Source organism: Streptomyces sp. NPDC031379, from assembly GCF_055569615.1.
In genome coordinates, this window is the sequence record NZ_JBVIIT010000003.1 from 56,669 (window position 1) to 111,927 (window position 55,259).

Genomic DNA, 55,259 nt, shown 5'->3' on the forward strand with positions numbered 1-55,259 from the left:
CACCGAGGCCTACGACACCATGAGGTCGCTCGTCGTCGAGGCGGTCGAGGCCGATCCCGAACTGCGCGTCCAGGAGCGCCGGACCAAGTTCTACAGCAGCCTGCAGAAGGCGACCAGGGCGTTCGAGGAGCTGACCTTCGACGACGCCCAGGACTTCTACGAGGACGACATGGTCCAGCGGCTGGAGGAGCTTCAGCAGGCGATCGGCGGCTGCCTGGCCGCCTTGCGGGGAGTCCACGGGAATCAGTCGCACGGGTGAGCGTTGTGGGCACGACGGGGGTACTAGAGGGCTCTACGCCGATCGTTCCCGGAGGCCCTCGCGTGAACTCGTTCGTGCACAAGACCCTGGTGGTACAGCTCCGCGCGGGAGGCACCGAGCGGTGTCCCGTGCTCGCCCATCTCAGTTACGACGCCGAGGACCCGTTCGCCGTCACCGCCGTCTTCGGCCACGACGGCCGGGTGCTGGCCTGCTGGCGGCTGGACCGGGAGATGCTCTCCGACGGCATGAACAGGCCGGTCGGCGTGGGCGACGTACGGGTGCGGCCCGCCGCCACCGGGTCGTGCCATGAGCTGCGCCTGGAGTTCCTCGGGGACCACCGGCCCGACGGCAGCCGGCACCACGCGGTGGTGTTCGCCTGGGCCCCGGCGATCGCCGCGTTCCTGCGCGACACCCACCAGGTCGTACCGCCGGGGCAGGAACACGTGCCCGTCGACGAGTTGCTGGCGGAGATCCTCTCCGGGGCTGAGTAGCCGTACTCATGTCCTCGGCCCCGGCCGGCGCCACGATGGGGCTCCTACGACGCCTCGAGGCAAGGAGCCCGGCCGTGACCGCAGTGCACCCCGTCCCGCTTTCCGTACCGCGCCGTGTGCCGCCCGCCGTGTTCGCCGGGGTGGCGGCCGTCGGGCTCGCCGTGTCGGCGTGGGGCGTGCGCGACCGCACGACCTGGTGCCTGGAGACCGTGTGGGCACTGGTGGGCCTGCCCCTGGTGGTGCTGGTGTGGCGGCGCTTCCCGCTGACGGGGCTGCTGTGCGGGCTGCTCGCCGCGCACGCGCTGGTCCTCGCGGTGGGCGGCCACTACACCTACGCGCAGGTCCCGGCGGGCGACTGGGTGCGCGACACGTTCGGCCTCGACCGCAACCCGTACGACCGCTTCGGGCACCTCATGCAGGGATTCGTACCGGCGATCCTGGTCCGCGAACTGCTCAGCCGTACCTCGCCGCTGCGCGGCAGCCGCTGGCTTGCGCCGCTCACCGTCTGCGCCTGCCTCGCGTTCAGCGCCTGCTTCGAGCTGCTGGAGTGGCTGGCCGCCGAGATCGGCGGGCACGGCGCGGACGCGTTCCTCGCCACCCAGGGCGACGTGTGGGACACCCAGTGGGACATGTGCTGCGCCCTGATCGGGGCCGTGCTCTCGCTGCTGCTGCTCGGCCGGGTCCACGACCGTCAGCTGCGGACGCTGCGGCGGTGAGGCCCCCGGGCGGGCGGGTGACTAGTCGTCCGACCGGGAGGTGTGCCTGCGGCGGGCCCACAGGGGCAGGCCGTACCAGCAGACGAGGTACCACGCGACGACGGCCGCCACCAGGTACGGCACATAGCTGTCGTGGGTGGCCACCCGGAGGATCAGCAGCAGGGAGGACGTCATCGTGGCGAGCAGCAGGACCAGCCCGACGAACGTCATCCTCGACGCCAGCCGCACCGCCTGCGGCTTGACCCGGCGCCCTGAGACCAGGCGGTGCAGGGACACCGGGCCGATGAGGGCGCCGGTCGCGCAGGCGCCGAGGACGACGGTGACGATGTAGATGACCTGGTTCGCGGGGGTGAGTTCGGAGTACTTCGGCTGGAAGACCACCGTCAGCAGGAAACCGAACAGGATCTGCACGCCCGTCTGCGCCACGCGGACCTCCTGGATGAGTTCACCCCACATCCGGTCGGCCCGCTCCTCCTCGGACTCGTTTCGCCCTCTGCGCCGCCCTTCCTCCGTCATGCGGTTGCGTGTAACCGCCCGGCCGTTCGTTCAAACGGGTGTGCTCATGGTCACCGCCGGTTCACACGGTGTGCGCCCCGGGCCTCACCAGCGGTGCTCGACCTGGGCCTTGATCCGGCGGTCGTACAGCTCCTGGATCGCGGCGGACGTCTCCGGCGGCAGTGGCGGCAGCTTGGCCGCGGCCGCGTTCGCGCGGGCCTGCTCCGTGGTGCGCGCACCCGGAATCACCGTGGTCACCCCGTCCTGCTCGATGATCCAGCGCAGGGCCAGCTGGGCCGGTGTGCAGCCCTCCGGGGCGAGCGCGGCGAACTCGGCGGCCGCCTCGACACCGGTCTCGTAGTCGACGCCGGAGAAGGTCTCGCCCTGGTCGAAGGCCTCGCCGTGCCGGTTGAAGGTGCGGTGGTCGTTGGCCGCGAACACGGTGTCCTTCGTGTACTTGCCGGACAGCAGGCCGGAGGCGAGCGGCACCCGCGCGATGATGCCGACGCCGGCCTCGCGCGCGGCGGGCAGCACCTCGCGCAGGGGCTTCATCCGGAACGGGTTGAGGATGATCTGCACGCTCGCCACGTTCGGCCGGGCGATCGCCGTCAGCGCCTCCGCGCAGGTCTCCACGCTCACCCCGTACGCCGCGACACGCTCCTCCTCCACCAGGGTGTCCAGGGCGTCGAACACCTCGTCCGAGGAGTAGACCGGGGTGGGCGGGCAGTGCAGCTGGACCAGGTCGATGCGGTCGACGCCGAGGTTGCGGCGCGAGCGGTCGTTCCAGGCGCGGAAGTTGTCCAGGACGTAGTTCTCGGGGATCTGCTCGACCCGGCGCCCCATCTTGGTGGCCACCAGCACATGCAGATCGGGCCGGCTGCTCAGGAACGAGGCGATGGTCTCCTCGCTGCGCCCGTCACCGTACACATCGGCCGTGTCGAAGAAGGTGACCCCCGACTCGGCCGCGGCCTCCAGGACGGACAGGGCCTGCTTGTCGTCCACGTCGCCCCAGTCGGCGCCCAGCTGCCACGTGCCGAGCCCGACCACCGATGCCCACTGACCCGACCTGTCGATTACGCGTTCGTCCATGGCGTCAGTGTGTCACCCGGCGCACGTCCGGCGGAGCGGGCCGCTCCGGTGGGCGACCCGTGCGTTTTTCACTCGCACGAGTGACATGGGCCGACGGAGCGCGGGGTGATGTGTACCGGCCTTTAGCGTGACCACGTGATCGATCGTCCAGAGAGCAACCATGTCGCCCCAGGCGCTGCTTCGAGCCCTGTCAGCCGTCGCGGCCTCCTGCGTTCCGCCGCCGCCCTGGCCGCCGCCCCGGTCCTGATCGCGGCCGACCCGGCGGTGGCCGCGGCCGAACTCCCGGGATTCCCGGCGGAGGTGGCGCTCTACCGCTCGGCGTACCGCAACTGGGTGGGCGAGATCACCGCCGACGGGCTGTGGGCCTGCGCCCCGGCCGGAGGGGAGCAGGTGCTCGCCGTCGTCGACTGGGCCTGGCGCAACGGCAGGCGGGTCCGGCCGCGCGGCTGCTCGCACGGCTGGTCGCCGCTGACGGTCACCGAGGGGACGACCGCCGACGCGCCGGTCCTGCTCGTGGACACCGCGCCGCATCTGACCCGGCTGGAGCTGGAGTCCGCCTCCACCGTGCGCGCCGGTACCGGCGTCACCCTGGAGGCCCTGCTCGGCTTTCTGGAGGAGCATGGCCTGGGCCTCACTGCGACACCCGCGCCCGGCGATCTGACCCTGGGCGGCGCCCTGGCGATCGACGCGCACGGCACCGCCGTACCGGCCGAGGGCGAACGGCCGTCGCCCGGCGGCACCTACGGCTCGCTGAGCAATCGCGTGCTGGAGCTGACGGCGGTGGTGTGGGACGCGGGCAGCGGGGCCTACGTGCTGCGGACCTTCCGCCGCGAGGAGGCGGACTGTGCCGCGCTGCTGACCCATCTCGGCCGGTCCTTCGTCACCGAGGTGGTGCTCCGGGTCGGCCCGGACACCGGTCTGCGCTGTGTGAGCCGTACGGACATCCCGGCGCGCGAGCTGTTCGCGCCGCCCGGTTCCGGCGGGCGCGCGCTGGAGACGTTCCTGCGGCGCTCGGGCCGCGTCGAGGCAATCTGGTTCGCCTTCACCGAGTTCCCGTGGCTGAAGGAGTGGAGCGTCGCCCCGGTCCGGCCGGCCGGCTCACGGCACGTCACCTCGCCGTACAACTACCCCTTCTCCGACCGTGTGCCGACTCCGGTCGCCGACCTGGTCGGGCGGCTGGTGTCGGGCGCGGCCTGGTATCTGGCGCCGGTCCTCGGCGCCGCGCAGCTCGAGGCGGCCACCCTCGGGCTCGCGGCCACGCGGTCCGCCGATCTGTGGGGACCGTCGAAGAACACGCTGCTGTACCTGCGGCCCACCACGCTGCGGGTGACCGCGAACGGGTACGCGGTACTCACCACGCGGACCGGGGTGCAGCGGGTGGTGCACGAGTTCACCAGCCATTACCGCGAGCGGCTCGCCGCGTACGCGGCCCGCGGCCGGTTCCCGGTCAACGGGTCGGTGGAGATCCGGGTGACCGGCCTCGACGACCCGGCCGACACCGGCGTGGACGGCGCCCGCGCCCCGCTGCTGTCGGCGCTGCGGCCGTACGGAGCCCGCCCCGAATGGGACACCGCGGTCTGGCTGGACGTGCTGACCCTGCCCGGGACGCCGCACGCGGAGGCGTTCCTGCGGGAGCTGGAGCGGTTCCTCCTCGGCACGTACGACGGCGGGTACGGCCTCGCGCGTGTGGAGTGGTCCAAGGGGTGGGCGTACACCGAGGACGCGGTCTGGAGCGACGCGGAGGTGCTGGAGGCGGCCGTGCCCGGCTCGTTCGAGACGGGCGTGTGGGAGCAGGCCGTGCAGACGCTGGACCGTCTGGATCCGCACCGGGTGTTCGCCAACGGCTTCCTCGACCGTCTCCTGCGCTGACCGCGCGGACTACCCCTCGAAGTAGTGGCCCTCGTCGAGGTCCGCGAGGAGTCCGTTCTCGCGCGGCTGCCAGCCGAGCAGCTTGCGCGTGAGCGCGCTCGACGTGGGGTTGTCGACCCCGGCGAACCGGCCGAGGAAGCCGAAGTGCGCGCCGGCCTCGTCGGCGGTCAGGCCGGCCACGGGCACGCCCAGGTGCCGGCCGATGACCCCGGCGACGTCCCGGAAGGGCACCCCCTCCTCGTCGGTGCCGTGCAGCCGGGAGCCGGCCGGTGCGTTCTCCAGGGCCAGCCGGTACAGGCGGGCCGCGTCGAACCGGTGGACACCGGGCCAGCGGTTGGTGCCGTCGCCGACGTAGGCCGCCACGCCCTTCTCCCGGGCGATCCGGACCAGACGCGGCACGAAGCCCCGGTCGCCGCGGCCGTGCACGGACGGGGCGAGCCGGACCAGCGAGGTGCGGACGCCGCGTGCGGCCAGCGCGAGCGTGGCGTCCTCGGACGCGGTCCGGTGCGTTCCGGCCGCGGGCGCGTCCTCCTCGGTGACGAGGCGGCCCGCCGGCGCGATCGCCGTGCCCGAGGTGACCACGAAGGGCCGGCCGGAGCCGGCCAGCGCGGGGCGGCACAAGGACGCCGGCCGCGGCTGAGCGCCCAGCGGTCCGTCCGCGGTCCTCGCAGGCCGGGTCGGCCGCGTGGGCCGGCCAGGAGACGCGCTGCCGGCTGTGGCCGGACGAGGTCCGTGCGGACGAGACGGGCACGGCCGTGGGGCGGCGCCGTCGGGCACGGAGGAACGGCTTCGGGCAGTGCGGGAGCGGGGCCGGTCAGCCGCGGTGGGCGGCCGACCGGGCGTGCAGGGCCCGTGCGGCCCTCGGCCCGAGCCAGCGTTGAACCTGCGCAGCGGCTCCAGCTGCCCGGCCGCCTTGTCGAGGCCGTAGTACAGCTGGGGCGGGACGTACGGCAGCAGGGGCGACCCCGCGGGCCCTCCTCCGACACAGACGATCTTCACCCTACACACCCCCGACAGTCACCGAACGTTGTCGATCGGCACCGCAGGGCAGTAGGGGCGGGACTGTCCGATCGCGTCAGTTTCACGCGGTGAGCCGCGCCACTCGGACGGAGGGCGCGCGAGAAGGATCACCGCGAATCCGGGCACCCCGGCAAGGAATTGCCCGTTCCGGGGTGGATCGAGCCGTCGCCACAGCAAGATCATCTTTGTTCAACCCTGTACGACATGTGGCTAATTGTCCGGATCACAGCCAACCGGTTCCGGGGGATTTCTTCCGTTCCCGGACCCCCGGATAGGCATGCGACGTCACCACCGGAACGATCTCCAGGAGGACCCGCATGCCCGACATCACCCGGCGCCGCGCGCTCACCGCGGCAGCCGCCCTCGCCGCGACGGCCGGAGCCGCCACCGTCGCCGCACCCCTCGCCTCGGCCCTCACCTCCGGCACCTCGGCCGCCGGTCACGACCACACCGCGCCGGAGACCTTCGACGAGGTCTACAAGGGCCGCCGGATACAGGGCCGCGCGGCCGGAGGCGGTCACCACCACGAACACGGCGGCGGCTACGCGGTGTTCGTGGACGGGGTGCAGCTGCACGTGATGCGGAACGCCGACGGCAGCTGGATCAGCGTCGTCAGCCACTACGACCCGGTGCCCACCCCCCGCGCCGCCGCCCGTGCCGCGGTGGACGAGCTGCAGGGCGCGCCGCTGCTGCCCTTCCCCGCCAACTGACCGCCCCCGCAAGGACTTACGGAGCACCACGCACCATGACCGTACGCAAGAACCAGGCCACTCTGACCGCCGGCGAGAAGAAGCGGTTCACCGCCGCCCTCATCGAACTGAAGCGCAGTGGACGCTACGACGACTTCGTCCGCACGCACAACGAGTTCATCATGTCCGACACCGACAGCGGCGAGCGGACCGGCCACCGCTCCCCGTCCTTCCTGCCGTGGCACCGCAGATTCCTGCTCGACTTCGAGCAGGCGCTGCAGTCCGTGGACGCCTCGGTGGCGCTGCCGTACTGGGACTGGAGCACCGACCGCACGGTCCGCGCCTCGCTGTGGGCGCCGGACTTCCTCGGCGGCACCGGGCGCAGCACGGACGGCAGGGTGACGGACGGCCCGTTCGCCGCGGCCACCGGCAACTGGCCGATCAACGTACGGGTGGACGGCCGCACCTTCCTGCGCCGCTCGCTCGGCACGAGCGTGCGCGAGCTGCCGACGCCGGCCGAGGTCGAGTCGGTGCTGGCGATGGCCACGTACGACATGGCGCCGTACAACAGCGCCTCGGACGGCTTCCGCAACCACCTGGAGGGCTGGCGCGGGGTCAACCTGCACAACCGGGTCCATGTGTGGGTCGGCGGGCAGATGGCCACCGGGGTCTCCCCCAACGACCCGGTGTTCTGGCTGCACCACGCCTACGTCGACAAGCTGTGGGCCGAGTGGCAGCGCCGGCACCCGGGCTCCGGGTACGTGCCCACGGCCGGCACGCCGGACGTCATCGACCTGAACGACACGATGAAGCCGTGGAACGACGTGCGCCCGGCGGAGCTGCTGGACCACTCGAAGCACTACACGTTCGACGCCTGATCAGGCCTCGGAGGTACGGCACTCCGGGTGGCCCCAGCCCTGCGCGTTCTTGGCGATCGGCTCGCCGGCCGCGTAGGAGCGGCCGCACGGGCAGCGGCCGGGGAACTTCGCCTTGATGGTGCGGGAGGACGCTCCGCCGCCGGTGCGGCGGGGCGCCGCCTTCCTGCGCGGGGCGGCCGCCTTCGGGGTGTCGGGCGACGGCGGCGGTTCCGGGGAGCCGAGCGCGCTGCCGGCCGCCTCCTGGACCGAGGCGGCCTGGCTGGCGGCGCGGTCGGCGAAGTCGTTCAGCGGGTCGCCGTCGACCTGGTGGGCCGGGACATAGCGGAACTCGACGGTCCGGCCGGCGAGGAGGTCGTCGATGCGGACCACCAGGTCCTGGTTGGCGACCGGCTTGCCGGCGGCCGTCTTCCAGCCGTTGCGCTTCCAGCCGGGCAGCCAGGTGGTGACGGCCTTCATCGCGTACTGGGAGTCCATCCGGATCTCCAGCGGGACGTCCGGCTCGACGGCGGACAGCAGCCGCTCCAGCGCGGTCAGTTCGGCGACGTTGTTGGTGGCCCGGCCGAGCGGGCCCGACTCCCAGCGGTCCGGGGTCCGCTCATCGCCGCCGGAGACCACCCACGCCCATCCGGCCGGTCCGGGGTTTCCCTTCGAAGCCCCGTCGCACGCGGCCACCACACGTTCACGCATGCGCACGATCATGCCATGACCGTGGGGGCCGGCGTTCCGGCCCCGGTCAGACGTCCTTGACCTTGGGCATCTCGCCCTCGGTGGTGGTGATGTCGATCACCGAGAAGTCCGCGCCCTGCGGGTCGCTGAGTGCCGCGAACCGCCCGAAGGGGCTGCTCATCGGCCCGAAGCGGAGGATGCCGCCGAGCTTCGTGGCCCGGGCGACGGCCTCGTCGCAGTCGTCCACGGTGAAGTAGACGTTGATGTACGACGGCACCTCGGGGGGGAAGTCGTCCGTCATCCGCATCCGGCCGAGGACCGTGTCCTCGCCGATGTCGAACATGCGGAAGTCGACGGCGTTGTCCTCGATGTCCTTCATCCGGTAGGGGAAGACGGCGGAGAGGAAGCCGTCGGCCTTCTCCGGCTCGCGGGTGAAGACCTCGGCCCAGCAGTAGGCTCCCGGAGTCGCCGTCGCCTCGAAACCCTCGTGGGTGCCGGCCTGCCACACCCCGAACACGGCTCCGCTGGGCTCCCGGGCCAGGCACATGGTGCCGAACTCGCCGACCCGCATCGGCTCCATCAGCACCTCGCCGCCGTTCTCCCGGATCTTCGCCGCGGTGGCGGCGACGTCCGGCGAGGCGAAGTACAGGCACCACTGCGACCGGCCCTCCTGGCCGGGCATGGGCGGGACGACGGCGGCCACCGCCTTGCCGTCCACGTAGGCCTGCGTGTAGTTGCCGTACTCCGACGACGTCTCGCCGAAGGTCCAGCCCAGGACGTCGCCGTAGAACCTCTTCGCTCCCTCGACGTCGTTGAACATCGCATCGGCCCAGCAGGGCGCTCCCTCGGGTTGCACGGCCATGGTCCGGACCCTCTCGGTCGGCTGTTCTGTCCCGCTACCTCACGCTAGCCACCCCGCGGTCGGCCCGCGCGCCGAGCGTCCGGGAGGCAAAAACCCCGCCCTGGCCGGGGCGCGGAGGCGAGTGACCGGCGCGCGATCACCCCAACCGTCACAGAACGCCCTCGACGGCAGGTTTACACCACTCATTGATCAAAACCGCCCCGTTCACGCTGTACCCGGAGATCACTCGCCCCTGTTTGGCTGGTCCGAGCGCACCGGCACCCCGCGCACCACCGACCGATCCGCATCACCCCTGTTCGCCTCTCCGCAGGAGGGAATGTGTCCACTCCGGACATCGCCACCGGCTCCGCCGTCGACGACCCCGGCCCCGTGAACCCGGCCGACGGGCAGCTCACCAGCCTGAGCACCCAGGCGGCCCGCCAGCTCACCACCACCACCAAGTCCGAACCGCAGATGCAGGCCATCACCTCGCGATGGCTGCTGAAGAGGCTGCCGTGGGTCGACGTCAGGGGCGGCGCCTACCGCGTCAACCGCCGCCTCCAGCTGCGTACCGGCCGCGGCCGGGTGCACTTCGAGCACAACGGCGCCGACGACATCCGGGTCATCCCCCAGACACTGACCGAGCTGCCGATCCTGCGCGGCTACTCCGACGCCGACGTGCTGCGGGAGATCGCGGCCCGCTTCCGGTCCCGGGAGGTGCGCGCCGGGCAGGTGCTGTTCGAGGCCGGGCAGCCGGTCACCGAGACCTATCTCGTCGTGCACGGCCGGTTCACCCGCTACACCAGCGGCAAGTACGGCGACCAGGAGATCATCGGGGTCGTCACCGACGGCGACCAGATGGGCGACGAGGCGGTCGGCCAGTCCGATCCGCTGTGGCTGACCTCGGTGCGGGCGGAGACCGCCGGTGTGGTGCTGGCGCTGCCCTGGGCCGTCGTGCAGGAGTTCACCGAGCGGGTGCCGTCCCTCGCCGCCCATCTCCAGGCCTATGTCGAGCGGCAGCGCAGGCCGATGAACCGCAAGGGCGAGGCGGACGTCCCCGTCCAGGCCGGCCATGTGGGCGAGCCGACGCTGACCGGCGGCTTCGTCGACTACGAACTGGCTCCGCGCGAATACGAGTTGTCCCTCACCCAGACCGTGCTCCGGGTGCACAGCCGGGTCGCCGACCTCTACAACGACCCGATGGACCAGACCGCCCAGCAGCTCCGGCTCACCGTCGAGGAGATCCGCGAGCGGCAGGAGTGGGAGCTGGTCAACAACCGGGAGTTCGGGCTGCTGCACAACGTCGACTACGGCCAGCGGATCAGTACCTTCACGGGGCCGCCGACCCCGGACGACATGGACGAGCTGCTGGCGATGCGGCGCAAGACCAAGGTGTTCCTCGCCCATCCGAAGGCGATCGCGGCCTTCTTCCGGCAGTGCAACAAGCGGGGCCTGGTGCCGGGCACCGCGAGCGTCGACGGACACGAGGTGCCCGCCTGGCGGGGTGTGCCGATCTTCCCGTGCAGCAAGATCCCGATCACCGAGGACCACACCAGCAGCATCATCGCGCTGCGCACCGGCGAGGCCGACCAGGGCGTCATCGGCCTCTACCAGACGGGCATCCCGGAGGAGTACCAGCCGGGCCTGAACGTCCGCTTCATGGGCGTCAACAGCGCCGCCGTCATCAACTACCTCGTCACGGCCTACTACTCACTGGCCATCCTGGTCCCCGACGCGGCGGGGATCCTGGAGAACGTCCAGATCGGCCGGACGGCCGAGTGACGGCGGAGAACGCCATGAGCGCACCCACCGCCCCCTACACGCTGCCCGGGCCGCCGAACATCGCCCAGAGCCTGCGCGGGAAGCGGCGCACCGGGGCGATCCCCGGACTGCGCTACCAGCCGGCCGTGCCCGCGGATCCGGAGAAGGCCGCCGAGATCGACCGCCGGCTGGAGAGCTGGGCCCGCGACCTGGACCTCTTTCCCGAGGCCTGGAACGGGGACTTCTCCGGCTTCCAGTTCGGCCGGGCCGTCGTCCTGCAGCATCCGGGCGCCCTCGACCTGGACCGCCTCACCGCGGCCGGCAAGCTGCTGCTCGCCGAGAACATCGTCGACTCCTGCTACTGCGAGGAGGACGAGGGCCGGGGCGGATCGCGGCGCGGGCTGGGCGGCCCGCTGATCATCGCCCAATCGGCGCTCGACCCCTTCCACGGCATCCCGGAGCTGGAGGAGGAGTGGCGCCAGGGCATCCGGGCCGACGGGCCGCTGCGCTCGTACCACTTCGCCCTCGCGGACTACGCCACCTTCGCCACGCCCAGCCAGACCGGCCGGTTCGTGCACGACGTCGCCCGGCTGCACCTCGGCTATCTGGGCGAGGCCGCCTGGATGGAGACCCGGTACATGCCACGGGTCTGGGAGTACCTGGTGATGCGGCAGTTCAACAACTTCCGCCCGTGTCTGTCGCTCGTCGACGCGGTGGACGGCTACGAACTGCCCGAGCAGGTCTACGCCCGCCCCGAGATCCAGCGGATCACCGCCCTCGCCTGCAATGCGACCACCATCGTCAACGACCTGTACTCCTTCACCAAGGAGCTGGCGAGCGATCCGGACCACCTCAACCTGCCGCAGGTCGTCGCCGCCGACGAACGGCGCGGGCTGAAGGCCGCCTACCTGAAGTCCGTCGAGATCCACAACCGGATCATGGAGGCCTTCGAGGAGGAGTCGGCCGTGCTGTCCGCCACCTCGCCCCTCGTGGAGCGCTACGCCCGGGGGCTCGCCGCCTGGGTGTCCGGCAACCACGAGTGGCACGCCACCAACACCCACCGCTACCACCTGCCCGACTACTGGTGAAACCCGAGCCGACCACTGGTGAAACCCGAGTCTCGGTGAAACGCCGTCAGCACCACAAGGAGCCACCTTTGACCAGCGCCCCCGTCGCCCCGACCCCGACCGCGCCGACCCCGACCGCGCCGACCGTGCCGGCCTCGACCGCGCCGGTACCGGCCCAGTCCCGGTACCAGAGCCGCATCGCGGACTACTGGAACACCGAGGAGAACCCGGTCAACCTCGAACTCGGCAAGATCGACGACCTCTACCACCACCACTACGGCATCGGCGAGGCGGATGTGTCGGTGCTCGCCGAGCCCGACCCGGACCTGCGCCGGGAGCGGATCACCGCCGAGCTGCACCGGCTGGAGCACGCCCAGGCCGAGCTGCTCGCCTCCCGTCTCGGACCGCTCTCCCCCGAGGACCGCGTCTTCGACGCCGGCTGCGGCCGGGGCGGTGGCAGTGTCGTGGCGCATCTGCGGTACGGCTGCCATGCCGACGGCGTCACGCTCTCCACCAAGCAGGCCGAGTTCGCCAACGAGCAGGCCCGCGGGCGGGGCATCGACGCCAAGGTGCGCTACCACCACCGCAACATGCTGGACACCGGCTTCGCCTCGGGCGCGTACGCGGCGTCGTGGAACAACGAGTCCACCATGTACGTCGAGCTGGACCTGCTGTTCGCCGAGCACGCTCGGCTGCTGCGCCGCGGCGGGCGGTACGTGGTGATCACGGGCTGCTACAACGACACCTACGGACAGGCCTCGCGCGAGGTGTCGCTGATCAACGCGCACTACATCTGCGACATCCATCCGCGCTCGGAGTACTTCCGGGCGATGGCCCGCAACCGGCTGGTGCCGGTGCACGTCGAGGACCTGACGGCGGCCACCGTCCCGTACTGGGAACTGCGCAAGCAGGCGGACCACCTGGTCACGGGCATCGAGGACACCTTCCTGTCCGCGTACCGCAACGGCAGCTTCCAGTACCTGCTCATCGTGGCCGACCGGGTCTGAGTTCCGGCGAAATCCCGTCGACAGCGAGGGTGTCGAGGCGCTGGGATGGGCCTCGATGAGTGCCTATGACAGCCGGCAGCCGCGAAGGATGCACGCGGACGAGGTCGGCCTCGACGCCCCCCAGGTCCAGCGCCTGATCGCTCGCCGGTTTCCGCGGTGGGCCGGGCTGCCCGTACGGCGCCTCGCGTCCTCCGGGACCGAGAACGCCATGTTCCGCCTCGGAACCGACCTCGTCGTACGGCTCCCCCGGCGTCCCTCCGCCGTACCCGACGTGACGCACGAGCAGCGCTGGCTGCCCCGGCTCGGGCCGCTGCTGCCGGTGGCGGTGCCCGAGCCGCTGGGGCTGGGCGCACCGGACGAGGGGTTCCCCTGGCCCTGGTCCGTCTACCGCTGGCTGGAGGGCCGCAATCCGGTGGCGGGGGCCGTCGATGAGCCGGAGCGGCTCGCCGAGGACCTCGGGGCGTTCGTGCGCGCGCTGCGCCAGGTCGCCGCGCAGGACGGGCCCCCCGGTTACCGGGGCGGGCCGCTGCGGGACCGGGACGAACCGACGCGCGCGGCCATCGCCGAGCTGGGCGCGAGGGTCGACGCCGGCGCGGTCACGGCCCTGTGGGAGGCGGCGCTGCGCGCCCCGGAGCACGCCGGGCCGCCGGTCTGGGCCCACGGGGACCTGTCCCCCGGGAACGTGCTGGTCGTCGACGGTCGGCTGAGTGCCGTGATCGACTTCGGCACCGCCGGTGTCGGCGATCCCGCCGCGGACCTCGTCGTGGCCTGGAACCTGCTGCCCGCGCCCGCCCGGGACGCCTTCCGCAAGGCCGTCGGCGCCGGCGACGCGGAATGGGCGCGCGGGCGGGGCTGGGCGCTGTCGATCTCGCTGATCCAGCTGCCGTACTACGACGACACCAATCCGGCGCTCGCGGAGAACTCGCGGCACGTGATCGCCGAGATCCTCGCGGAGGCCGGACGGGCGGCCTGACCTGCGCTACTCCCCCGCGTACGCCCGGTCCAGCGCGGCGACGTCCAGCTTGCCCATGGCCATCATGGCCTTCATGGCACGGTCGACCTTCGCCCGGTCGGGGTCGTGGATCATTTCGGACAGCCGGTCGTAGACGACCTGCCAGGAGACGCCGAACCGGTCCTTGAGCCAGCCGCACGGACCGGGCTCGCCGCCCTTCTCGGTCAGCTTGGTCCAGTAGTGATCGATCTCCGCCTGGTCGGCGCAGAGGATCTGGAAGGAGACGGCCTCGTTGAACCTGAACTGGGGGCCGCCGTTGAGGGCGACGAACTTCTGTCCATTGGCCGTGAACTCGACGGTCAGCACCGAGCCGGTCTCGCCGTACCCGGAGTCGGTGTAGCGGCTGACCCGGCCGATGCTGGAGTTCTTGAAGACCGACACATAGAACTCGGCGGCCTCCTCGGCCTGGCCGTCGAACCAGAGACACGTGGTGAATCCGTCGGTGGTCATGAGCACCTCCTGGGCGTGGAACGCGGTCATCTGTACCGACCGGTCCGCGGCGGGAAACTCATCGGCCCGGACCGGCCAATGCTCCGGACGGGTGAGCGGGCGGCCCGCATAGCATCGAGATCATGACCTCTTCGCCTGACGAGAGCATCCAGCCCTTCCGCCTGTCGATCCCGCAGAGCGACCTCGACGACCTCCACGACCGCCTCGACCGCACCCGCTGGCCCGCCGAGCTGCCCGGCGCCGGCTGGGAGTACGGGGTCCCGGCCGGCTACCTGCGGGAGCTGGCGCATCACTGGCGGCACGCCTACGACTGGCGGGCCGCGGAGGCGGAACTGAACCGGTGGCCGCAGTTCACCACGACCCTCGACGGGGCGCACGTGCACTTCGCCCATGTGCGCTCCTCGGAGCCGGACGCCGTGCCGCTGGTGCTGACCCACGGCTGGCCGGGCTCGATCGTGGAGTTCCTGGACGTCGTCGGTCCGCTCACCGACCCGGTGGCGCACGGCGGGGACGCGGCGGACGCCTTCCACGTCGTCGTACCGAGCATCCCGGGCTTCGGGCTGTCCGGGCCCACCACCGAACCGGGCTGGGAGGCGGGCCGGGTGGCCGACGCCTGGGCGGAGCTGATGCGGCGGCTCGGCTACGAGCGGTTCGGGGTGCAGGGCGGCGACTGGGGCGCGGCGATCTCCCGCGAACTGGGCCGCGCCCACCCGGACCGGGTGATCGGCGTCCACCTCAACCTGCTGCCCGGCGCCCAGGCGGCCACCGAGCCGACCGAGGAGGAACTGGCCGGGCTCGGGCCCGAGGAGCGGGAGCGGACGCTGCGCTCGTGGCGCGGCTGGGCGGACTGGTCGCGTGAGGGCACGGGCTACGCGGTGCTGCAGTCCACCCGGCCGCACACCCTCGCCTACGCCCTGACGGACTCCCCCGTCGGTCAGCTCGCCTGGATCGTGGAGAAGTTCCGGGAGTGGACGGACTCGCGGGAACTGCCGGAGGAGGCGGTCGACCGGGACCGGCTGCTGACCAACGTGATGCTGTACTGGCTGACCGGCACGGCCGGCTCGTCGGGCCGTATCTACTACGAGCGGGCGCACGCCACCGGCCGGACGGCCCGGCCGGCCGAGCCGTCGACGGCGCCGACCGCGCTGGCCCTGTTCCCGGCCGAACTCCAGACTCCGCTGCGGCACAAGGCCGAGCGGACCGAGAACCTCGTGCGGTGGACGGAGTTCGGCCGGGGCGGGCACTTCGCGGCGATGGAGGAACCGGATCTGCTCGTCGGCGACGTCCGGGCGTTCTTCCGGCAGGTGCGGGAGAAGTGAAGTGACCCGGCGGCCGGGTCAGGCGGCCAGGCAGAGCCCGTTGTAGGGCCGGTACGGGGCGGCGGCCGGCCGGCGATGCTGCGGCGTCCGGCGCTGCTCCGTCGTCAGACGGGTCAGCTCCCCGTGCGCCAGCGACAACACGTCACCGAGCCCCAGGCCGAGCGCATGGGCGGCGGCCGCGAGGACCTCCGAGGAGGCCTCCTTGCGGCCGCGCTCGACCTCGGACAGATAGGGCAGCGAGATCCGGGCCGCGTCGGCCACGTCCTTGAGCGTGCGGTCCTGCGCCTTGCGCTCGCGGCGCAGCACCTCGCCCACCAGATCGCGCCACAGCGGCTCTCTCGGCTCGGGCTCGGCCGCGTCCGGGCGGGCGGGTACCGGTCGCAGGGGGACCACTCGGGCTTCGTTGCTCAGCTGGTTGCTCACCCCCGTCAGCCTAGGAGCCGTGGCCAGGGGGGCAAGAGTCCGGTGTTGCGCCCTGAGGGAAACCGCGGGCCGCCTCCGCACAGCGGCGGTTTCGCGCCAGTGCCGAGCCGGAGGTGCATGCGAGGCGTCACCGGGGGTACCCGCCGGGTGAGCAGCTCCGCCGCCATGCATGAATCGTCGATTCGGGGGTACCCGCCGAAAACGCACTTCGGGCAGGCAACGAGCCCGCAGAGGCAGACGTCGAACCGTGACTTTCGTGGGAGAGGCAATGAAGACCGCCGGGATCCGGTCGCAGGCAGAGGTCGCCGAGAGGACCGTGCAGGACAGGACGGGCGAAGGGGCACTGCCTGGCATCGCGGACCCGGCGTCCGTCGCGCCGCGCGACGCACGGGAGCTGTCCCGCCAGTTCTTCCACCGGCTGACGGAGCTGGAGGAGGGCACGCACGAGTACCAGTACGCGCGCAACACCCTCATCGAGATGAACATGTCGCTGGTGCGGTTCGCGGCCGGCCGGTTCCGGGGCCGCGGCGACGACATGGAGGACATCGTCCAGACCGGCATGATCGGCCTGATCAAGGCCATCGACCGGTTCGAACTGTCGCGCGAGGTGGAGTTCACCTCCTTCGCGCTGCCGTACATCGTCGGCGAGATCAAGCGGTTCTTCCGTGACACCACCTGGGCGGTGCATGTGCCGCGCCGGCTGCAGGAGCTGCGGGTGGAGCTGGCCAAGGCGCGCGAGGAGCTGTCCAGCCGGCTGGACCGCGACCCGACGGTCGCCGAGCTGGCCACGCTCATGAACCTCTCCGAGGACGAGGTCGTCGAGGGACAGCTCGCCTCCAACGGCTACAACTCCTCCTCGCTGGACGCCGCCCTCACCGGGGACGGCCCCGAGGACGGCGAGGCCGTGCTCGCCGACTTCATCGGCGTGGAGGAGGAGGGCCTGCGGCTCGTCGAGGACTTCCACGCGCTCGCCCCGCTGATGGCGGAACTCAGCGACCGCGACCGGCAGATCCTCCACATGAGGTTCGTCGAGGAGGCCACGCAGGCGGAGATCGGGGAACGGCTCGGCTGCTCCCAGATGCACGTCTCACGGCTGATCAAGCGGATCATCCTGCGGCTGCGCCAGGGCATGCTCGGCGAACTGGGCTGCGCCTGACCCGACGGGGAGGCCGGGGCGGGCCGTCCGGTCCGCCCCCGTGCCAGCGCCTCAGTGTCAGCGCCTCAGTTCGAAGCGGGCACGCACGCGCTTGCCGACGGGGACGCGTTCCACGGTGACCTCCGAGGCCAGGGCGTGCACGATCTCCAGACCGTGCCGCCCGACCCGTTGCGGGTCCTTGGGGTAGCGGCGGGGAACGGCGGAGCTGCTGTCGTACACGGACACCGTGACGGAGCTGTCGGTGCCCTCCAGTTCCAGGATGTACGGACCGTTGCTGTGCATGTCGGCGTTGGTCACCAGCTCGCTCACCATCAGGAGCAGTTCGCCGTCGGCGCGGCTGTCGGCGATGGCGCACCACTCGGTCCTGAGCTGCTCCAGGAACTGGGACGCGAAGGTGCGCGCCTCCGCGATGCATCCGGATTCACCGGTGTAGTGCGCCGCACGCCGCAGCGGCTCCACGGGTACGTCGAAACCAGTCGGTATCACTGCCCCGCCCAGGTGTTCGGTCATGCTGTCTCTCTCGGAAAGCCCGGTTCGGCCGGTCGCTGTTGCACCAGTCCTCGTACCCCGTGCCGGGCCGGGCAGTCCACCGGATGCGTTCGCCGAGCGCGCACAGTGGCGAGTCTCACGACGCCGGGCCCGAGGATGTGCGGCCGCTCACATGGTGGGGGATCCGTTCTCCGGCGTCTGCGGCTTCTCCGGCCGCTCCGGTTGCGTGGCGGTCCCCGCCGACCGCTCGGTCGTCTGCGAGCTTGCCTCGCCGGGTGAGGACCCGGGCGCGGATCCCGTCTCGGACGGAGCCGTGGAGGCGGGCGTCGTCGGAGCATTCGGGGAGGACTGCTCGGACGGCCGGGTCGACTCCGGTGTCTTCGTTTCCGGCTTCTTCGACTCCTCCGACTTACCGGACTCTTCCGGCTTCTTACTCTCTTCCGGCTTCTTGCTCTCCTCCGGCTTCTTGGACTCCTCCGGCTTCTTGCTCTCCTCCGGCTTCTTCGACTCCTCCGACTTCTTGCTCTCCTCCGGCTTCTTCGACTCCTCCGACTTCTTGGACTCCTCCGGCTTCTTCGACTCCTCCGACTTCTTGGACTCCTCCGGCTTCGTGGACTCCTCCGGCGACTTCGATCCCGACGACGGGGAGGAGGACGACGACGGGCCCGACTTGCTCGGCGTCGGCCGCGTCGGCGGGTTCCAGGGGTGCGGAACCGCCGGCGGCTTCGCGCGCTGGTCGTGACGGCAGTCGTGGTCGCCGCGGTGCCGATGGATCCAGTCGTCATGGTGGGTGTCGTAGATCACGAAGACCTTGACGGGCTTCGGCGCGGGGGTCACCACGACCACGTTCGAGGGCCGGTACGACGACCAGCGGTCGCCCGTCAGCCTGGGCGTGGTCCGCTGCGCGACCGGCGGGGTCAGCGGGTTTCCGCAGGCACAGCGCACCCGGGGCACGCCGCGTCCGTCGACCAGGACGGCGGTGCCCGCCTGGAGGACGGACTGGTAGCTGGTGGCGGCGCCGTCCCGGTATCCGTGGTTGGTGACGCGGGTGTCGACGCGCAGCTGGACGGGGGTGAGCGAGCGCAGGTACGCGGGCACGCCGGCCGGCCGGACACCGGCCACGGAGGCGAAGGACCGGTTCTTGGCCGGGTCGGCCTGGAGGGCCTTGATCTGTTTCTCCACGTCACAGGCGGCCACCCGCTGTGTGCCGCCGTAGAGGCCGGGTGCCCCGCCCTGCACTCCGCGCACCTCGTTGGCCGCTCCGGTGGAGGGCATGTCGGAGGCGGCGGGCTCCGACGGCACGGAACTCTGCGTCGCGGTCGACTCGGTGTACGGGTCCGGGCCCGTGCTGCTCGCGGACTGGAGGAAGACCTCGCCGCCCTTGGAGGAACCGCCGCCGCCCGGACGGGTGAACACCACCGCCAGGACCACGGCGACGACCACGGCGGCGGTGACGGTGGCCACCCGCGGTACGGACTTCCACCACGGCCCGTGCGGCCCCTTGGGCCCGGTGCCACCGCCGGGCGGCTGCGAGGGCGGCGGTCCGGCGGGCGGCCGGCTGGAGCCCGACAAGGGCCCGGAGGGCGGCCCGGTGGGGTGGCCGGAGGACGGAGGTTCGACGCTCACGAGCCCTTCTTCCCGTCGCGGTCGTCGCGATAAGCGGCTCTTGCGGCTTTGGTCAGTCAAATCCTGTTTGATGCATTTGGATGCACATTGATCCCATTGTGTGTCGCAGTCGGGTGAGGCTCGCAAGCCGACGCGGACGGCCCACCCGGCAGGCGCGGCGCCCGGGAGCTGCCTAGCGTGACAGGAGTGAACCCTCCCCCCGTCCCCGAGCGGCCCGTCGCCCGTCACGGCTGGGCGCGGGCCGTGGCCGCGGTGCTGACCGGGCTGGCCGTCATGGTCCTGGTGGCGGCGCTGGGGCTGTGGGCGGCCGGAGCGGCGGACCTGCCGGACGGCGCGTTCCCGAGGGTGGTGGCCGCGACCCTGGTGACGGCGGTCGGCGGCAGCGTGGAACTCTCCGGGAACGCGGGTGTCTTCGCGAAGACCGGGGCCGACCTCACGGTGATGCCGCTCTCAGTGACGCTGGCCGGTGCGTTGGTCATCGGCTCGGGCTTCCTGCGCCCGCTGCGGCACCGGGCGGTCGCCTCGGCCGGGGAACTCGCCGGCTGGGCCGTGCGGATCGCGCTGCTGTGGCTGCTGGTGCTGATCGGTCTGGCCCTCGGGGCCCGGCAGACCTTCGCCGTCGACGTGGGCAGCGGCACGCTCAGCGACCTGGCCGACCTGTTCGACGCCGTGCCGAAGGTCGGCTTCACCACGGACGTGCCGCTGACGGTGCTGTTCGGTCTGCTGTGGCTGGCCGGGGTGCTGGTGCTGGCGCTGCTGGTCGCGCGCGGGGCTCCGCTGCCCGGGCGGCTGCTGCGCTTCCAGGAGTCGGTGCGCCCGGCGGCGCACGCGATGGTGGAGCTGCTCCTCGCCTGCGTCGTCGTCGGTCTCGTCGCCGCGCTGATCGCCATGGCCACCCGGGGACACGCCCCCGCGACCTTCGCGCTGATCCTGCTGGGGCTGCCCAATCTCACCTGGCTGGGCCTGACCCTCGGCCTCGGGGCGACGTGGGACGGGCGGGTGGACGGACCCTTCGGGCTGCCGATCCCCCACGCCCTGGACACGGTCCTGCGCACCCCGGACGTCTCCGAGCTGAACATGCGTTCCCTCACCGAGTACGACGGCCGGATGTGGTGGCTGGTGGTCGTTGCCGCGGTCCTGCTGCTCGGCGTCGCCTTCCGGATGGCGGCCCGCTCACCGGCCCGGGTCCGCCCCTGGCGGCACGCCCTGCATCTGGCCGTCGCGCTGGCCCTGACCATGCTGATGATCTGCCTGGTGGGGCGGATCTCGGCACACTACGGGCTGTCCCTGCTCGGCATCGGCGACCTGGGCGGCGGGCTGTCCGGGGAACTCCTCCTCGAACCCCGGCTGTGGCAGGCGGTGGGCCTGGGCGCGCTGTGGGGCCTGGTGGCCGGGTTCCTCGGCGGCCTGCTGGCCCGGCCGGTACGTCGCGGTGGCGAGGCCGGCGGCTCCTAGACCCCGAACACGGGCTCCGCCCAGTGCGGGGGCGGGCGCGCGGGAGGCGCCGGGCGGTCCGGCCCGGTCGTCGTACGGCCGTCGCCGGGCGGGGTGTCCGCGGGCGGGGGCGACGCGGCCGCGCGCAGGGCGGCGACGAAGCCGAGGCAGGTGTCGTAACGGGCGTCGGGGCGCTTGGCGAGGGCCTTGGCGAAGACGGGGTCGACGGCCGGGGCGAGACCGGGGCGCGCCGCGCTCGGCGGGGGCGGCTCGTCGTACTGGTGGGCCCACAGCAGCGCCATGTCGTCCTCGCGCTGGAAGGGCGGGCGGCCGGTGAGGACCTCGTACACGACGCAGGCGAGACCGTAGACGTCGCAGCGGCCGTCGACCGGGCGGCCCGAGATCTGCTCGGGGGCCACGTAGTCGAGGGTGCCGACGAACTGGCCGACGCTGGTGAAGCCGGTCAGGGACAGCGACTTCTTGGTGAGCCCGAAGTCGGTGAGGTACACGTGCTCGGGGTGGTCGCTGTCGGTGCCCTCGGCGACGAGGATGTTGCCGGGTTTGACGTCCCGGTGGACCAGTCCGTGCGCATGGGCGGCATCGAGGGCGGAGGCCACCTGCGCGGTGATCCGTACGGCGTCCGGCAGGGGCAGCGGTCCGCGGGCGTCGAGGAGATGGCGCAGGTCGCTGCCGGAGACGTAGCGCATCGCGATGTAGAGCACGCCGTCCGTCTCACCGGCCTCGAAGACCGGCACGATGTGCGGGTGGTCGATCGCGGCGGCCACCTGGGACTCGTGGGTGAAACGCTTGCGGAAGGTGTCGTTGCGGGCCAGCTCCGGCGCGAGCAGCTTGAGCGCGACCCTACGGCCCAGGCGCAGGTCGCGGGCCCGGTACACGACGGCCATGCCGCCGCGCCCGACCTCGCTCTCGACCAGGTAGTTCGCCACCTGACGGCCGATGAGTTCCGAGGGCCGCCCGGAGAAGAGGCTGGTCTCGCGCGCCATCAGCGCTCACCCTCGGGCGCGACCAGCCGCGTCGGGGCGTGCCCGGACTCGTCCGCTTCGGTGACCGGCCGCTCGGTGGCGTAGGGGCTCAGCCGCCGTCCGTCGCCGTACATCCAGCGCCCCTCCTGCGCGTCGTAGATCCACATGGACTGTCCGTCGACCACGATCCCGATCCGCAGGCCCTCGGTGCGGTCCTGGAAGTCCTCGCCGTCCAGGCCGCCGCCCGCGAGTTCCTCCACCGCGGACCGGTAGTCGGCCAGGGCCTGCTCGGCGCGGGCCAGCAGGGGCCGCGGATCGGCGGTGCCGTCAGGGCCGTCGGCGGCGGGCGGGTCCTCGGGTACGGCGAGCAGCAGGCGGCCGTCGACCCAGGCCGCCCAGCCGTTGGCGCACAGGATGTGCCCCCAGTCGCCGCGCCGCTCCACGAGCTGGACCGGCAGCAGCGGGTCGAGGGGCACGGTGGGCCGGGCCGGGTCCGGGGCCTCCCAGGCGGCCATGCCGTGCGGCGGGACGACGTGCGTGGGCCGGAATCCGGGGCTGGGCGCTTTCACCATGGGCCGCCTACTTCCGCATCACGGCCGGCTCGTGCCGGCGCAGCAGCCGGGCGACCGCGAACCCGTAGAGGGCGGACAGCACCACCAGCATGGCCACGTCGAGCAGCCAGACGCCCGTCGAGTGCCGGAACAGCGGGTCGGCGGTCAGGTCCCCCGGCACGATCCGGGACAGTCCCACGGTGCCGGCCAGGGCGCCGAGCGCCCAGCGGGAGGGCACGAGCCAGGACAGCTGCTCGAGGCCGGGCACGCCGTCGAGGGGGAGCAGGGCTCCGCTGAAGACGACCTGGACGATGGCGAGCAGCACCAGCAGGGGCATGGTCACCTCCTCCTTGCGTACCAGCGCGGAGACCAGCAGGCCGAGCATCATCGCCGTGAACGCCAGCAGGGCGACGACCAGGGTGATCTCGGCGAGCGGCGGCAGCAGGACGCCCCGGCCGCCGGGGGCGTCGAGGTCGACGCCTAGGAGGGCGACGAGGGTGAGGACGACGGCCTGGGCGATCGTGACCGTGCCGAGCACCACCACCTTGGACAGCAGATAGGCCGACCGGGGCAGGCCGACGGCGCGTTCGCGCTGGTAGACGACGCGTTCCTTGACCAGTTCGCGCACCGCGTTGGCGGCGCCGGTCAGCACGGCGCCGACGCACAGGATGAGCAGTGCGTTCATCGCGGTGTCCCGGGTGAGTCCGCCGCCCGCGAGGACCCGGGCCATGGCGCCCATCACGAACGGCAGGGCGACCATGATCAGCAGGAAGGTGCGATCGGCGCTCAGGACGGCCGTGTAACGGCGGACCAGGGTGCCGAGCTGGGCTCCCCAGCTGCGCGGGCGGGGCGGGGGCGACGGGGCGATGGGGGCCGGGCCGGGGTGGCGCGGCTGGGTGGTGCATTCGGCGACGTAGTGCCGGTGGAACGGCGACTCGCGGTACTCCAGGGCCCAGTCCCGCTCCCGGTCGCGGTCGAAGGCCTCGAAGGCCTCGGGCCACTGCTCGAAGCCGAAGAAGGCGAGGGTGTCGCCGGGCGGGCCGTAGTAGGCGACCGTGCCGCCGGGCGCGAGCACCAGGAGGCGGTCGCAGACGCCGAGGCTCAGGACGCTGTGCGTGACCACGATGACCGTGCGGCCGTCGTCGGCGAGGACGCGCAGCATGTTCATCACCGACCGGTCCATGCCCGGGTCGAGGCCGGAGGTCGGCTCGTCGAGGAAGAGCAGCGAGGGTTTCGTGAGCAGCTCCAGGGCCACGCTGACGCGTTTGCGCTGACCGCCGGAGAGGCTGTGCACGGGCTGCTCCGCGCGCTGCTCGAGGCCCAGTTCCCGGATCACCTCGTCCACCCGGGCGCGACGCTCGGTCTTCCCGGTGTCCTCCGGGAAGCGCAGTTCGGCGGCGTAGGTCAGGGCGGCGCGCACGGTGAGCTGGGGATGCAGGATGTCGTCCTGCGGGACCAGGCCGATGCGCTGGCGCAGTTCGGCGTAGTCGCGGTACAGGTCGCGTCCGTCGTACAGGACGGTGCCGCGGTCGGCGGGGCGCTGCCCGGTCAGGGCGTTCAGCAGTGTGGACTTGCCGGCGCCGCTCGGTCCGACCACCGCGAGCAGGCACTTCTCCCCCACCGGGAAGGACACGTGGTCCAGGAGCACTTTGCGGTCGCGGTCGACGGTGACGGTGAGGTCCTGCACGTCGAGGGAGACCTCGCCGGTGTCGACGTACTCCTGGAGTTCGTCGCCGACCAGACAGAACGCGCAGTGCCCGATGCCGATGACGTCACCGGGGCCGACGGCGGCGTGGGTGGTGGGCCGGCCGTTGAGGTAGGTGCCGTTGTGGCTGTCGAGGTCGACGATCTCGTACGTGCCGTCGGGGCCGGCGTGCAGTTCGGCGTGGCGGCGGGAGACGGTCAGGTCGTCCACGACGAGGTCGTTGTCGGGGGCCCGGCCGATGCGGAGGTCGCGCACGGGCAGCGGGCGCACGCTGGTGGGCCGGCGGAAGGTGCCGGTCAGCTCGGGCAGCGACACCGCCGAGGGGCGGTCCGGGGCGGGTCGCGGAGCGCCGGTCAGGACGGCGCGGGGGCCGTCGGTGGGGTTGCCGAAGCGGACCTCGCTGCCGGGTCTGACCCGCCACTGTCCGATCCTGATGCCGTCGGCGTAGGTGCCGTTGGTGCTGTCCTGGTCCGCCAGGGTCCAGTGGTCGTGGGCGCAGCGCAGTACGGCGTGGTGCCACGAGACCCGGGCATCGTCGAAGACGATGTCGCTCAACGGGTCGCGCCCGACGTGGTAGTCGTGGCCCGGACTCATGACCGTGGAGCCCGTGTCGGTCTCCAGGACGAGTTCGGGCGCTGTCGGGGCGATCGGCCGCTCCGCCATGGTCAGAATTGTACCGATTCGTTCACATGTGCGCCCGCCGCTCGCCGCTCATCGGGGGACACGTCCGCCGCTCGTCCGACGTCGCACCCACGCCCATGCGGCGACGCGCCCACGCCCCTTCGGCGACCGGCGCCCGCGCTCGTTCAGCGACCCGCCCGAAGGCGTCCGACGACGACACCCGCCCCCGTCCGACGACCCACCCACCCCCGTCCGACGACGGCACCCCCACCCCGTTCGGTGAGGCCCCCGCCTCCGCTCGGCCCCGCGTGCCGCACCCTCTCGGGCCACGTGACCGCTCGCGCGAGCACCGCTCCGCCCGGACGCCCGTCACCCTCCCCACCCGGACACCCGTCGCCCCCCACCCGGCCCCGCCGCCACCCGCCCCGTCGGCGTGCGAGAGAGCCGTTGGCACGTGTCAGGCGACGGGTACGACGAGCGCCGGGAGGGTGCGCTGCATCCGCAGGGCGTCGATGGACTCGGCAAGCAGCTCGTACTCGGTGGTGTCGTCGCTTGCGGCGATCCGCACCAGCCGCCCGCCCGCCAGCTCGTCGGCGACCAGCTCCTGCTGGGCGTCGTCGGCGCACCAGGCCCGCAGCAGGGCGGGCACGTCGGCCACCGTGTCGGCGACCGGCACCAGCGCGCCCGCCGGAAAGGCGGCTTCCTCGGGGCTCGGATCGAGCCGCTCCGCGATCCAGGAGGCCCGGTCCCGCAGCCACCACAGCGCCAGCGCCAGGGTAGGCGCGCGATAGGTGCCGAGCGGTACGCCGATGCGCCTGCCGTCGCACATGCCGTACGCCGTGACATGGCACAGGAATTCGTCGTGCACGTCTCACTCCCCCGTCGCCTCGCTGGTGGCCGACCAGACCCTCGCTCTCCGTGCGGCTCCTGTGCGGTGAAGTGCCCCTGACGTTCGAGTATCGCCACTGGCGAAACAGAGTCACCATGACTTTCCGGCCAGTCTGTTGGCATATTCACCGCCCGTTCTGGCCGGATTGCGCCAGGCTGTGCGGCCGCCGGGCATGACTCCGGAGGTAATCGACCCGCCCCGCGCTCCTCCGGCATGGTGGTCACACCGGATCGGCGAACCCCGAATCCGGGCCCTGACCAGGAGTTACGACCTCGATGGAGGCTGATTCACCATGTCCGTGAACACGAACCGTTACGAGAGCGCCGCCGCCCGTTACTTCGAGGCCTGGAACGCCACCGAGCCGGCTGCCGTGGAGAAGGCGGTCGCCGCCGCGTGGACCGCGGACGGCGGCTACACCGACCCGCTCGCCGAGGTCCGCGGGCACGAGCAGATCGCGGCCGTGATCGCGGCGGCCCACGAGCAGTTCCCGGGCTTCGTGTTCCGTCCGCTCGGCGCGGTGGACGGGCATCACGACACCGCGCGCTTCGGCTGGGAGCTGGTGAACGAGGCCGACGGCTCCGCACCGGTGGCCGGGTTCGACGTGGTCACGCTGGACGAGGAAGGCCGCATCCGGCAGGTGCTGGGCTTCCTGGACCGGGTGCCGGCCGGCGCCTGAGGGCACCCGGCCGGCGACGAGTTCCGCCGCGTGCGGTGGTCTGCCCCGGTGAACGGACCGGTGGACGCCTGGACGCGGGATCCACCGAGGTCCTGCGGAGGACTACGCGGAAGAGCGGCCGGACCTATGTGGTCCGGCCGCAGGGCGATCGGGAAGGAGGCGGGCGACCGGGTGACCGTCCGCCTCGAGGAACGGCCCGGCTGACGCCCCCCCTGCTGCGCGAACGGGCTACGGCCGCACGATCGCGTCGATCCGGGCCAGCTCCTCGGCGTCGAAGTCGAGGTTGCGGATGGCGCCGACGCTGTCCTCGATCTGCCGCGCGCTGCTCGCGCCGACCAGGGCGGAGGTGACCCTGCCGCCGCGCAGCACCCAGGCCAGGGCCAGCTGGGCCAGGCTCTGGCCGCGGGACTTGGCGATCTCGTCCAGGGCCCGAAGACGGCCGACGAGGTCCTCGGTCACCGCGTCCGAGTTCAGGAAGGGGCTGTCACTCGCCGCGCGGGAGCCCTCCGGGATGCCGTCGAGGTAGCGGCCGGTGAGCAGGCCCTGCTCCAGCGGGGAGTACACGATGGAGCCGACCTGGAGTTCGTCCAGGGCGTCGAGCAGGCCGCCGTCCTCGGGGCGCCGGTCGAGCATCGAGTAGCGCGGCTGGTGGATGAGGAGCGGGGTGCCGAGGTCGGCGAGGATGCGGGCGGCCTCACGGGTCTGCTCGGCGGAGTAGTTGGAGACGCCGACGTAGAGCGCCTTGCCCTGCTGCACGGCCGAGTGCAGCGCGCCCATCGTCTCCTCGAGCGGAGTCTGAGGGTCGGGACGGTGCGAGTAGAAGATGTCGACGTAGTCCAGGCCCATCCGCGACAGGCTCTGGTCGAGCGAGGAGAGCACGTACTTGCGCGAGCCCCATTCGCCGTACGGGCCGGGCCACATGAGGTAGCCGGCCTTGGTGGAGATGACCAGCTCGTCGCGGTACGGCGCGAAGTCGGCCTTCAGGGCCTCGCCGAGCGCGGACTCGGCGGCGCCGGGCGGCGGGCCGTAGTTGTTGGCCAGGTCGAAGTGGGTGATGCCGAGGTCGAAGGCGCGGCGCAGGATGGCGCGCTGGGTGTCGACGGGCCGGTCGGGCCCGAAGTTGTGCCACAGGCCGAGCGACAGCGCGGGAAGCTTCAGGCCGCTGCGTCCGGTGCGCCGGTAGGGCATGTCGGCGTAACGGTCGGTGTGTGCGGTGTACAACGCGACTCCAGAGGGGTTGGCACAAGATCTACCAGTTCCACTCTTCACCGAACCGCGGGCAGCGGTCCAACAGAAGAATCCGATGGAATTGTGCGGCTAGGCTTCTCAATCATGGAACTGCGCCATCTCCAGCACTTCGTCGCCGTCGCCGAGGACCAGCACTTCACGCGGGCCGCCGAACGCCTGATGGTGTCGCAGTCCGGTCTGTCGGCGTCCATCAGGGCGCTGGAGCGGGAGCTGCGGGCACCGCTGTTCGTGCGCACCACCCGCCGGGTGACGCTCACCGAGGCGGGGCGCGCGCTGCTGGCGGAGGCCGAGCGGATCCTGGCACAGGTGCGCTCGGCGCACGAGGCGGTGGCGGCGGTCCAAGGCGTGCTGCGCGGCACGCTGGCGCTGGGTACCGAGCAGTGCATCGCCGGGGTGCACGTGGCCCGGCTCCTGGCGGCGTTCCGTGGCCGGCATCCGGACGTGGAGATCCGGCTGCGGCAGGCGGGCTCGGGCGCGCTGGCCGAGGAGGTCGCGGCCGGGCGGCTCGACCTGGCCTTCGCCTACCGCACCCAGGCCGACACCGACCAGCTGCGCTCGGTGTCGCTGACCAGCGAGCCGATGACCGTGCTGTGCCATCCCAGCCACCGCCTGGCCGCGGCCGCCGCCGTCCTCGACCCGGGCGACCTCACCGGCGAGGTCTTCGTCGACTTCCACCCCGACTGGGGTCCGCGCCGCGCCACCGACGCCGCCTTCGCCGCGGCCGGCGTCCGGCGCACGGTCGCGCTGGAGGTCAACGACGTGCACAGCCTGCTGGATCTCGTCGACGAGAACCTCGGGATCGCGGTCGTACCCCGCCACTTCCGGCACAAGCGGCCCTCGCTGACGGCGCTGCCGCTGAAGGGCTCGGGCGAGGCGGAGTACGAGACCGTCGCCCTGCTGCCACCGGAAGGGGCCACCAGCCCCGCCGCCCGCGCGCTCGTCACCCTTCTCGAGTCAGAGGGCCTGGCACCCTTCCCGGACGGGCCCCAGGCGTCCTGACTCCGGCCGTCCGCGGTTCGCGCGACGGCGGGAGCCGGATCCCGGACGCGTGAGCGCCGGCTCTTTGGGATGGTGGGGGGTATGCATGCGAAGGACATCCTCATCGACGGCTACGGCCGCATCCAGGAAGAAGTCCATGCCGCCGTCGACGGCCTCGGACCGGACGAGCTGCACCACCGCCCGGCGCCCGGCGCCAACTCCGTCGCCTGGCTGGTCTGGCACCTCACCCGGGTGCAGGACGACCACATCGCCGACGCCTTCGACCTCGACCAGGTGTGGCTCTCCCAGGACTGGGAGAAGCGCTTCGGCCTCGACCTGCCCCGGCACGACACCGGCTACGGGCACAGCCCGGCCAAGGTCGCCAAGGTGCGGGTCGACTCGGCGGACCTGCTGACGGGGTACTACGACGCCGTGCACGAGCAGACCCTGGGGGCGCTGCGCGGGCTGGCGGCCAAGGATCTCGAACGTGTCGTCGACGAGCGCTGGGACCCCCCGGTCACGCTGGGCGTCCGCCTGGTGAGCGTCCTGTCCGACGACCTTCAGCACATCGGACAGGCCGCCTACCTGAGGGGACTGGTTCAGAGCGCGGCCGCGTAGCCCGGCAGCACGACGTCCTCGATGAGGGCGTTGCGCTCGTCGAACGGGATGAAGGCGCTCTTGAGGGCGTTCACCGTGACCGTGCGCAGGTCCTCGACCGTCCAGCCCGCCTCCTCGACCAGCAGGGACATCTCCCGGGTCATGGTCGTGCCCGACACCAGGCGGTTGTCGGTGTTGAGGGTGACCCGGAAGCCGAGGTCCTTCAGCGTGGTGATCGGGTGCTCGGCGATCGAGGTGGCGCAGCCGGTCTGCAGGTTGGAGGTGGGGCACATCTCCAGGGCGACCCGGCGGTCGCGCACCCAGGACGCGAGGCGGCCGAGCTTGCCGTCCACGATGTCCTCGGTGATGCGCACGCCGTGGCCGATGCGCTGGGCGCCGCACACCTGCAGCGCCTGGTGGATGCTGGGCAGGCCGTGCGCCTCGCCGGCGTGGATGGTGAAGGGCACGCTCTCGCGGCGCAGGTGCTCGAAGGCCTCGAGGTGGTCGGCGGGCGGGAAGCCGTCCTCGGCTCCGGCGATGTCGAAGCCGACGACACCGGCGTCGCGGTAGACGACGGCCAGGTCGGCGGCCTCGCGGACGCGGTCGAACATCCGCATGCCGCAGAGCAGGGTGCCGACCCGGACGGGGGTACCGGCGGCGGCCGCCTTGGCCATACCGGCGGCGAGGCCCTCCTGGACGGTCTCCACGACCTCGTTCAGGGTCAGTCCGCCCTGGGTGTTCAGCTCGGGCGCGTAGCGCACCTCGGCGTAGACGACACCGTCGGCCGCCAGGTCGAGGACGTACTCCTCGGCGACGCGCAGCAGGCCCTCACGGGTCTGCATGACGGCGAGGGTGTGCTCGAAGGTGGCTATGTAGCGGACCAGGTCGCCCGAGTTGGCGGCCTCGAAGTACCAGGCGGCCAGCTCGTCGGGGTCGGTGGTGGGCAGTGTGTGGCCGACCGCGGCCGCGAGTTCGACGACGGTGGCGGGGCGCAGGCCGCCGTCGAGGTGGTCGTGGAGCACGGCCTTGGGGAGCCGGCGGAGGGTCTCGGTGTCGATGCGGGGCGCGGTCATGGCAGGGGCTTTCCTCGGCAGGTGGTTCGGGGGGGATCAGGCGGCGGGCTGGAGCAGGTCCCAGCGGTTGCCGTACAGGTCCTGGAAGACGGCCACGGTGCCGTACGGCTCGTGGCGCGGTTCCTCCAGGAAGGTCACGCCGGCCGCGGTCATCCGGGCGTGGTCGCGGGCGAAGTCGTCGGTGTGCAGGAAGAACCCGACGCGTCCGCCGGTCTGGTCGCCGACGCGGGACCGCTGGTCCTCGTCCTTGGCGCGGGCCAGCAGCAGAGCGGTGGCACCGGCGTCACCGCCGGGTTCCACGACCACCCAGCGCGAGCCGTCGGGGCGCGGGGCGTCCTCGGCCAGCCGGAAGCCGAGGGCCTCGGTGTAGAAGCGGACGGCCTCGTCGTAGTCGTCGACGACAAGGGTGACCAGGGCGACGCGTCGCATCGGTACCTTCCGGTGGGGGTGGTTAGCCGGTGAGGTTATACGTAAAACTTCGCGGGCGCCAGTCCTTGTTCTACGCGCGTTGCGACATGGCGGGGGCGAGCGTCCCGTCAGGGCCTTTCCTCGCCCTGGGCGACCTCGACACGGTGGTGGAAGTCGACCGTCCCGGTGACCGAGGCAAGACAGGAGACGGCGGTGCAGGCGACGAGGAGAACGGTGATCGCGCGGCCGCGGCGGGGCACGACGCGAGGGGCGCCCAGGAGGGCCTGGACGCGCTGCGGCACGGGCCCGCCCGCCGCACCGGCGGCGAAGCGCGGGCGCGCGGTGCGGGCGGCCCGGCCGGCGAGGGCCGCGCGGGCGATCGCCCGGGCGGTCAGCCGACGGTCGCCGACGGCGGCCGCGGCGGCCTCGTCGGCGGCGCGCTCGGCGGCGAGGCGGATCGTCTCGCGGACCGGGCGCAGCGCGGGATGGCAGTGGGCGGCGAGTTCCGCGACGGCGAGGAAGTAGTGGTGGCCGCCTTCGTTGTGCGCCCGCTCGTGGGCGAACAACGCCTCGCGCTCGGGGCCGTCCAGGCTGCGGAGCATGGCGGTGGTGACGACGATGCGGTGCGGGCGGCCGGGCAGCGCGTAGGCGTCGGGGTGGGGCGAGTCCACCACGCACAGGTCACCGGCGACAGGCCCGCGCCCGGCCTCCGCCCGGGCCGCCCGGAAGGCACGGCCCTGGCGCAGCGCGGAGCGGACGAGGGTCCAGCCGCCCACGGCCAGGACGCCGACCGAGGTGGCGGCGGCCGGGACGACGAAGACGGCGGAGGCGGTGTGCAACGGGTGGACCAGCTCGCCGAGCGTGGCGAAGAGCGGCAGCCGCAGCAGCCCGATGAGGACGAAGGCGCCGAGGGCGGCCAGTGAGCACCCGGCGAGGACGACCGCGCAGACGGTGACGGCCCACAGCGCGGCGACCGGGGCCAGCCGGTCCGCGGTCCGCCGGGCCAGGGCCGGCAGGGCGAACGGCAGCAGCAGGGGCAGCAGGAGCAGGAGGGTCATCGGTCGTCGTCGGAGGCGAGCAGTTCCCGCAGGACGCGTTCGTCGTCGGGGCTGAGCTGGGCGACGAAACGCGCGAGGACGGTCTCGCGGTCGCTGCCGCGGTCCAGTTCACTGTGCATCCGGCGGGCGGTGAGACCGTGGGCGTCCTGGACGTCCCGGACGGGGGCATACGCATACCCGCGGCCCTGGCGCTGCCGGTCGACGACTCCCTTGTCGTGCAGGCGGGTGAGGATCGTCGTCACCGTCGTACGGGCGAGGTCCGCACCGAGGCTCCGCTGGACCTGGCCGGGCGTCCGGGGCGCGCCGGCGGCCCAGAGCGCGGCCAGGACGCTCGCCTCGAGTTCACCGGCCGGCCGGCGTTCGTCCTTTGCGTCGGTCATGGGAACGATCCTCACCCCGTCCCGTCCGCCCTCCGGCAGACGTCTACAGGATTGTAGTTGGCCGACTTCCGGCGCCGCGCTGATAAAATCGGGTGTCCTATCCGCTTCTGCCCTCTTCGGTTCCGCCGCATCGCCTCGGGCGTCACCCCGGCCGCGGCACCGGACCGTCGGGCACGAAGGCTGTGACGTCGGCATGAGGAGTCCCCGGGCCGGCGCCCGCCGCGCGGCTGTACCGGTGGCGTGCGCGGCCCTGCTGGTCACGGGCTGCGCCTCCCCCTCGGGGGCGAGTTCCACAGTCGTGTCCGTCGTGCCACCCGCACCCGCGGCGACGGCGGGCGCCTGCGATCCCTCTCCGTCCGCGCTGAAGCACGTCGATCCGGCCGCGCTCCGGTCCGCCGTGCAGCGCGCGGCGAAGAAGCTCATGGTTCCCGGCGCGGTGGTGCTGCTCCGCACCCCGCAGGGAACCTTCCGGGTGACCGTCGGTACGACCGAGTGGGGCAGGGCCGAGCCGCCCACCACGGGGGACCACTTCCGGATCGCCTCCAACACCAAGACGATGACCTCGGCGCTGATCCTCCTCCTCGCCCAGGACGGCAGGCTCCGTCTGAGCGACCCGGTGTCCGACTACGTTCCCGGGGTGCCGGGCGGCGAGCACATCACCATCGCCGAGCTGCTGAAGATGCGCAGCGGACTGTACGACTACACCTCCGCGCCCGAACTCGCGGCCGCCATGGACGCCGATCCGGGCAAGGCGCGCACACCGCAGGAGATGCTGGCCATCGCGTTCCGGCGCCCGCCGAACTTCGCGCCCGGCACGTCCTTCGAGTACAGCAACACCAACTACCTGCTGCTGGGCCTGGTCGCCGAGAAGGCCGGTGGCCGACCGCTGGGCGAGCAGTTCCGGGACCGGCTGTTCACCCCGCTCGGTCTGGCGGGGACCTCGCTGCCCGGCGCCCACGACCTCTCCCTCCCCGCTCCCTTCTCGCACGGCTACATGTACGGCGGATCGACGTACGCGCTGGTCGACCAGCCCTATCCCGCGGACCTTCAGGCGGCGGCCCGGTCCGGGAAGCTGCGGCCGGTGGACTACACCCGTCAGAACCCCTCCTACGCCACCGCCGCCGGCGGGGCCGTCTCCACCGCCGACGACCTGGCCACCTGGATCCGGGCCCTGGTGACGGGCAAGGTCCTCGGCCCCGCCGTCCAGCACCAGTGGCTCCGCAGCCCGCAGGCCGAGGACCCGGCCGAACCCGACGGGAAGAAGTACGGGTACGGCATCGCCCACCAGCGCTTCGGCCCGAACGCCGCGATGTACTACCACGGCGGTGAACTCCCCGGCTACAACTCCTTCATCGGGTACGACCCGGACAACGAGGTCACGCTCGTGATCTGGACGAACCTGACCCTGTCGCCCGACGGCCGAACGACGGCCAACGCCCTGCTGCCCACCGTCCTCGACCAGGTCTACGCCGGCCTGTGCCTCCCGACCGGCTAGGGCGGCCACGTCAGCCTGTCTGTGTGCGGGCCTCGTCGAGCCGCGCCAGGTCCTCGGCGGTGAGCCGCAGCGCGCCGGCCGCGACGTTCTCGACCAGGTGGCCGGGGTCGCCGGTGCCGGGGATGGCGAGGACGTGCGGGCCCTGGTGCAGCGTCCAGGCGATGCGGACCTGCGCGGGGCTCACGCCGTGGGCCCGGGCGACGGTGAGCACCGCTTCGTCGTGAGCGGTCCCCGCACCACGCTCTCCGGCGTCTCCGGCGACGGCGTAGAAGGGGACGAAGGCGATGCCGTGCTCGCCGCACAGCCGCAGCACCTCGTCGTCGGCGGGGGCGGGGCGGTCCACGGCGTAGCGGTTCTGCACGCTCACCACGGGCGCGATCTCCAGCGCCTCGCCCAGATGCCGGGGTTCGACGGCGGAGATCCCGAGATGACGGATCAGCCCTGCCTCGCGCAACTCGGCGAGGGCGCCGAAGTGTTCGGCGATGGACTCCTGACGCATCCGGCGGAGATAGACGACATCGAGGTGGTCGCGACCGAGCTGACGCAGGTTCTCCTCGACGTGCCCGCGGAGCTGGTCGGGCCGGGCGGAGGTGCCCCACTCGCCGTGGCAGTCGCGAAAGGGCCCGACCTTGGTGACGACGACCAGGTCGTCGGGGTACGGGGACAGCGCGGTGTTGATGAGTTCGTTGGCGGAGCGCAGCGAGGAGAAGTAGAAGGCCGCCGTGTCGATGTGGTTCACACCGAGTTCGACGGCCTTGCGCAGGACGGCGATCGACCGTTCCCGGTCGCTGGGAGTGCCGAGGTGGAAGGCGGCGCTGCCCGTCAGCCGCATCGCACCGAAGCCGATCCGGTGGACGGGCAGGTCGCCGAGTTCCCAGGTGCCGGAGGCGTCCGCGGTGATCGTTTCAGCAGTCATCGGCGGAGTCTCGCACACGCCCCCGGCCGGGTGTCAGCAATACAGGTTGGCGCCCGGTGAGACCCCGAGGATCTGGCTGAAGCGCTGGTAGGCGGAGACCCGGCTCTGCACCTGCGCGGGATTCTTGCCGTCGCACTCGAGGGAGCCGTTGATGCTGCGGATGGTCTGGCCGAAGCCGGCGCCGCTCACCATCGCGTTGTGCGCGGTCATGCTGCCGGGCCCGGTCTGTGTGTTCCAGTACCACAGGCCGGTCTTCCAGGCGACGGACGCGTTGTTCTGGACCAGGTAGGGGTTGTTGAGCAGGTCGATGCCGAGCGCGTCGCCCGCGGCCTTGTAGTTGAAGTTCCAGGAGAGCTGGATGGGGCCGCGCCCGTAGTAGGCGGACTGTCCGGCGGGACAGCCGTACGGCCGGCTCCAGTCGCAGTAATGGGGGTAGTTGGCGGTGTTCTGCTCGACGACGTACACCAGGCCGCCGGTCTCGTGGTTGACGTTGGCGAGGAAGGCGGCCGCCTCCTGCTTTTTCACGGTGTCGCTGCCAGTGTTCGCGAAGCCGGGGTAGGAGCCGAGGGCGGCGGTCAGGCCGCTGTAGGTGTAGAAGGAATTCCGGTTCGGGAACATCTGGTTGAACTGCGCCTCGCTGACCACGAACCCTGCGGCGGAAGCCGTGGGGGGCGGCCTGGAGCACCAGGGCGGTGGTTCCCAGGGCCAGGGAGGTCAGGATCGCGGCGATACGGTGCCTCAACACGGTTCAACTCCTTTGCGGAGCACGGCCGCGCCCGCCGCGGGGGCGGAAGCGGCCGTGGTGGGGGTGAGGCACACTCAACCGCTTTGGTATGTACCAGTCAAGGGTGTAGACCAGTCAATCGCTCATCGATTGCGCCGGCGAACACCATGGCGGCGCACTGGAGTCGGGCGGTGGCGACGCACAGAAGTCGGGCCCGGCCGCACACGCGGCCGGGCCCGGGGTCCGTGGGGGGTCAGCTCAGCGGCTTCGCCAGGATCGCCTTGCGGTGACTGAACGTCTCGATGGAATAGCGGCCGTGGTAGCTGCCCATGCCGCTCTCCCCCACACCGCCGAACGGCAGGTCGGAGACGGTGAGGTGGGCGAGGGGCAGGCCGTGGCCGAGGCCGCCGGAGGAGGTCTCGGCGGCGATGCGCGCCCGGGTCGTGTCGGACTCGCTGAAGACGTACAACGCGAGCGGCTTGTCACGGTCGTTGATGAAACCGATCGCCTCGTCCAGACCGGCCACGGTGACGACCGGCAGGATCGGACCGAAGATCTCCTCCCCCATGACGGGCGACTCGGGGTCGACGTCGGCGAGGACGGTGGGCGCGATGTACTTGGCCGTGCGGTCGCTCGCGCCGCCGACCACGACGCGGCCCGAGCCGAGCAGGCCGGAGAGCCGGTCGAAGTGCCGCTCGTTGACGATCCGGCCGTACTCGGGCGAGGCCGCCGGGTCGGCCCCGAACAGCGCCTCGACCGAGCGGGCCAGCGCGGACTCCAGGGCGGTGGCGGTCTCGGGGTCGGTCAGCACGTAGTCCGGGGCGACACAGGTCTGGCCGGCGTTGAGGAACTTGCCGCGCGCGAGCCGGTCGGCGACCACGTCGAGATCGGTACCGCGGTCCACGAACACCGGGGACTTGCCGCCGAGTTCGAGGGTGACGGGGGTGAGGTGCTCGGCGGCGGCGCGCATCACGATGCGGCCCACCGTGCCGTTGCCGGTGTAGAAGATGTGGTCGAAGCGCTCGGCCAGCAGGGCCGTGGTCTCCGGGATGCCGCCCTCGACGACGGCGACCGCGTCGGTGTCGAGGTAGGCCGGGATCAGCCCGGCCAGCGCGGCCGAGGTGGCCGGGGCCAGCTCGCTCGGCTTGGCGACGACCGCGTTCCCGGAGGCCAGCGCGCCGACCAGGGGGGCGAGCAGGAGCTGCGCCGGATAGTTCCAGGGTGCGATGACGAGGACGACGCCGAGCGGGTCGTACTGCGTCCAGGCCGTCGCGTCGGCACCGAGGTGCGCCGGGACGGGGGCAGGCTCGGGGCGCAGCCACTCGTCCAGGTGCTCGAGGGTGTGGTCGATCTCCCGGACGGTGAAGTCGATCTCTGTGCGGTAGGCCTCGGTGCTGCTCTTGCCCAGGTCGGCGTGGAGGGCGGCGGCGAGGTCGGCGCCGCGTTCCGTGAGCATCGCGCGCAGGCGGCGCAGCTGGGCGGTGCGCCACTCGACGGGCTTGGTGCGGCCGGTTCCGAAGGTGGCGCGCAGCCGGGCCACGATGTCGGCGGGCTGCTCGGTGGTGGAGTCGTTCACGGGTGCCTCGCTGGTGGTGCACGGGCTGATGGGCCCGAGCCCGGGGTCTCGACGTCAGATGTAAACGCCAACCTTTCAGGACCTCAAGTTAATTCCGGCGGCTCTCTGTGACGTCGGTCACGTCGGCTCCGCTCCCCGGTTCGGGCGGAAGAGTTCGGAAGAATCGTCCGCATGACCCCCACCGCGCATCCGCTCGTCGTCCGCGCCCGCCGGCTCGCCGCGGACCTGCTCGTCCCCGAGGCCGAGCGGGTCGACCAGGAGGGGGTGCCGGTGAGCCATATCGAGGCGGTGAAACGGTCGGGGCTGCTCGGGGTGGTCGCGCCGGTCGCGCACGGCGGCTCGGGGGCACCGCCCGCGGTGCTGCGCGAGACCGCGGAGATCCTGGCCGGGGCCTGCTGTTCGACGTGGTTCGTGCAGACCCAGCACCACACACCGGTGCAGACCCTGGGGAAGAGTGAACTGCCGGTACGACGCAGGCTGTTGGGGCCGCTGTCGCGCGGGGAGCTGCTGTCCGGGGTGGCCTATGCGCACCTGCGGTCGTATCCGCGTGTCCCGGTGCGGGTCCGCCGGCGGGGCGGCGGCTGGCGGTTCGACGGGATCGTCCCCTGGTACACCGGGTGGGGCCTGAACGACGTGATGCTGCTCGCCGGGACGACCGACGCCGGCGAGGTGCTGTTCGCCTTCGCCGAGGCACGCGACCAGCCGGGGCTGCGGGCCTCGCCGCCGATGCGCCTGGCCGCCCTCAGCGCCGCGCGCACGGTGTCGCTGGAACTGGACGGCTTCTGGCTGCCCGAGGACGCCGTGGCCCTGCGGACGCCGTACGAGCGATGGGCGCCCGGGGACCGGGCCAGGACGCTGAACGCCCATCCGGCCGTCTTCGGCGTCGCCGAGGCCGCGCTGTCCCTGCTGGACGAGAAGTCGGCCGGACCACTGCGGGCCCGGCTCGCCGACGTCCGCCGCCGGGCCTACGCCCTGGCCGACCACCCGGCGCCGCTCGAGCGCGCCGGCGAGCGGCTGGCCGTACGGGCCGAGGCGTACGAGGCGCTGAGCACGGCCACCACCGCGGCGGTGGTGGCCGGGGGCGGCCGCGCGATGACCTTGACAAGCCGTGCCCAGCGCCTGGCCCGCGAGGGACTGTTCCTCCTGGTCCAGGGACAGACCGCAGAATCACGCGCGGCACACCTGCGCGCGCTGACCGGGGTGCCGGGCGGCGCAGTCACTGGGCGCGAGTGAGCGGGGGCCGGGGCGGCACAGCCGCTACGTGGCACGAGTGAGCGGGGGCCGGGGCCGCGCAGTCACTACGAGGCACGAGTGTCCGAGAGGGCCGAGGCCCAGCCGCCACGAGGCACGAATGACCGGGGGCCAGGGCCGCGCAGTCACTACGAGGCACGAGTGTCCGAGAGGGCCGAGGCCCAGCCGCCACGAGGCACGAGCGAGCGGACACCCGCCCAGCAGATCCACGAGCGAGTCGCCGCCCGGGCAGCACGCTCGGCACCCGGCAGGACGACCCTCGGCGGACACCCGCCCCCCCTCGGCACCGGCCAGGCGGGCGCGGCAGCGAACACGAGCCCGGACGGCGTGCACGGTGACGGCACCGGTGCCGGCCGGAGGGATCCGCGAGCCGCCATCCACCCGAACGACACGCTCAGTCGCCGGCCAAGCGGCGCCCCGGCGGACCTCCGGCCGGACCGCACACGCAGCCCCCGACGCGACGGCACCTCAGCAGACACCCGAGCCGACGGCACGCCCAGCACCGGCAAGCGGCACCTCAGCGAACACCCGGCCGCACGGCATGCGCGGGACGGCAGCGGTAGCGGCCGGAGAGAGCCGGGAGCCGGTATCCGCCCGGACGACACGCTCAGCCCCAGCCCCCGGCAGGGCGGCGCGCCCCGGCGGACCTCCGGCCGGACCGCACACGCAGCCCCCGGGCAGGGCGAACACCCGGCCGGACGGCAGGCGGGGGCCGGGGAGAGGCGCAAGTCGAGATCTGCTCGACAACCCGCTCAGCCCCCGGCAGGGCGTGGTGTCAGTGGGGGCGCAGGAGTCGGTGGGCGAGGGTGTGTGTGCCGATCACTGCCGCCGCGGCGAAGGCGAGGCCTTGGGCGACGTCCCGCGGGCGGGTGGGGCGCAGGACGCCGGCGCGGCGGAGCCGGCCGCGGGACCAGAGGGTGAAGGGCAGGACGACGAGGGGCGTGGTCACGGAGCCCGGTGTGTAGCCGCGCATCGCGGCCGCCTGGGCCAGATGGACCAGGCCGTGCAGCCCGAAGGCGCCCAGCGCCGTCTGGTAGACGGCGGAGCGGCCCCCGGTCCGCCACCCGTCGGCGGCCGCCGCTGTCACCACGACGGCCATCGCGGCGACGGCGGTGCCGAACTCCCGTCCGTCCACGGCCTCCAGGCGCCGCCACGCCCGTTCGGGCACCCCGGGGAACCGCTTGCGCAGCTCGGGAACATGGGTGCGCACCCAGCGCGGGACCGTCATGGCCTCCTCGGTGTCGTGCACCGCCCATGCGGCCAGCAGGCCCCAAGTGACGGCCCCGACGACCTCGTTCGACTCTCGCGTCATGAACCCGCAGTCTGCCAGGCCTGGTTGCTCAGCTGGCGAACGGCACCTGCGCCGCGGGGGCACCGGTCCTTCCGTCGGGGTGCGTCCACAGTCCCTGCGCCGCCAGCCGGGGCAGCACGCCCTCACCGAACCAGTACGCCTCTTCCAGGTGCGGGTAGCCGGAGAGCACGAACTCGTCGATGCCGAGGGCGTGGTACTCCTTGATCCGCTCGGCGACCTCGTCATGGCTGCCGACCAGGGCCGTGCCCGCGCCGCCCCGCACCAGGCCGATCCCGGCCCACAGGTTGGGGTGGATCTCGAGCCCGTCGCGGCTGCCGCCGTGCAGGGCGAGCATGCGCTGCTGGCCCTCCGACTCGCTGCGGGCCAGGCCCGTCTGCACGGACCGTACGGTCTCCGGGTCGAAGCCGGCGAGCAGCCGGTCCGCCTCGGCCCAGGCCTGCTCGGAGGTGTCCCGGGTGATGACGTGCAGCCGGATGCCGAAGCGCAGGGTACGGCCGTGCCCGGCGGCGAGGCCCCTGATCCAGGCGATCTTCTCCGCGACCTGGGCGGGCGGCTCGCCCCAGGTCAGATAGACGTCGACGTACCGGGCGGCGACCTCTCCGGCGACGGGCGAGGAGCCCCCGAAGTACACCTCGGGCACCGGGTCGGGCACCCGGCTCAGCCTCGCGTCCTCGACCTGGAGGTGCTCCCCGTGCAGGTCGACGCTCTTGCCCTGCCACAATCCCCGTACGACCTGGAGGAATTCACCGGTGCGGCGGTAACGGGCGTCCTTGTCGAGGAAGTCGCCGTAGGCCCGCTGCTCATGGCTCTCGCCGCCGGTGACGACGTTGAGCAGCAGCCGTCCGCCGGTCTGCCGCTGGAAGGTGGACGCCATCTGCGCGGCGAGCGTCGGCGAGACGAAGCCGGGCCGGAAGGCGACGAGGAACTTCAGCCGCTCGGTGTTCTGGCTGACCATCGCGGTGGTCAGCCACGCGTCCTCGCACCACGCACCGGTCGGGGTGAGCGCGCCGACGAAGCCGAGGTCCTCGGCGGCCCGGCCGATCTGGCTCAGATAGGCGACCGTCGGGGGCCGGTCCCGGCCGGAGGCGGTCGCCGGGGTGCCGTGGCCCCCGCCGACGACGTGCCGGCTGTCGCCGTTGGTGGGCAGGAACCAGTGGAAGGTCAGGGACACGTGGGGGTCTCCGTTTCTCGAACCTGCGGTCAGAGCAGGCCGTGCCGGGGCGGCCGGGTGCCGTTCAGCACGTACCGGCCGATGTGCTGGATCTTCCAGCGGGCCGGGTCGTGCAGGGTGTGGGTGCGGGCGTCCCGCCAGTGACGGTCCAGGCCCAGTGAGTCGAGTGCCGAGCGGGTGCCGGACACCTCGAAGAGGGCGCTCGCCACCTCCACCGCCGCCTCGGCCGCCCGCACCTTGGCGGCGGCGACCGCGATGGACGCCTCGGCCGCCGAGTCGTCGGTGAGGTGGCCGCGGGCCGCGTCGACCGTGCGGGCGGCCTCGCGCAGCAGGGCCTCGGCCGTCCTCACCTGGAGGGCCAGTTCGCCGAAGCGCTGGACGAGGAGCGGATCCTCGGCGGCCGTCTCGAACCCGCTCTCGAACCAGGGGCGGCTCCTGGTGCGGACGAACTCCGCCGCCTGGGCCAGCGCCCCGGCCGCGATACCGGCGTCGATGGCGGCGTGCAGCAGCTGCGCCACGGCGCCGTGGAGCTGCGGTCCGTGAAAGGTGAGGTGGTGGGGCAGGACCCGGTCGGCGGGCACGGGTACGGCGTCCAGGCGGACGGTGCCGCTGGCGGTCGTGCGCTGACCCATGCCGTCCCAGTCGTCGATCACGGTGAGGCCGGGGGCGCCCCGGGGGACGTAGGCGACGTGCAGGTCGTCGTCCTCGGCGCGGGCCAGCACCGGGATCCAGTCGGCGAAGAGGGCGCCGGTGCAGTAGTTCTTGACTCCGTCGAGTACGTAGGAGCCGTCGGACCGCGGTGTCAGGCGGGTGCGGAAGTCCTGGACGTGCCGGGTGCCGGCCTCGGACTGGGCGTTGCCGAAGCGGCGCCCGGCCAGCAGCTCGGCGAAGAAGAACTTTCGCTGCTCGAAGCTCCCCTGACGGCGGATCACGTTGACGTAGGCGAAGTGGCTCTGCGGGATCTGCGCGAGGCTCGCGTCGGCCGAGCCGAGCAGCCGGAAGATCTCCGCCAGGGTCTCGGTGTGCACGTCCGCGCCGCCGTGCTCGGCGGGTACGGTCACGGCGAGCAGCCCGGAGGCGGACAGCCGGTCCAGCTCGGCGTGCGGCAGGCGCCGTTCGGCGTCCCGCTCGGCGGCCCCGGCGCGGAACTCTGCGGCCAGGGCCGTGGCGACGACGAGTGCCTCCGCGTCGTCGGCGATGACGTGTGCGGTCACGGCGGTCAGCTCGCCGCCGCCAGGACCGGGGTGCGGTCGAGGGCGGCCGAGAACTGGTCCACCACCTGCCCCAGGGCTTCGTCGGTGCCGGGGGCGACGGTCAGCGAGCCGTCCTCCCGTACGGTGATGTCCTTGTCCAGGGTGAACCAGCCCTGGACGATATGGGCGGCACCCATGGAGTTCAGCACCGGGCGCAGGGCGTAGTCGATGGCGAGGACATGGGCGGTGGAGCCACCGGTGGCGAGCGGCAGCACGGTCTTGCCGGTCAGCGCGTACTGCGGGAGCAGGTCGAGAAGCGCCTTCAGGACGCCGGAGTACGACGCCTTGTAGACGGGGGTGCCGACCACGACGCCGTCGGCGCGGGCGAACAGCTCGGTGGCCTCGACGATGGCCGGGTGCCGGAAGTCCGCGCCGAGCAGGGCCTCGGCCGGGACGGTACGGACGTCGAGCGGGATCACCTGGTGCCCCTGCGCGATCAGCCGCTGGTCCAGGTGGCGCAGCAGGCGGCCGGTGCGGGAGGAAGCGGAGGGGCTGCCGGAGACGGACAGGACGGTGGCCATGAGTGCCTCGTTTCTGTGGTGCGCCGGACGCCCGTACGCAGGTCGGGTGCCCGGAGGGAGGGTCGGTCGGGAGTACCGGGCGGGTCCGGGGGATTGGCCCCGCGGACCCGGCGGCCGGCCCGCGGGGCGGTCAGACGCCGGCGGGCCCGGACTCGGGCTCGCCGTCCGTTTCCGGCAGCTGTGCCTCCAGCTCCCGGACGAGCGGCAGCACGCGCCGGCCGAAGTACTCGACCTCCTCGTGGTAATGGAGGAAGCCGAGCAGGAGGAGGTCGACGCCGAGCCTCTTGTAGGCGACGATGCGCTCCGCGATCTGCTCGGGGGTGCCGATGAGGCCGGTGCGGAAGCCGTCGTTGTACTGGACGAGATCCTCGAAGGAGGAGTCCTGCCACATGCCCTTCCTGTCGGCCGTGGACTGCCCGGCCTGCTTCACCGCCGCGCCGAAACCCTCGACCGCCTCGGTGTCGGCCTTGGCCACGATCTCCCGCAGGGTCTCGCGCGCCTCGGCCTCGGTGTCCCGGGCGATGAGGAAGCCGTTGAGCCCGAACCTCGGTGCCCTGCGCCCGGCTTCGGCGGCGGACTTGCGGACGTCGTCGATCTGCTCGGCGACCCCGTCGAAGTCCTTGCCGTTGGAGAAGTACCAGTCGGAGACCCGGCCGGCCATCCGCCGGGCGGCGGTGGAGTTGCCGCCCTGGAAGATCTCGGGGTGGGGGCGCTCGGGGGTGTTCAACGGCTTGGGTTTGAGGGAGAAGTCGCGCAACCGGTAGAAGTCGCCGGCGAGTTCGGCGTGGTCCTCGGTCCAGATCCTGCGCAGGGCGGTGATGAACTCCTCGGAGCGCCGGTAGCGCTCGTCGTGCTCCAGCCACGGTTCGCCGAGGGCGGTGAACTCACCCTTGAACCAGCCGGACACGACGTTGACGGCGAAGCGGCCCTTCGACAGGTGGTCGGCGGTGGCCCCGAGTTTGGCGAGCACCCCAGGGTGCCACAGGCCGGGGTGGACGGCGGCGATGACCTTGAGGCGCTCGGTGGCGAGCAGCAGGGCGAGGCTGAAACTGGTCGACTCGTGCTGGTACTCGGCGCCGTAGCTGGCCATGTAGCGCACCTGGCTGAGTGCGTACTCGAACCCGTTGTTCTCGGCGAGGACGGCGAGTCGGCGGTTGTAGTCGTATCCCCAGTCGGTGCGCTGCTCGATCGTGCTGGTGACGAGTCCCCCGCTGACGTTGGGGACCCAGTAGGCGAATTTCACGGGTGCTGCGGGCATGCGGAACTCCTGTTGCGGAATTACTCGACGGGGATTTCGGGCATGCAGAATTCCGGCAGGGAAAGGGCGGGGAATTCAGGCGTGCCGGGAGACCCGGAAGGGGTGCGCGGAGGTGGCGGATCAGACCGCGAGGCAACAGGAGGCGCTGGAGACGCGGGCGAGGTCGACATGGCGTCGCCGCGTGAGGTCCAGTCGCATCGTCATGCCGTCGATCGTGGCAGCAGGCGGTTACGGCCGTCAAGGAAAACCCGACCGGTCTCGTATCGCGGACCATTGAATTTCACGAGGGTGTGACAGGAAAACCCTTGAACCTTCTGCGGCGCGGCGCGCATTCTGCGGCGGTGCGGACCGAACAGCTGGAATACATAGCGGCCGTGACCCGGCTCGGCTCACTGCGCCGGGCGGCCGACGAACTGCGTCTGTCCCAGCCCGCGTTGAGCGAGACCGTGCGGAATCTGGAGCGGGAACTGGGTGTCGATCTCCTGGAGCGGAAACGCTCGGGCGCGAAGATGAGCGCGGCGGGCCGCGAGCTGCTGCCGCACATCGTGCGTGTGCTGGAGGCGGTGGACCGGTTGCGGGCGGCGGCCGGTGAACAGCACCGGATCAGCCGTATGGTGCGCGTGGGCACGGTCAACGCGGCGACCGTGCCGCTGCTGATCCCGGTCCTGCGGGAGTTCCGCGCCACGCATCCGGTCACCCAGGTCGAGGTGGTGGGCGCGCAGCAGACGGACATCCAGCGCGGGCTGGCCGAGGGCGGCTTCGATCTCGGCCTGGTCAACCATCTCGACGGTGACGACGTGCCCGCGGGCATGGACTCCGCGGAGCTGCTGCGCGGGCGCCCGGTGGTGTGCCTGCGCCCGGACAGTCCCCTCGCCGCGCTCACCGTGGTCACCGCTCAGGACCTGCTCGGCGTGCCGCTCATCGCGATGCGTGCCGGGTATGTGATGCACCGGTACGTGCACCGGCTGCTGTCCGGCCGGACGCCGGTGTTCTCGTACTCGACCGACGGCGCGGAGATGGGCAAGCTGATGGTCGCCGAGGGACTCGGGGCGACGGTGCTGCCGGACTTCAGTGTCGCCGGGGATCCGTTGGAGCGGTCCGGCGCGATCACGTACCGGCCGCTCGCCGACGACACGACGCGGGTGCTGCTGATGCTCCAGCGCCGCCGCGCGGAGTCGGTACCGCAGGCGGCCCAGGACCTCCACACCGCGTTCCTGCACCGGGCGCGGACACTGTCGACCGGGTGACGGCCTGCCCGTGTCCGAGTCCGGTTCACCCGCTTGCCGGCGGGCGTGCCCGTGCCTGAGTCCGCCCGTCACGCGTCTGTCGGCGCCGACGCGTGCCCGTGCCCGTGGGCCTCAGGGGCGGCCGTCCTCCTCCGGTCCCTCGACCACGACGAGGAAGGCGTCCGCCTTCAGGTCCATCACCACGGTCGCCGGTTCGCCCTCGGCACGTCGGGCGGCCGCGTACTCCTCCGCCGGCCACGATCCCCGCGGAGCCCCTGCGGGAAAACGCTCCAACACCTTCGCACTCATGACGGCGGCCACCTCCGGCGTCGTGGACGGAACGTACAGGTCGTACCGGTCCGCCTGCCCCCGATCGAACCGGGCATGTGCACGCCGAAAGCAGCACACGCGAACCCCTCCGGCGCGGCCGGTGATCCGCCTGTAGGAGGAAACGCATCCGAGGACCCGGCCCGGCGGGAAGGGATGTCGTGGGGGCCACCGACGCGGAGGAACCGGGAGCGATGAACGAAGACGACTCGGCGGCCGGACCGCGCTGCCTGGTGACGGGCGCCACGGGCTACATCGGCGGCCGGCTGGTGCCGGAACTGCTGGCCGCGGGGCACCGCGTGCGCTGCCTCGCGCGGTCCCCCGGCAAGCTGCGCGACCACCCGTGGGCCGGTGACGCGGAGGTGGTCGAGGGCGACGTCACCGACGCCGACTCGGTCGCCGAGGCGATGCGGGACGTCGACGTGGCGTACTACCTGGTGCACGCCCTCGCCAGCGGCAAGGACTTCGAGGCGACCGACCGCCGCGCCGCCCGCATCTTCGGGGAGCGGGCGAAGGCGGCCGGCGTACGGCGGATCGTCTACCTCGGCGGTCTCGCCCCGACCGGGGTGCCCGAGGACGAACTGTCCCCGCACCTCAGGTCCCGGGCGGAGGTGGGCCGCATCCTGCTGGCCTCGGGCGTGCCGACCGCCGTGCTGCGCGCCGCCATCGTCATCGGCTCGGGTTCGGCCTCCTTCGAGATGCTGCGTTACCTCACCGAACGCCTTCCGGTGATGGTCACGCCCAGCTGGGTGCGCACCCGCATCCAGCCCATCGCCGTACGGGACGTCCTGCGCCTCCTCGTCGCCGGCGCCCACCTTCCCGATGACGTCAACCGCTCCTTCGACATCGGCGGGCCGGACGTCCTGACGTACCGGGACATGATGATCCGGTACGCCCGCGTCGCGGGCCTGCCCCGGCGGCTCATCCTGCCCGTGCCGGTGCTGACCCCCGGCCTGTCCAGTCACTGGGTGGGGCTGGTCACGCCGGTACCCGCGTCCATCGCGCGGCCGCTGACCGAGTCGCTGCGCCACGAGGTCGTCTGCCGCGAGCACGACATCACCCGGTACGTACCCGATCCGCCGGGGCACCCGCTCGGCTTCGACGAGTCGGTGCGGCTGGCCCTGCGTCGGGTGCGGGAGGCGCGGGTGATCACGCGCTGGTCGTCCGCCGCGGTGCCCGGCGCGCCCAGCGATCCGCTGCCCACCGACCCCGACTGGGCCGGCGGCAGCCTGTACACCGACCGGCGCGAGGCGGTGGTGGACGCCCCGGTGCACGAGCTGTGGCGGGTCATCGAGGGCGTGGGCGGGGAGAACGGCTGGTACTCCTTCCCGCTCGCCTGGAGCCTGCGGGGGTGGCTGGACCGGCTGGTCGGCGGGGTCGGTCTGCGCCGGGGCCGGCGGGACGCCGAGCGGCTGCGGGCGGGTGACTCGCTGGACTTCTGGCGGGTGGAGGAGATCGAGCGCGGGCATCTGCTGCGGCTGCGGGCGGAGATGCGGCTGCCCGGCCTGGCGTGGCTGGAGATGTCCGCCGAGCCGGAGGGCGACGGCCGCAGCCGGTACCGCCAGCGGGCGCTGTTCCATCCGCACGGGCTGCTCGGCCATGCCTACTGGTGGGGCGTCTCGCCCTTCCACGCGGTCGTGTTCGGCGGCATGGCCCGCAACATCGCCCGGGTGGCGGCCCGGCAGGCGACCGCGCCGGCACCCGCCCCCTGACCCGCACCCCCACCCACCGCCGACCCGTCCCGCGCCCACCCCGACCCGCCGACCCGACCCGCCCCGCGCTCATGCCATCCCGCCGGCCCGACCCGACCCGCGTCCATGCCAACCCGCCGGCCCGGCCCCCTACGCCCACGGCCCTTCCCGCACCCACCCGATTCTGCCGACCCGCCCCCGCGCCCACCCCAACCCACCGACCCGCCGATTCGTCCCCGCACACCACCCCACCCCCCACCCCCACGGCCCTTCCCACACCCGCCCGAACCGCCCACCCGACACCGCGCCCACCCCCAACCGACCGACCCCTCCCGCGCCCATGCCGACCCGCCGGCCCGACCCGCACCCGCCCGGCACCCGCCCGACCCCGAACCCGCCGCCCCACCCCGCATCCGCCCCCGCCCGCGGACCCGCACTCGCCGGTCCGCGTCCGCCGGGGCCACCGGTCCGCACGCACCGGCCCCGCCGACCCGCATCCGCCGGGCCCGTCGGGCAGGAAGTGCCCTGCGTCCGCATTCCTCGCCCCGGAGCCACGCCATGTACGTCTCGGTCGTCCTGTTCACCGCCGACCTGCGCCTGTACGACCACCCGCCCCTGCGGGCCGCGCTGGACGGTCGCCGTCAGGTCGTCCCGCTCTTCGTGCTCGACCGGGGGGTGGCCGACGCGGGCTTCGCGGCGCCCAACCGGCTGGCGTTCCTCGCCGACTGCCTGCGGGATCTGGACGCCGGTCTGCGCGAGCGCGGCGGGCGACTCGTGCTGCGCTCCGGTGACGTCGTGGCGGAGGTGTGCAAGGTGGCCGCGGAGGCGGACGCCGACGAGGTGCACATGGCGGCCGACGGGAGCGCCTACGCCCAGCTGCGGGAGCGGCGGCTGCGCCGCGCCCTGGAGGCCGACGGACGGCGGTTGCACGTCCACGAGTCCGTGACCACCGTCGTGCCCCCCGGAGCGGTGACGCCGGCCTCCTCGGATCACTTCGCCGTGTTCACGCCGTACTTCCGCCAGTGGTCGGGACAGCGTCTGCGGAACGTCCTCGGCGCGCCCCGCACGGTCCGCGTACCGGTCGGCATCGGGTCCGAGGAACTGCCGTCCCGGGCCGCGCTGCGGGACCTGTCTCCGGCGCTGGCCGCGGGCGGCGAGACGGCGGGCCGGAAACGGCTCACCGCCTGGCTCCGCTCGGGCGTGGCCGCGTACGAGGACCGGCACGACGACCTGGCCGGGGACGCGACCTCCCGGCTCTCGCCGCACCTGCACTTCGGCACGCTGTCCCCCGTCGAAGTCGTCCACCGGGCGCGCCGGGCGGGCGGGCCCGGTGCGGAGGCGTTCGTACGGCAGGTCGCCTGGCGGGACTTCCACCGCCAGGTGCTGGCGGCGCGGCCGGCCGTGGCCACCGCCGACTACCGCACCAAGCACGACCGCTGGCGGTCCGGGCGGACGGCCGGGGACGACATCGAGGCGTGGCGGGAGGGCCGTACCGGCTATCCGGTGGTCGACGCGGCGATGCGCCAGTTGCTCCACGAGGGCTGGATGCACAATCGTGCCCGCCTGCTCACGGCGAGCTTCCTCGCCAAGACGCTGTACGTCGACTGGCGCATCGGGGCCCGGCACTTCCTGCGCCTGCTGGTCGACGGGGACATGGCCAACAACCAGCTGAACTGGCAGTGGGTCGCGGGCACCGGTACGGACACGCGTCCGAACCGCGTCCTCAACCCCGTGACCCAGGCCAAACGGCACGACCCCGACGGTGCGTACGTCCGCCGCTGGGTGCCCGAGCTGAGGGGCGTCGCGGGCGCGGCGGTCCACGAGCCGTGGAGGCTGCCGGGCCCGGACCGGGCCGGCCTCGGCGACTATCCGGATCCGATCGTCGACCTCGCCGACGGACTGGCCCGCTTCAAGCGGGCCCGGGCGCGCGGCTGACGTGACCCTCCCGGGCGGCCCCGGCCGGTCCGGGGCGGCCGGCCCCACACCGGCACCGCCGCCGTGCAGGGCCGGTCGTCGGCGCCGCGCGCGGGACTCGCGGGGCGGCGGCCCGACGTCAGCGGGGACCGGCGGGCGCCGTGGCGTCGTAGGCGGCCGTCAGGGTGTCGAGGGCCTCGGGCAGACCGGCGGGCCGGAGCATGCCGCGGGCCGGTCGGCCGGTCCAGCCGGGGCCGCCGAGCATCATCAGCGGTTGCGCGCGGGCACCCTTGACCCCCCATTCCATGGCGGCGACGTGCTCGGCCAGCGGCGGGCTCGCGGTGGAGCGCGCCTGCGCCCACAGCACCACGGCGGCCGGCCCCAGGCGCCGTACCGCCGCCACGAGTGCCTCCGCCGGGACCGCGGCGCCGAACATCCGCGTCGGGACGCCGCGGTGACTCAGTGCGGCGTTCAGGGCTTCCAGGGGGAGGGTGTGCTGCTCACCGGGGACGCAGGCCAGGAGCACGGGTCCGGCGCCCGCGGGCTCGGCCGTCGCCCGGGGCCGGTGTGTGTGACGGCGCAGGCTGGTGGACACCTGCCAGGACAGCAGGTGTTCCACCTCGACGTACCGGTCCCCCGACGACGCCCACCGGCGGCCCACGGCGTGCAGCGTCGGGACCATCACCTCGTGCCATGCGGCCACCAGGCCGTACCGGGTCACGGCGGCCTCCAACTGATCCTCGACGGCCGTGGCGTCCAGCCGGACCGCCGCACGGGCCAGGCCCCGGCCCTCCTGCCGGGCGTCGCCGGGGGGCGGTGGGCCGGCCGCCGGCACGCGGGGCGTCTCGCGGCCCGCCCGGGCGGCCCCTGCCCGCGTGGGTGCGACGGCGTCCGGGCGGCGGGTGCCCGCCGGGTGGGCGCGCTGCTTCGCGGCCCGGGCGGCCTCGGCGGGCGGCACGCCGGACGCGGTCAGCCGACACATCGTCTCCAGCATGGTGACGTCCCGCGGCGACCAGCGCCGGTGCCGGCCGTCGGTGCGGGCGGCGGGGCCGATGCCGTAACGGCGGTCCCAGGAGCGCAGGGTGGTGGGCGAGACGCCGAGCCGGCGGGCCAGCGCGCCCGTGGTCAGTCGTGGCTCGCCGCTCCCGGAGGGGCCGGCCGTCTCGCTCCCGGGAGTCCCGGCGGCGTCGGACACGTCCATGCGAGGACTATACGACGCAGAATCGATGCGAGTTGTCCGGGATGTGCACGGGCTCACACCATGGTCACGACCGGGGCGCGCCCGGGGAATGTCCTGATCCGCGGCGGTGACGGGCATGTGCCGGGTCGTCACGGCCCGGTCGGCCCGGACGGCCCGCTCGACGCGAAGGAGCCGTCGCCATGAGCCCGCACTCGACCGCCACCCCGCCTTCGACCGCCGCCCCGCACTCGCCCGCGACCCCGCACTCGCCCGCCGCCCCGCTTGCGCTCTCCGGCGGGCGCAGGACCGGCGGCGCGCTCAGGACCGGCGGCGCACCGGCGCGGCCGCCCGTAGAGGAGCCGTTCACCGACGAGGAACTGGCCCGGGGCCTGGTGGCCGGGGACGAGGCATGTCTTGCCGCGGTCTACCGACGCTGGTCGGGCCTGGTGCACGCCCTGGCGTGGCGCACGCTGGGCGACGTGAAGGAGGCCGAGGACGTCACCCAGCAGGTGTTTCTCGGCGTGTGGCGCGGACGCGCCGGCTACCGGCCCGAGCGCGGCACGGTGGCCGGATGGATCGTCGGCATCACCCGCCGCAGGATCGCCGACGCCCTCTCCGCCCGGACGCGCCGCACCGAGCTGCTGGCGGCCGCCGGTGCCGCCCTGCCGCCGGACGGCTCCGCCGCCGGGCGGCCCGAGGCCGTCCTGGAGCGTGTCTTCGTGCGCCGCGAACTGGCCCGGCTGCCCGCGCCCCAGCAGCGGGTGCTGCGCCTGGCCTACTACGAGGACCTCACCCAGACCCAGATCGCGGAGCGCACCGGCTGGCCGCTGGGCACGGTCAAGAGTCACGCCCGCCGGGGGCTGCGCCAGTTGCGCCGCAACCTCCGGCCGCGGTCCGGGACGGAGGAAGGTGATGCGGAAGCGATGCGTAACTCCCCGGCCACCTGGGTGCTCACCTCTACACATAAAGGATAAATAAGAGCAAAATAGGTACGCGGTGATACTCCCGCACCGCACCAGACGCGGTCTGGCCTGCAGAGTCAAAAGGAGACGAGTCATGGCCAACGTCTCGCACAGGGGTGATATGACGACCCACCCCGATGTCTCCGAAATGCGGGATCGCTACGCCCGCATGCTCGGCGGTCGTGATGTGGCGCTCGTGGACGGGCCGGTGTTCCTGCTCGGACTGTACTGCGCGGCATCTCCGTGGATCGTGCACTACGCCGCGAGCCAGCCGGCGCTCATGACGCACAACCTCATCATGGGCATAGCGATAGGCCTGCTGGCACTGGGATTCACCAGGGCCCCCGAGCGGATGTACGGCCTCAGCTGGGCCATGTGCGCCATGGGCATCTGGATGATCATCGCCCCCTGGATCGTGGGCAGCAGCCCCGACGCGGGCGTCATCCTCAACAACATCGTCATCGGCGCCCTGGCGCTCGTCCTCGGACTCGTGTGCGCCGGCACGGCGGCGAAGAGTACGACCAGGCCGTGAACACCGACAAGCCCTAAAAGAGAAGCACGAGGAAAGGAAGGACAGGGAGAACGGGAGGCCGGTTCGCCCGGGCGGACCGGCCCTTCCCGTGCCCACTCAGCGGCCCGGCACCAGCCAGGGTTCCTGCGGCAGCGTACGGCCGGTCTCCAGGAGCGACTTGAGGTTGGACAGGACGGCCGGCCAGCCCGACGCCACGTCGGAGCGCTCGCCCTCGTCGTTGAGGTCCTCGTGGGTGACGGTCAGCCGGACGATGTCCTCGTGCGGCCGGATCTCGAAGGTGACCCGGGAGTGCCGTTCCTCCTGGCCCTCCTGGTCGGGCGCGGCCCAGGTGGTGACCAGCCGGCTCGGCGGCTCGCTCTCCACGACCCGGCCGACGACGTCGGCGATGCCGGAACCGTCGGTGCGCACGTGCTCCCAGCGGGAGCCGGGCCGCCAGTCGGAGACGTTGCGGTGGCCCCAGTAGGCGGCCGTCAGGCCGGCGTCGGTGAGCGCCTCCCAGACCTTCTCGGGCGTACTCGCGATGTAGGTGACGTACACGAAACTCGGCTTGTCGGTCATGGCTTCCTCGGCTCGTCGCTTCACGGCACCGAGCGCGCTCAGGCGCGGGCGCTCGAACTTGTCGATCCACCGCTCCTGGATCTCGTGGAGCGGCACGGGGTTGAGGTAGTGCAGCTTCTCCCGCCCCCGCCGCACCGTGCTGATCAGGTTGGCGGCCTCCAGGACGGTCAGATGCTGGGTGACCGACTGGCGGGTCATGGCGATGCGTTCGCACAGCTCGCCCAGGGTCTGGCCGTTGTTCTCGTGGAGCCGGTCGAGCAGGCGCCGGCGCGTGTCGTCGGCCAGCGCCTTGAAGACCGCATCCATTGCGGTGTCGCCCTCTGATCGCACACTCCACGTTATGCAGGCAGTTACCTGCATGTCAAGGACGCACGGTCATGGAGATCCACACGTCCGGGGCCTGCTCGGGCAGGCCGGGCACCGGCCTGACTTCCCGCGTCCACGCGTCACCGGCGAGATCCTCGGCGACCCGTCGCCAGAAGCCCACCGCGGCCGGGTTGTCCTGCTGGAAGGCGATCTCCCAGGGCCCGGGATGCCGGGTCAGCACCTCACGCACGGCCCGCAGGCCGATGCCTCGGCGCCGGGCCCCGCGGACCACGAAGAAGCTGTTCAGGACCCGCACCGGCGCGTCCAGTGCGCGCACGAAGGCGAGCCCGGCGGCACGCTCGTCGCAGATCAGCAGGTACGGCAGCCACCCGGGTTCCGTGAAGGCGTACTCCACGCGGTCGCTGCGGAAGGCGCCGTCGGCGCCGGGCAGGACGCCCCGGAACTCGGACAGGTCATGGCGGAACATCAGCCACAGCCGTTCCACGGCGGGGCGGTCCTCGGGGGTCGCGAGGCGGACGGTGACGTCCGCAGTCATGTCGGTCATGAACGAAATCGTCCCCGGCGGACACGGTCCGGGCCGGGGAGGATCACTGCGACACCGACATTCTACCGCGCATCAACTCGCGCTCGCCTCGAGGGGCTTGTACTCCTCGCCGACCTCCTTCGCCCCGAACGGCCACACCTTCTCCAGCCGTGCCCAGACCAGGAAGGCCACGCAGCCGAGGGCGAGCCAGGCGAGGGACCACTCGATGGGATGCCGGCCCGGGGAGTTCTTGTCGGCGTACCCGTAGATCACGCACCAGCCGGCGAAGGCGACGAGGCTCGGCAGGGGGTACAGCCACATCCGGTACGGGCGGCGCAACTCCGGCCGGCGGGCGCGCAGAACGCTCAGCGCGACGATCTGTGCGAGGGCCTGGACGAGGACCATCACCGTGGTGAGCAGCTGGATCAGCGTCGCGAGGTCGGTGTGGCGGCCGATCAGGAAGCCGACGGCGGTGATCACGCCCATGGTCGCGAGACCCAGCATGGGGAAGCGGTGCCTCGGGTGCAGCTGCTCGTACGGGCGGAAGAAGACCCGGTCGCGGGCGGCGTCGTACGGCACCCGGGAGCCGCCCAGCAGGCCGGTGAACACCGAGGCGAACGCGGTGATCAGGATCAGCACGGTCACCGTGTCGGCCGCGCCCCTGCCCCAGGTCTCCTCCAGCACCGCCGAGGCCACCGAGGTGGAGGCGATGTCGTGCGGGTCGGTCATCCGGCGCCAGTCCACGACACCGAGCGTGCCGATCTGCAGCAGCAGATAGATCGCCATGATGCCGAGGATCGAGAAGACGATGGAGCGCGGCAGGGTGCGGCCGGGGTCCTTGATCTCGGCGCCCATGTAGGCGGTGGTGTTGTAGCCGAGGTAGTCGTAGATGCCGATGGTCAGCCCCGCGGCGAAGCCGAGCCAGAAGTGGTCGCTCGTCAGGTCGAAGGCGTGCGCCGGGTAGGTGAAGGCCAGGTGCGGGCTGAAGTCCGTGGCGGCGGCCGCGATCACCAGGAGCACCGAGGCGATCATCACCGTCCACATGACGGCGGTGATGCGGGCGATGTGCTCGATGCCGCGCCAGAGCAGGATCACCACCAGGGCGATGACGCCGAGGCCGATCAGATCACCGGAGGTCCGGCCCAGGTCGGGGGCGAGGTAGCCCAGGTACTGGACGAAGCCGACCACACCCGTCGACATGATCAGCGGGATGAACAGCATCGCCGTCCACACGAACAGGAACGGCATGAGGCGGCCGGTGCGGTACTGGAAGGCCTGGCGCAGATAGACGTAGCTGCCCCCGGAGCCGGGCATCGAGGCGCCCAGCTCGGCCCAGACCAGCCCGTCGCACAGCGCCAGGACCGCGCCCGCGAGGAATCCGACGACCGCCTGCGGGCCGCCGAACGCGGCGACCATGAGGGGGATCGTCACGAACGGGCCGATGCCGCACATCTGACTCATGTTGATGGCCGTCGCCTGGAACAGGCCGACGCGGCGGACGAAACCACTTGCGGGGGGCGGGCTACCGGACATGGGGACTCCTGACGCGACGGGCGCTCCGCGGCACCCGGCGGGGCCGACTGGCCGATAAAGTTAAGGAGCCTTACTAGAGGCGTCAAGTACGCGTCGTGCATGCACGAGAATGGTGTGATGCCCGCCGGTGACGTCATAGAGCAGCAGGAACAGCCCTGGAACCGCCGACGCCTGCGCAGCACCAACGAGCGGCTGCTCCTGGACCGGCTGCGCCGCCTCGGCACCGCGTCGCGGGCGCAACTGGCCCGGGAGACCGGCCTGTCCAAACCGACCGTGTCCAGCGCGCTCGCCTCGCTGGAGGCGGCCGGCCTGGTCCACGAGGTAGGCACCCACGCCCCGGAGCGCGGGCGCACCGCCGTGCTCTACGCCCCCGACCCGGCGGCCGGGTACGCGCTCGGCGTGGACATCGGCCGGGGCTGGCTGCGTGTCGCGGTGGTCGACCTGGACGGGACGGTCGTCGCCCGGGCCGATGTGCGCAACCGGGCCCGCGCCTCCGCCGCCCTGGCCGGCCTGGTGGTCGGCACCGCCCGCCAGGTGATCGCCAACTCGGGCGTGGACCCGGCGGAGGTGGTGCACGGCGTGGTCGGCACGCCCGGAGTGTACGACGAGCGCCGGCGGCGGGTGCGGTACGCGATGCACCTGCCGGGCTGGGGGCGCGCGGGGCTCGTCGACCGGATGCGCGAGGAGCTGGGCATACCCCTGGAGGTGCACAACGACGCCAACCTGGCGGCGCTCGGCGAGTACACGTACGGCGTCGGCGCGGGCAGCCGGCTCTTCGCGTACATCCTGATAGGCACCGGCCTGGGCATGGGGGTGGTCAGCGAGGGGCGGCTGTTCACGGGGGCGCACGGGCTGGCCGGGGAGATCGGGTTCCTGCCCTGGCCCGGCCGGCACAAGCCGGAGCGACTGGAGGACGCGGTGTCCGGGGTGGCCGTGGTGGAGGCGGCCCGGCAGTTCGGGATGAGCGGGCAGCTGACGGCCAAGGCCGTCTTCGACGCGGCCCGGCAGGGCAATCCGGCCGCCGTGCGCGCGGTGGAGCTGGAGGGCGAGCGGATCGCGCACACCGTCGCGGCGGCCGCCGCCGT

53 protein-coding genes and 3 pseudogenes (2 of these 56 running past the window's edge) are annotated in these 55,259 nt (G+C 72.6%); 24 read left to right on the forward strand and 32 right to left on the reverse strand.

All coding sequences use genetic code 11. The annotated features are described in order from the left end of the window. The 3 genes from ACZ5CW_RS05110 to ACZ5CW_RS05120 all read left to right on the forward strand — a co-directional run. Positions 1–259, forward strand: partial view of a hypothetical protein gene (locus ACZ5CW_RS05110; protein ID WP_468598490.1) — the end only. It extends 785 nt beyond the left edge of the window; only the last 259 of its 1,044 coding nucleotides appear in the window; its start codon lies off the left edge, out of view; the stop codon is at positions 257–259. Positions 260–321: 62 nt separating this feature from the next. Then, the gene (locus ACZ5CW_RS05115; protein WP_468598492.1) at positions 322–750 is read left to right on the forward strand and encodes an SsgA family sporulation/cell division regulator; all 429 of its coding nucleotides are present in this window, start codon (positions 322–324) and stop codon (positions 748–750) included. Between the two features lie 116 nt (positions 751–866). Beyond that, positions 867–1,466, forward strand: coding sequence for a DUF2238 domain-containing protein (locus ACZ5CW_RS05120; RefSeq protein WP_468599039.1), 600 nt, complete (start codon positions 867–869; stop codon positions 1,464–1,466). 21 nt (positions 1,467–1,487) lie between these two features. Here ACZ5CW_RS05120 and ACZ5CW_RS05125 read toward each other — a convergent pair whose 3' ends face one another. Further along, complete coding sequence (locus ACZ5CW_RS05125) at positions 1,488–1,982, reverse strand: DUF6328 family protein (RefSeq protein ID WP_468598494.1); 495 nt, start codon at positions 1,980–1,982, stop codon at positions 1,488–1,490. Between the two features lie 84 nt (positions 1,983–2,066). After that, a complete protein-coding gene (locus tag ACZ5CW_RS05130; RefSeq protein WP_468598495.1) occupies positions 2,067–3,050 on the reverse strand; it encodes an aldo/keto reductase in 984 nt (327 codons plus the stop codon). Positions 3,051–3,185: 135 nt separating this feature from the next. On the opposite strand from ACZ5CW_RS05130, the gene ACZ5CW_RS05135 reads away from it, so the two are divergent. Then, positions 3,186–4,919, forward strand: coding sequence for a cholesterol oxidase substrate-binding domain-containing protein (locus ACZ5CW_RS05135; protein ID WP_468598496.1), 1,734 nt, complete (start codon positions 3,186–3,188; stop codon positions 4,917–4,919). Positions 4,920–4,928: 9 nt separating this feature from the next. Here the strand turns inward: ACZ5CW_RS05135 and ACZ5CW_RS05140 are convergent, their stop codons facing one another. Beyond that, positions 4,929–5,540 (reverse strand): Rossmann-fold NAD(P)-binding domain-containing protein, encoded by a 612-nt coding sequence (locus ACZ5CW_RS05140; protein ID WP_468598498.1) that lies wholly within the window; start codon positions 5,538–5,540, stop codon positions 4,929–4,931. Between the two features lie 716 nt (positions 5,541–6,256). On the opposite strand from ACZ5CW_RS05140, the gene melC1 reads away from it, so the two are divergent. Further along, positions 6,257–6,649: an apotyrosinase chaperone MelC1 gene (gene melC1, locus ACZ5CW_RS05145; RefSeq protein WP_468598499.1), complete on the forward strand. Its 393-nt coding sequence runs from the start codon at positions 6,257–6,259 to the stop codon at positions 6,647–6,649. Between the two features lie 35 nt (positions 6,650–6,684). After that, entirely contained in the window at positions 6,685–7,506 is an 822-nt protein-coding gene (melC2, locus tag ACZ5CW_RS05150) for a tyrosinase MelC2 (RefSeq protein WP_468598501.1), read from the forward strand. Here the strand turns inward: melC2 and ACZ5CW_RS05155 are convergent, their stop codons facing one another. Together ACZ5CW_RS05155 and ACZ5CW_RS05160 are read right to left on the reverse strand one after the other, a co-directional pair. Beyond that, positions 7,507–8,205, reverse strand: coding sequence for a ribonuclease H family protein (locus ACZ5CW_RS05155; protein ID WP_468598503.1), 699 nt, complete (start codon positions 8,203–8,205; stop codon positions 7,507–7,509). A 34-nt stretch (positions 8,206–8,239) separates the two neighbouring features. After that, entirely contained in the window at positions 8,240–9,034 is a 795-nt protein-coding gene (locus ACZ5CW_RS05160; RefSeq protein WP_468598504.1) for a VOC family protein, read from the reverse strand. A gap of 318 nt (positions 9,035–9,352) precedes the next feature. Between ACZ5CW_RS05160 and ACZ5CW_RS05165 the strand changes: the two genes are divergently transcribed. The 4 genes from ACZ5CW_RS05165 to ACZ5CW_RS05180 all read left to right on the forward strand — a co-directional run bounded on the left by ACZ5CW_RS05165 (position 9,353) and on the right by ACZ5CW_RS05180 (position 13,821). Continuing rightward, complete coding sequence (locus ACZ5CW_RS05165) at positions 9,353–10,795, forward strand: family 2B encapsulin nanocompartment shell protein (protein ID WP_468598505.1); 1,443 nt, start codon at positions 9,353–9,355, stop codon at positions 10,793–10,795. A 14-nt stretch (positions 10,796–10,809) separates the two neighbouring features. Then, positions 10,810–11,862, forward strand: coding sequence for a family 2 encapsulin nanocompartment cargo protein terpene cyclase (locus ACZ5CW_RS05170; RefSeq protein WP_468598507.1), 1,053 nt, complete (start codon positions 10,810–10,812; stop codon positions 11,860–11,862). 125 nt (positions 11,863–11,987) lie between these two features. After that, entirely contained in the window at positions 11,988–12,848 is an 861-nt protein-coding gene (locus ACZ5CW_RS05175) for a geranyl diphosphate 2-C-methyltransferase (RefSeq protein WP_468599041.1), read from the forward strand. Positions 12,849–12,903: 55 nt separating this feature from the next. Further along, positions 12,904–13,821, forward strand: coding sequence for an aminoglycoside phosphotransferase family protein (locus tag ACZ5CW_RS05180; RefSeq protein WP_468598509.1), 918 nt, complete (start codon positions 12,904–12,906; stop codon positions 13,819–13,821). Positions 13,822–13,827: 6 nt separating this feature from the next. Here ACZ5CW_RS05180 and ACZ5CW_RS05185 read toward each other — a convergent pair whose 3' ends face one another. Then, the gene (locus ACZ5CW_RS05185) at positions 13,828–14,310 is read right to left on the reverse strand and encodes a VOC family protein (RefSeq protein WP_468598511.1); all 483 of its coding nucleotides are present in this window, start codon (positions 14,308–14,310) and stop codon (positions 13,828–13,830) included. Positions 14,311–14,432: 122 nt separating this feature from the next. Here ACZ5CW_RS05185 and ACZ5CW_RS05190 point away from each other — a divergent pair, with 122 nt between their 5' ends. Then, complete coding sequence (locus tag ACZ5CW_RS05190; protein ID WP_468598513.1) at positions 14,433–15,629, forward strand: epoxide hydrolase family protein; 1,197 nt, start codon at positions 14,433–14,435, stop codon at positions 15,627–15,629. An 18-nt stretch (positions 15,630–15,647) separates the two neighbouring features. On the opposite strand, the gene ACZ5CW_RS05195 is transcribed toward ACZ5CW_RS05190, so the two are convergent. Beyond that, a complete protein-coding gene (locus ACZ5CW_RS05195) occupies positions 15,648–16,052 on the reverse strand; it encodes a helix-turn-helix domain-containing protein (RefSeq protein ID WP_468598514.1) in 405 nt (134 codons plus the stop codon). A gap of 268 nt (positions 16,053–16,320) precedes the next feature. On the opposite strand from ACZ5CW_RS05195, the gene ACZ5CW_RS05200 reads away from it, so the two are divergent. Next, positions 16,321–17,208 carry an RNA polymerase sigma factor SigF gene (locus ACZ5CW_RS05200; protein WP_468598515.1) on the forward strand — a complete coding sequence of 296 codons (888 nt, stop codon included), beginning with the start codon at positions 16,321–16,323 and terminating at the stop codon, positions 17,206–17,208. A gap of 57 nt (positions 17,209–17,265) precedes the next feature. Here ACZ5CW_RS05200 and ACZ5CW_RS05205 read toward each other — a convergent pair whose 3' ends face one another. Both ACZ5CW_RS05205 and ACZ5CW_RS05210 read right to left on the reverse strand, forming a co-directional pair. Continuing rightward, positions 17,266–17,718: an ATP-binding protein gene (locus tag ACZ5CW_RS05205; RefSeq protein ID WP_468598516.1), complete on the reverse strand. Its 453-nt coding sequence runs from the start codon at positions 17,716–17,718 to the stop codon at positions 17,266–17,268. Between the two features lie 489 nt (positions 17,719–18,207). Beyond that, positions 18,208–19,323, reverse strand: a pseudogene (locus ACZ5CW_RS05210) (DUF6777 domain-containing protein); the annotation flags it as partial. A 186-nt stretch (positions 19,324–19,509) separates the two neighbouring features. Here ACZ5CW_RS05210 and ACZ5CW_RS05215 point away from each other — a divergent pair. Next, positions 19,510–20,778, forward strand: a complete 1,269-nt coding sequence (locus ACZ5CW_RS05215; RefSeq protein WP_468598517.1) for a streptophobe family protein — start codon at positions 19,510–19,512, stop codon at positions 20,776–20,778. On the opposite strand, the gene ACZ5CW_RS05220 is transcribed toward ACZ5CW_RS05215, so the two are convergent. From ACZ5CW_RS05220 to ACZ5CW_RS05235, 4 genes are all read right to left on the reverse strand, one after another. Then, positions 20,775–21,761: a serine/threonine-protein kinase gene (locus ACZ5CW_RS05220; RefSeq protein ID WP_468598519.1), complete on the reverse strand. Its 987-nt coding sequence runs from the start codon at positions 21,759–21,761 to the stop codon at positions 20,775–20,777. The two genes, ACZ5CW_RS05215 and ACZ5CW_RS05220, sit on opposite strands and share 4 nt — an antisense overlap. Next, positions 21,761–22,312, reverse strand: coding sequence for a hypothetical protein (locus tag ACZ5CW_RS05225; protein WP_468598521.1), 552 nt, complete (start codon positions 22,310–22,312; stop codon positions 21,761–21,763). The genes ACZ5CW_RS05220 and ACZ5CW_RS05225 overlap by 1 nt, the downstream gene beginning before the upstream one ends. A gap of 7 nt (positions 22,313–22,319) precedes the next feature. Continuing rightward, on the reverse strand, positions 22,320–24,659 hold the full coding sequence (locus ACZ5CW_RS05230) for an ABC transporter ATP-binding protein/permease (protein WP_468598522.1): 2,340 nt from the start codon (positions 24,657–24,659) through the stop codon (positions 22,320–22,322). A gap of 415 nt (positions 24,660–25,074) precedes the next feature. Beyond that, complete coding sequence (locus tag ACZ5CW_RS05235) at positions 25,075–25,485, reverse strand: hypothetical protein (protein ID WP_468598524.1); 411 nt, start codon at positions 25,483–25,485, stop codon at positions 25,075–25,077. Positions 25,486–25,798: 313 nt separating this feature from the next. Here ACZ5CW_RS05235 and ACZ5CW_RS05240 point away from each other — a divergent pair, with 313 nt between their 5' ends. Next, positions 25,799–26,182, forward strand: a complete 384-nt coding sequence (locus tag ACZ5CW_RS05240; RefSeq protein WP_468598526.1) for a nuclear transport factor 2 family protein — start codon at positions 25,799–25,801, stop codon at positions 26,180–26,182. Positions 26,183–26,410: 228 nt separating this feature from the next. Here ACZ5CW_RS05240 and mgrA read toward each other — a convergent pair whose 3' ends face one another. Then, positions 26,411–27,403 (reverse strand): L-glyceraldehyde 3-phosphate reductase, encoded by a 993-nt coding sequence (mgrA, locus tag ACZ5CW_RS05245; protein ID WP_468598528.1) that lies wholly within the window; start codon positions 27,401–27,403, stop codon positions 26,411–26,413. Between the two features lie 111 nt (positions 27,404–27,514). Between mgrA and ACZ5CW_RS05250 the strand changes: the two genes are divergently transcribed. Both ACZ5CW_RS05250 and ACZ5CW_RS05255 read left to right on the forward strand, forming a co-directional pair. Further along, positions 27,515–28,429: a LysR family transcriptional regulator gene (locus ACZ5CW_RS05250; RefSeq protein WP_468598529.1), complete on the forward strand. Its 915-nt coding sequence runs from the start codon at positions 27,515–27,517 to the stop codon at positions 28,427–28,429. 81 nt (positions 28,430–28,510) lie between these two features. After that, a complete protein-coding gene (locus ACZ5CW_RS05255; protein ID WP_468598530.1) occupies positions 28,511–29,026 on the forward strand; it encodes a mycothiol transferase in 516 nt (171 codons plus the stop codon). Here the strand turns inward: ACZ5CW_RS05255 and ACZ5CW_RS05260 are convergent. From ACZ5CW_RS05260 to ACZ5CW_RS05275, 4 genes are all read right to left on the reverse strand, one after another. Continuing rightward, on the reverse strand, positions 29,008–30,078 hold the full coding sequence (locus ACZ5CW_RS05260) for an adenosine deaminase (RefSeq protein ID WP_468598532.1): 1,071 nt from the start codon (positions 30,076–30,078) through the stop codon (positions 29,008–29,010). The two genes, ACZ5CW_RS05255 and ACZ5CW_RS05260, sit on opposite strands and share 19 nt — an antisense overlap. Before the next feature lie 36 nt (positions 30,079–30,114). After that, positions 30,115–30,507, reverse strand: a complete 393-nt coding sequence (locus ACZ5CW_RS05265; RefSeq protein ID WP_468598534.1) for a VOC family protein — start codon at positions 30,505–30,507, stop codon at positions 30,115–30,117. Positions 30,508–30,614: 107 nt separating this feature from the next. Continuing rightward, positions 30,615–31,544, reverse strand: a complete 930-nt coding sequence (locus tag ACZ5CW_RS05270; RefSeq protein WP_468598536.1) for a M48 family metalloprotease — start codon at positions 31,542–31,544, stop codon at positions 30,615–30,617. Beyond that, positions 31,541–31,924, reverse strand: a complete 384-nt coding sequence (locus ACZ5CW_RS05275) for a BlaI/MecI/CopY family transcriptional regulator (RefSeq protein WP_468598537.1) — start codon at positions 31,922–31,924, stop codon at positions 31,541–31,543. The genes ACZ5CW_RS05270 and ACZ5CW_RS05275 overlap by 4 nt, the downstream gene beginning before the upstream one ends. A 307-nt stretch (positions 31,925–32,231) precedes the next feature. Here ACZ5CW_RS05275 and ACZ5CW_RS05280 point away from each other — a divergent pair, with 307 nt between their 5' ends. Next, complete coding sequence (locus tag ACZ5CW_RS05280) at positions 32,232–33,419, forward strand: serine hydrolase domain-containing protein (RefSeq protein WP_468598539.1); 1,188 nt, start codon at positions 32,232–32,234, stop codon at positions 33,417–33,419. A 10-nt stretch (positions 33,420–33,429) separates the two neighbouring features. Here the strand turns inward: ACZ5CW_RS05280 and ACZ5CW_RS05285 are convergent, their stop codons facing one another. The 3 genes and pseudogenes from ACZ5CW_RS05285 to ACZ5CW_RS05295 form a co-directional block, all read right to left on the reverse strand. After that, complete coding sequence (locus tag ACZ5CW_RS05285) at positions 33,430–34,335, reverse strand: aldo/keto reductase (protein WP_468598541.1); 906 nt, start codon at positions 34,333–34,335, stop codon at positions 33,430–33,432. 33 nt (positions 34,336–34,368) lie between these two features. Beyond that, a pseudogene (locus ACZ5CW_RS05290) lies at positions 34,369–34,989 on the reverse strand (chitinase); the annotation flags it as partial. A 323-nt stretch (positions 34,990–35,312) separates the two neighbouring features. Then, positions 35,313–36,635 (reverse strand): aldehyde dehydrogenase family protein, encoded by a 1,323-nt coding sequence (locus tag ACZ5CW_RS05295; RefSeq protein WP_468598543.1) that lies wholly within the window; start codon positions 36,633–36,635, stop codon positions 35,313–35,315. A 171-nt stretch (positions 36,636–36,806) separates the two neighbouring features. Between ACZ5CW_RS05295 and ACZ5CW_RS05300 the strand changes: the two genes are divergently transcribed. Further along, complete coding sequence (locus ACZ5CW_RS05300; protein WP_468598545.1) at positions 36,807–37,868, forward strand: acyl-CoA dehydrogenase family protein; 1,062 nt, start codon at positions 36,807–36,809, stop codon at positions 37,866–37,868. 793 nt (positions 37,869–38,661) lie between these two features. On the opposite strand, the gene ACZ5CW_RS05305 is transcribed toward ACZ5CW_RS05300, so the two are convergent. The 6 genes from ACZ5CW_RS05305 to ACZ5CW_RS05330 form a co-directional block, all read right to left on the reverse strand. Then, positions 38,662–39,198, reverse strand: a complete 537-nt coding sequence (locus ACZ5CW_RS05305; RefSeq protein WP_468598546.1) for an HXXEE domain-containing protein — start codon at positions 39,196–39,198, stop codon at positions 38,662–38,664. Between the two features lie 28 nt (positions 39,199–39,226). Beyond that, on the reverse strand, positions 39,227–40,369 hold the full coding sequence (locus ACZ5CW_RS05310; RefSeq protein WP_468598548.1) for an LLM class flavin-dependent oxidoreductase: 1,143 nt from the start codon (positions 40,367–40,369) through the stop codon (positions 39,227–39,229). A gap of 29 nt (positions 40,370–40,398) precedes the next feature. Further along, a complete protein-coding gene (locus ACZ5CW_RS05315) occupies positions 40,399–41,583 on the reverse strand; it encodes an SfnB family sulfur acquisition oxidoreductase (RefSeq protein ID WP_468598549.1) in 1,185 nt (394 codons plus the stop codon). Positions 41,584–41,588: 5 nt separating this feature from the next. Beyond that, the gene (gene ssuE / locus ACZ5CW_RS05320) at positions 41,589–42,143 is read right to left on the reverse strand and encodes an NADPH-dependent FMN reductase (RefSeq protein ID WP_468598551.1); all 555 of its coding nucleotides are present in this window, start codon (positions 42,141–42,143) and stop codon (positions 41,589–41,591) included. A gap of 130 nt (positions 42,144–42,273) precedes the next feature. Next, on the reverse strand, positions 42,274–43,401 hold the full coding sequence (sfnG, locus tag ACZ5CW_RS05325; protein ID WP_468598553.1) for a dimethylsulfone monooxygenase SfnG: 1,128 nt from the start codon (positions 43,399–43,401) through the stop codon (positions 42,274–42,276). A 120-nt stretch (positions 43,402–43,521) separates the two neighbouring features. Further along, positions 43,522–43,605: a putative leader peptide gene (locus ACZ5CW_RS05330; RefSeq protein ID WP_468599043.1), complete on the reverse strand. Its 84-nt coding sequence runs from the start codon at positions 43,603–43,605 to the stop codon at positions 43,522–43,524. A gap of 137 nt (positions 43,606–43,742) precedes the next feature. On the opposite strand from ACZ5CW_RS05330, the gene ACZ5CW_RS05335 reads away from it, so the two are divergent. Further along, positions 43,743–44,648, forward strand: coding sequence for a LysR family transcriptional regulator (locus ACZ5CW_RS05335; protein ID WP_468598556.1), 906 nt, complete (start codon positions 43,743–43,745; stop codon positions 44,646–44,648). 111 nt (positions 44,649–44,759) lie between these two features. Here the strand turns inward: ACZ5CW_RS05335 and ACZ5CW_RS05340 are convergent, their stop codons facing one another. After that, entirely contained in the window at positions 44,760–44,936 is a 177-nt protein-coding gene (locus tag ACZ5CW_RS05340) for a hypothetical protein (protein ID WP_468598558.1), read from the reverse strand. Positions 44,937–45,148: 212 nt separating this feature from the next. Here ACZ5CW_RS05340 and ACZ5CW_RS05345 point away from each other — a divergent pair, with 212 nt between their 5' ends. Next, positions 45,149–46,666 (forward strand): SDR family oxidoreductase, encoded by a 1,518-nt coding sequence (locus ACZ5CW_RS05345; protein WP_468598560.1) that lies wholly within the window; start codon positions 45,149–45,151, stop codon positions 46,664–46,666. A 537-nt stretch (positions 46,667–47,203) separates the two neighbouring features. Continuing rightward, positions 47,204–48,580, forward strand: a complete 1,377-nt coding sequence (locus ACZ5CW_RS05350) for a cryptochrome/photolyase family protein (RefSeq protein WP_468598562.1) — start codon at positions 47,204–47,206, stop codon at positions 48,578–48,580. A gap of 118 nt (positions 48,581–48,698) precedes the next feature. Here the strand turns inward: ACZ5CW_RS05350 and ACZ5CW_RS05355 are convergent, their stop codons facing one another. Then, positions 48,699–49,760: a MerR family transcriptional regulator gene (locus tag ACZ5CW_RS05355; RefSeq protein WP_468598564.1), complete on the reverse strand. Its 1,062-nt coding sequence runs from the start codon at positions 49,758–49,760 to the stop codon at positions 48,699–48,701. 179 nt (positions 49,761–49,939) lie between these two features. Here ACZ5CW_RS05355 and ACZ5CW_RS05360 point away from each other — a divergent pair, with 179 nt between their 5' ends. After that, positions 49,940–50,713: a sigma-70 family RNA polymerase sigma factor gene (locus tag ACZ5CW_RS05360; protein ID WP_468598566.1), complete on the forward strand. Its 774-nt coding sequence runs from the start codon at positions 49,940–49,942 to the stop codon at positions 50,711–50,713. 82 nt (positions 50,714–50,795) lie between these two features. Next, the gene (locus ACZ5CW_RS05365; RefSeq protein ID WP_468598568.1) at positions 50,796–51,233 is read left to right on the forward strand and encodes an SPW repeat protein; all 438 of its coding nucleotides are present in this window, start codon (positions 50,796–50,798) and stop codon (positions 51,231–51,233) included. Positions 51,234–51,329: 96 nt separating this feature from the next. Here the strand turns inward: ACZ5CW_RS05365 and ACZ5CW_RS05370 are convergent, their stop codons facing one another. The 3 genes from ACZ5CW_RS05370 to ACZ5CW_RS05380 form a co-directional block, all read right to left on the reverse strand. Continuing rightward, positions 51,330–52,097, reverse strand: coding sequence for an ArsR/SmtB family transcription factor (locus ACZ5CW_RS05370; protein WP_468598570.1), 768 nt, complete (start codon positions 52,095–52,097; stop codon positions 51,330–51,332). Positions 52,098–52,152: 55 nt separating this feature from the next. Next, positions 52,153–52,662, reverse strand: coding sequence for a GNAT family N-acetyltransferase (locus ACZ5CW_RS05375; protein WP_468598572.1), 510 nt, complete (start codon positions 52,660–52,662; stop codon positions 52,153–52,155). 72 nt (positions 52,663–52,734) lie between these two features. Continuing rightward, positions 52,735–54,174, reverse strand: a complete 1,440-nt coding sequence (locus ACZ5CW_RS05380) for an APC family permease (RefSeq protein WP_468598574.1) — start codon at positions 54,172–54,174, stop codon at positions 52,735–52,737. Positions 54,175–54,291: 117 nt separating this feature from the next. On the opposite strand from ACZ5CW_RS05380, the pseudogene ACZ5CW_RS05385 reads away from it, so the two are divergent. Continuing rightward, positions 54,292–55,259, forward strand: a pseudogene (locus ACZ5CW_RS05385) (ROK family transcriptional regulator) (it continues 218 nt past the right edge of the window).

What these genes read in the sequence shown, in the direction of transcription:
- melC1 (WP_468598499.1), top strand. Translation starts at nt 6,257, where the DNA reads ATGCCCGACATCACCCGGCGCCGCGCGCTCACCGCGGCAGCCGCCCTC.
- ACZ5CW_RS05130 (WP_468598495.1), bottom strand. Translation starts at nt 3,050, where the DNA reads ATGGACGAACGCGTAATCGACAGGTCGGGTCAGTGGGCATCGGTGGTC.
- ACZ5CW_RS05300 (WP_468598545.1), top strand. Translation starts at nt 36,807, where the DNA reads ATGACCCCCACCGCGCATCCGCTCGTCGTCCGCGCCCGCCGGCTCGCC.
- ACZ5CW_RS05275 (WP_468598537.1), bottom strand. Translation starts at nt 31,924, where the DNA reads ATGACCGACGCAAAGGACGAACGCCGGCCGGCCGGTGAACTCGAGGCG.
- ACZ5CW_RS05190 (WP_468598513.1), top strand. Translation starts at nt 14,433, where the DNA reads ATGACCTCTTCGCCTGACGAGAGCATCCAGCCCTTCCGCCTGTCGATC.
- sfnG (WP_468598553.1), bottom strand. Translation starts at nt 43,401, where the DNA reads ATGCCCGCAGCACCCGTGAAATTCGCCTACTGGGTCCCCAACGTCAGC.
- ACZ5CW_RS05180 (WP_468598509.1), top strand. Translation starts at nt 12,904, where the DNA reads ATGAGTGCCTATGACAGCCGGCAGCCGCGAAGGATGCACGCGGACGAG.
- ACZ5CW_RS05160 (WP_468598504.1), bottom strand. Translation starts at nt 9,034, where the DNA reads ATGGCCGTGCAACCCGAGGGAGCGCCCTGCTGGGCCGATGCGATGTTC.
- ACZ5CW_RS05260 (WP_468598532.1), bottom strand. Translation starts at nt 30,078, where the DNA reads ATGACCGCGCCCCGCATCGACACCGAGACCCTCCGCCGGCTCCCCAAG.
- ACZ5CW_RS05155 (WP_468598503.1), bottom strand. Translation starts at nt 8,205, where the DNA reads ATGATCGTGCGCATGCGTGAACGTGTGGTGGCCGCGTGCGACGGGGCT.
- ACZ5CW_RS05185 (WP_468598511.1), bottom strand. Translation starts at nt 14,310, where the DNA reads ATGACCACCGACGGATTCACCACGTGTCTCTGGTTCGACGGCCAGGCC.
- ACZ5CW_RS05240 (WP_468598526.1), top strand. Translation starts at nt 25,799, where the DNA reads ATGTCCGTGAACACGAACCGTTACGAGAGCGCCGCCGCCCGTTACTTC.
- ACZ5CW_RS05330 (WP_468599043.1), bottom strand. Translation starts at nt 43,605, where the DNA reads ATGACGATGCGACTGGACCTCACGCGGCGACGCCATGTCGACCTCGCC.
- ACZ5CW_RS05220 (WP_468598519.1), bottom strand. Translation starts at nt 21,761, where the DNA reads ATGGCGCGCGAGACCAGCCTCTTCTCCGGGCGGCCCTCGGAACTCATC.
- ACZ5CW_RS05250 (WP_468598529.1), top strand. Translation starts at nt 27,515, where the DNA reads ATGGAACTGCGCCATCTCCAGCACTTCGTCGCCGTCGCCGAGGACCAG.
- ACZ5CW_RS05255 (WP_468598530.1), top strand. Translation starts at nt 28,511, where the DNA reads ATGCATGCGAAGGACATCCTCATCGACGGCTACGGCCGCATCCAGGAA.
- melC2 (WP_468598501.1), top strand. Translation starts at nt 6,685, where the DNA reads ATGACCGTACGCAAGAACCAGGCCACTCTGACCGCCGGCGAGAAGAAG.
- ACZ5CW_RS05380 (WP_468598574.1), bottom strand. Translation starts at nt 54,174, where the DNA reads ATGTCCGGTAGCCCGCCCCCCGCAAGTGGTTTCGTCCGCCGCGTCGGC.
- ACZ5CW_RS05345 (WP_468598560.1), top strand. Translation starts at nt 45,149, where the DNA reads ATGAACGAAGACGACTCGGCGGCCGGACCGCGCTGCCTGGTGACGGGC.
- ACZ5CW_RS05340 (WP_468598558.1), bottom strand. Translation starts at nt 44,936, where the DNA reads ATGAGTGCGAAGGTGTTGGAGCGTTTTCCCGCAGGGGCTCCGCGGGGA.
- ACZ5CW_RS05305 (WP_468598546.1), bottom strand. Translation starts at nt 39,198, where the DNA reads ATGACGCGAGAGTCGAACGAGGTCGTCGGGGCCGTCACTTGGGGCCTG.
- ACZ5CW_RS05205 (WP_468598516.1), bottom strand. Translation starts at nt 17,718, where the DNA reads ATGACCGAACACCTGGGCGGGGCAGTGATACCGACTGGTTTCGACGTA.
- ACZ5CW_RS05170 (WP_468598507.1), top strand. Translation starts at nt 10,810, where the DNA reads ATGAGCGCACCCACCGCCCCCTACACGCTGCCCGGGCCGCCGAACATC.
- ACZ5CW_RS05270 (WP_468598536.1), bottom strand. Translation starts at nt 31,544, where the DNA reads ATGACCCTCCTGCTCCTGCTGCCCCTGCTGCTGCCGTTCGCCCTGCCG.
- ACZ5CW_RS05355 (WP_468598564.1), bottom strand. Translation starts at nt 49,760, where the DNA reads ATGGACGTGTCCGACGCCGCCGGGACTCCCGGGAGCGAGACGGCCGGC.
- ssuE (WP_468598551.1), bottom strand. Translation starts at nt 42,143, where the DNA reads ATGGCCACCGTCCTGTCCGTCTCCGGCAGCCCCTCCGCTTCCTCCCGC.
- ACZ5CW_RS05265 (WP_468598534.1), bottom strand. Translation starts at nt 30,507, where the DNA reads ATGCGACGCGTCGCCCTGGTCACCCTTGTCGTCGACGACTACGACGAG.
- ACZ5CW_RS05350 (WP_468598562.1), top strand. Translation starts at nt 47,204, where the DNA reads ATGTACGTCTCGGTCGTCCTGTTCACCGCCGACCTGCGCCTGTACGAC.
- ACZ5CW_RS05230 (WP_468598522.1), bottom strand. Translation starts at nt 24,659, where the DNA reads ATGGCGGAGCGGCCGATCGCCCCGACAGCGCCCGAACTCGTCCTGGAG.
- ACZ5CW_RS05370 (WP_468598570.1), bottom strand. Translation starts at nt 52,097, where the DNA reads ATGGATGCGGTCTTCAAGGCGCTGGCCGACGACACGCGCCGGCGCCTG.
- ACZ5CW_RS05360 (WP_468598566.1), top strand. Translation starts at nt 49,940, where the DNA reads ATGAGCCCGCACTCGACCGCCACCCCGCCTTCGACCGCCGCCCCGCAC.
- ACZ5CW_RS05200 (WP_468598515.1), top strand. Translation starts at nt 16,321, where the DNA reads ATGAAGACCGCCGGGATCCGGTCGCAGGCAGAGGTCGCCGAGAGGACC.
- ACZ5CW_RS05285 (WP_468598541.1), bottom strand. Translation starts at nt 34,335, where the DNA reads ATGACTGCTGAAACGATCACCGCGGACGCCTCCGGCACCTGGGAACTC.
- ACZ5CW_RS05375 (WP_468598572.1), bottom strand. Translation starts at nt 52,662, where the DNA reads ATGACCGACATGACTGCGGACGTCACCGTCCGCCTCGCGACCCCCGAG.
- ACZ5CW_RS05225 (WP_468598521.1), bottom strand. Translation starts at nt 22,312, where the DNA reads ATGGTGAAAGCGCCCAGCCCCGGATTCCGGCCCACGCACGTCGTCCCG.
- ACZ5CW_RS05365 (WP_468598568.1), top strand. Translation starts at nt 50,796, where the DNA reads ATGGCCAACGTCTCGCACAGGGGTGATATGACGACCCACCCCGATGTC.
- ACZ5CW_RS05125 (WP_468598494.1), bottom strand. Translation starts at nt 1,982, where the DNA reads ATGACGGAGGAAGGGCGGCGCAGAGGGCGAAACGAGTCCGAGGAGGAG.